This window comes from Microbacterium sp. GXF6406, assembly GCF_054798215.1.
On record NZ_JBSJZH010000003.1, the window covers coordinates 56,415 to 114,085 of the forward strand.

Consider the following 57,671-nt stretch of genomic DNA (forward strand, 5'->3'; position numbering starts at 1 on the left):
TCGTCTGCAGCTGGTCCTGCGTCTCCGCGAACGGGAACGCCTCCTCGAGCTCACGCTGCCAAGGGGTGTCGGGGCTGAACGCGAAGCCCTTGGCCGACATGCGCGCCGAATACAGCTTCACGAGCTCGACGGCGATGTCGCGCACCGCCTTGCGCGCCTTGTTCTTGGCCGCCGACCAGTCACTGCCGCCCATCTTCGACAGCACGGGGGCCTCGCCGCCGACGTACTTCGACAGCAGGTCGAGCTGGTCGGTGGGCACGTACAGCTTGTCGCCCGGGTATCCGCGCTTGGCCGGCGCGTATTCGAGCACGAGGTAGTCGCGCGTCGATTTCGCGGCGTTGCGCCCGCCGGTGGAGACCTCGCGCTGGGTCATCTCCACGAACTTCGCGATGCCGTGCGTGGCGTGCACGACGTAGTCGCCGTTCTTGAGCTGCAGCGGGTCGACGACGTTCTTGCGCCGCGAGGCGAGCTTCTTCACGACGCGCTGGTCGCCGCCGATCGTGCGCCCGTAGAACTCGTTGTCGGTGAGCACGGCGATCTTCGCCTCCGGCACCTGGAAGCCCGATTCGAGCGTTCCGAGCACGAGCGTCGCGACCCCGGCATCCGGAGCACCCGTCACGGAATCGACGGCGCGGGCCGCGAGCCCGCGCTCGGAGAGCACATCGCGCGCCCGGTCGACGAGACCCGAACCGGATGCCACGACGACGACCCGCCAGGCATCGGCCAAGCGCGCGCTGACGAACTCGATGGCGCCGTCGACGTTGCCGTGGAAGGAGGGGATGATCGACGCGTCGATGTTCGCGGCATCGTCGTCATCGGTGGCGAACGGGCTCACGCGCCACCACACGCCGTCGTGGCCGTGCACGATCTCGCGCAGACGCGCGATCGTCAGGAAGTCGCCGGCGCCGAGGTCGATGGGCGCGGATGCTCCGGAGGTGGCGGCGCTCCACGCGGCATCCAGGAACTCACGGTTCGTGTCGCCGAGGCTCTGCGCCCGGGCGCTGGAGCGCTCCGGATCGACGACGGCGACCGCGCTGCCGGCCGGCAGGTACTCGGCGAGCGATTTCAGCGGGCCGGCGACGGCGGGGAGTAGCGATTCCATTCCCTCGACGGGGATGCCCTCGGCCATCTTCTCGAGCATCCCGGCGATCGCCGGGAAACCGGCGACGAGGGATGCCGCCTTCGCACGCACATCGGCGGTCAGCAGCAGCTCTCGGGTGGCGGCGAGCTCGACGCGGTCGACATCGCCGGGGAGGGAGCGCTGGTCGGCGACGGAGAACGCGCGGATCTGGTCGATCTCGTCGCCGAAGAACTCCACGCGGAACGGGTGCTCGCTCGTGGGCGGGAAGACATCGAGGATGCCGCCGCGCACCGCGAACTCGCCGCGGCGCGAGACCATGTCGACGCGGGTGTAGGCGCGTTCGACGAGCTGCTCGACAGCCTCGTCGAGTTCGAGTCCGCGGCCGCCGTGCGCGAGGGCCAGCGGCGCGGCGTCACCGAGATTCGCCGCGATCGGCTGCAGTGCCGCGCGCACAGAGGCGACGACGATCAGCGGGCGTTCCCGGGTCCAGGTGGTGATGCGGCGGAGCGTGTCGAGGCGGCGCCCGACGGTGTCGGGGCTCGGGCTCAGCCGCTCGTGCGGCAGAGTCTCCCAGGCGGGGAAGTCGAGGATCTCGGCTTCGGGGGTGAGCGACCCCAGCGCCGCGGCCAACGATTCGGCCCGGCGACCGGTCGGGGCGATGACGAGGAGGGCTGCCGGATGCCCGGACGCCGCCCTCTTGGAGAGCAGCCCCGCGAGCACCGGAGCGTCGAGTCCGTCGACGAGTCCGAGATCGGCGTCGGTGTGCGCCCAGGTGAGGGCGTCGCGGTACAGGGTGGCCTCTTCCAAGGCGCGCAGAATCCCGGGAACAGTCACCCGTCGAGTCTACTGCGCACCCCCGACGTCGAACCTGGGGCTTCGCCTGCGATCTTCACCCCGACGCCTGCACCAGAACCCCTCGAAATCCGTCGAGACCAGGAGTATGCTCGGCGGCATACCCAGGAGGACAGATGGTGGATGCCGTCGTGAACGCCCCGTCGCGCGCTGTGCGCACGGATCGGGTCGCCGCGCGCCGCCGCGAACTGGCCGCCGCCGCACTCGAGACGATCGCCGACCGCGGGTTCGTGAACACCGGTCTGCGCGACATCGCCGCGCACACGGGCCTCTCCCTCGGCATCCTGCACTACTACTTCGACGACAAGGACGACCTGATCGGCCAGGCCGTGTGGCAGTCGAAGGTCGAGTGCGCGCACCGCTACGATGCCGTCGTAGCGACCTCGCTCACGAGCGCGGAGCTCGCGGAGGGCTTCGGCGCCGAGCTCGCCGCCACGCTGGTCGCCGATTGCGCCGAGCACCGCCTCTGGTACGACCTGCGCAACCAGGCACTGTTCCAGAACGGCTTCCGCGACACGATCATCGCGATCGACGGGCTGCTCACCGACATGGTGTGGAGCGTCGTCGCCCGCTACGCCGAGCTGTCCGGCAGCACACCGCAGGTGCGGCCGGCCGAGGCCTATGCGATGTTCGACGGCTTCTTCCGCAATTCTCTGATCGCCCATCTGCGGGATGTCCCGGACGCCCCCGAGAACCTGCGCATCGGAGCCGTCCGCATGCTGCACAGCACGCTCTGAGAGCGGGCGGCAGCATGGGCAGGGCCGTCGAGCATCGCTGCACTGATCGGCGATTTTCCGGGATGCGGAGATGACGCGGAATGAAATCCGCGAAACGGCGTTGACTACACTGGGCATCAACGTGCTCCGGGGTCGGTGGGAATCCGAACCGGCGGTGACAGTCCGCGAGCGCTTCGGTCTTCCGAGGCGCCGATCCGGTGGAATTCCGGGACCGACGGTGATGCGAGAGCGATCTCGCTAGTCCGGATGGGAGGCAGCACGATGCGCGTGAGCGTGCCGTCTGCGAACCCCGGATTCAGAGCGAAGGACGACGGATGGCAGTGACAGAGGCAGAAAGCAGCGCGATGACGCGCGCGCTCGAGCTCGCCCGCCGCGGTCCCCGCGGCCTCAACCCACAGGTGGGCGCGGTTATCCTCTCCCCCGCGGGCGAGGTGATCGCCGAGGGATGGCATCAGGGGTCGGGCACCGCGCACGCCGAGGTCGATGCGCTATCGAAGCTTCCGGTGGGCGCCGCGCGCGGAGCGACGGCCGTCGTGACGCTCGAGCCGTGCAACCACACCGGCCGCACCGGCCCCTGTGCACTGGCGCTCATCGACGCCGGCGTCAGCCGCGTGGTCTTCGCCCTCGACGACCCGGGAGCCGCCTCGGGCGGCGGAGCCGAGCGCTTGCGCAGCGCCGGCATCGAGGTCGTCTCCGGCGAGCAGGCGGATGCCGCGACCGCCGTCATCGCTGATTGGCTCGCCGTCCAGCGGCTCGGCCGCCCGCACGTCACCGTGAAGTGGGCGCAGAGCCTCGACGGCCGCGCCGCTGCCGATGACGGCACGAGTCAGTGGATCACCGGGCCCGACGCCCGCGCCGATGTGCACCGCCGCCGTGCCGCGGCGGATGCGATCGTCATCGGCACCGGAACCCTTCTCGCCGATGACCCCGCGCTCACCGCGCGCGATGGCGATGCCCTCTTTCCGGATCAGCCGGTACCCGTCGTGATCGGGTCGCGCGAGACACCGCCGGATGCCGCGGTGCACCGTCATCCTCACGAGCCGCTGTTCTTCGACACCCATGATCTGCACGCCGTGATGGATGATCTGCGCGGCCGCGGCATCCAGCGAGTCTTCATCGAGGGCGGTCCGACTCTCGCGAGCGCCGTCATCGCCGCCGGCCTCGCCGACAGTGTGCTCGCCTACATCGCCCCCGTTCTTCTCGGCGGGTCGCGTCTCGCGCTCGGCGAGATCGGCGTCGCATCGATCGATGCCGCCCGTCGACTGACGATCGACGAATGGGTTCCGCTCGGCGACGATCTGCTCGCCATCGCCCACCCGGCAGAAGGAGTTCGCTGATGTTCACCGGAATCATCGAGGAGATCGGCGTGATCACCGCGATCGTTCCCTCCGGCGATGGCTGGCGCCTCACGGTGCGCGCACCGAAGGCCGTTCAGGATGCGGTGCACGGCGAATCCATCGCCGTCTCCGGCGTCTGCCTCACCGTCATCGCCTCGACCGCCGAGACGTTCGACGCGGATGTCATGCAGCAGACCCTCGATGTGTCGGCGCTCGCCGCGGCATCCGTGGGCACGGTCGTCAACATCGAGAAGGCGATGCCCGTCGGCGCCCGCCTCGGCGGGCACATCGTGCAGGGCCACGTCGACGGCATCGGCGAGGTCGCCGAGGTTCGTCCCGGCGCCGAATGGAGCGTGCTGCGCATCGCGATCCCCGCAGATCTGGCGCCCCTCGTCGTCGACAAGGGCTCCATCTCGATCGACGGCACATCGCTCACGGTCAGCGCCGTCTCCCCTGCCGATTCCGACATCCACTGGCTCGAGGTCTCGCTCATCCCGGAGACCCTATCCGCGACCACGCTCGGCCATCGCCGAGTCGGCGACCGCGTCAACCTCGAAACCGATATTCTTGCCCGTCACGTCGAACGCCTGCTGGCGTTCCGGGCTGCACCGGAAGGAGGCTCGCGATGAGCCTTGCCACCATCGAAGAAGCCCTCGAGTCCCTGCGCGCCGGTCGCCCGGTGCTCGTGGCCGACGATGAGAACCGCGAGAACGAGGGCGATGTCATCCTCTCCGCCGAGCTCGCCACCCCGGAGTGGGTGGCCTGGACGGTCCGATGGTCCTCCGGTTTCATCTGCGCGCCGATGCCCGCCGACCTCGCCGACAGCCTGAACCTGCCGCCCATGGTCGAGGCGAACGAGGATGCCCGTTCCACGGCGTACACGATCAGCGTCGACGCCGCTGAGGGAGTCACCACCGGCATCAGCGCCGCGGATCGCGCCCGCACCCTGAACGTGCTCGCCGATCCGTCATCCACCCCCTCGAACCTGATCCGTCCCGGCCATGTCCTCCCCCTGCGCGCCGTCGACGGCGGTGTGCGGGAGCGCAGCGGACACACCGAGGCCGCAGTGGAGCTCATGAAGCTCGCCGGTCTCCGCCCGGTCGGCGCCATCGCCGAGGTCGTCGCCGAGGACGGCAGCATGATGCGCATGCCCGGCCTCCTCGAGCTCGGCGCCCGCGACGGCGTGCCCGTCATCACGATCGAGCAGCTGATCACGCACCTGAACGACGTCGATCCTGACGGAGCCGCTCCCGCGGATCGCCCGGGCCGCCGCCGCGTGAGCCTGCGCGCCGAGGCGAACGTGCCCACCGACCACGGGACGTTCCGCTTCCTGGCGTACAAGGACCGCGTGACCGGCACCGATCACATCGCGGTCGTCTCGGGCGAGATCACCGACACGGCTCTCGTGCGCGTGCACTCGGAGTGCCTGACGGGTGAGGCCTTCGGCTCGCAGAAGTGCGAGTGCGGTCCTCAGCTGGATGCGGCGCTGCAGGCCATCGACGCCGACGGCGGGATCGTCATCTACATGCGCGGCCACGAGGGCCGAGGAATCGGGCTCATCAACAAGCTCCGCGCCTATGCACTGCAGGAGGAGGGCCTCGACACCCTCGACGCGAACCTCGCCCTGGGCCTTCCCGCCGATGCGCGCGACTACGCCGCGGCGGCCGGCATCCTGGGGGACCTCGGCGTTTCGAAGGTCCGCCTGCTGACGAACAACACCGATAAGGTCAAGCAGCTGCGCGAGCTCGGCCTCGACGTCACCGAACAGGTGCCGCTGATCGTCGGCGTCGGCGCGAACAACCACCAGTACCTCGAGACCAAGCGCGACCGCATGGGCCACATCATCGGCGAAGCCGAGCTGGCCGCTGCCCTCGCCGACGGAAAGGATCACGCATGAGCGGCGCAGGAGCCCCCGCCCCCGCAGGCCCCATCGACGGCGCAGGCCTGAAGGTCGTCGTCGTCGCCGGAACCTGGCACGACGTCATCACCGACGGGCTGATCGCCGGCTCCGAGCGTGTGCTCAGCGAATCCGGTGCCGAGTACGACATCGTCCGCGTGCCGGGTTCGTTCGAGCTCGCGGTAGCCGCTCAGGCGGCTTTCGCCGGCGGTGCGGATGCCGTTGTCGCCCTCGGCGTCATCATCCGCGGCGGGACCCCGCACTTCGAGTACGTGTCGGCCGCAACGACCGATGGGCTCACCCGCGTCGCCCTCGATGCCGGCAAGCCGGTCGGCTTCGGCGTGCTGACCCTCGACGACGAGCAGCAGGGCCTCGACCGTGCCGGCCTCGAGGGCTCGAAGGAGGACAAGGGTGCGGAGGCGGCGGATGCTGCGCTGCGCACGGCTCTGGTGGTCAAGGCCCTACGCGGCTGAGGGTCGCCTTCCTGGCGAAAAATGCTGGTCCTGCCTAGATTGAGTGCATGGAGACCCTGCGCCACGTCGTCGTTTTCGTCCACCTCATCGGCTTCGCCGTGCTCTTCGGGGCGTGGGCGGTGCAGGCCTTCGGCGGCAAGCGCGAATTCACGCGTCTGATGACCTACGGCATGGTCATCGCGGCGGTCGCCGGTCTCGCCCTCGCCGCTCCCTGGGGCATGGCCGCGGGCGCCGAGCTGAACCACATGAAGATCGGCGTGAAGCTGGTCGTGCTGCTCGCGATCGGCGCGCTGCTAGGCATCGGCACCTCCAAGCAGCGCAAGACCGGCTCCCTCTCGCCAGCGCTGTTCTGGCTCGTCGGCATCCTGACGCTCGCGAACGCCGCGATCGCCGTCCTCTGGCGCTGATCCCGCCACTGGCGGGCATCAGCCGATCCGTCATCCGGCGTTATCTGATTCCCAGCCAACGCTCAGGCGGGCGTACACTCGCCGGATGAGCACTGCCACGAAACCCGCCAACTCCCGCTCGCGCGTCATTCTCGCGAGCCTGGTCGGCACCACGATCGAGTTCTACGACTTCTACGCCTACGCGACCGCTGCTGTCCTCGTCTTCCCGGCGCTCTTCTTCCCGAGCGCCGACCCGACCGCAGCCCTGCTGAGCTCGTTCGCCGTGTTCGGCGCGGCCATGGTCGCCCGCCCCATCGGCGCAGCGGTCTTCGGGCACTTCGGCGATAAGTTCGGCCGCAAGGCCACTCTCGTGGCCTCCCTGCTCACCATGGGAATCGCGACATTCCTCATCGGTCTGCTCCCCACCTACCAGACGATCGGCTGGGTCGCCCCGCTGCTGCTGCTCGTGCTGCGCCTCGCACAGGGCTTCGCCCTCGGCGGCGAATGGTCGGGGGCAGCTCTGGTCGCCACCGAGAACGCACCGAAGGGCAAGCGCGCCTGGTACGGATCGTTCCCCCAGCTGGGCGCTCCGATCGGCTTCATCATCGCGAACCTGCTGTTCCTGGTCATCAACTGGTCACTGCCGCACGAGACGGCTGCCCAGCAGTCGGAGGCCTTCCTCTCCTGGGGCTGGCGCATTCCGTTCCTGTTCTCCGCCGTCATGGTCATCGTCGGCCTGTGGGTGCGTCTCAAGCTCGTCGAGTCCGACACCTTCAAGAAGGCCGAGAAGAAGGGCGTCATCCGCAAGATGCCGCTCGTCACGGTGTTCCGCCACCACTGGAAGCAGCTCATCCTCGGCACCTTCATCATGCTGGCCACGTACGTGCTGTTCTACCTGATGACGAACTTCACCCTGACCTACGGAACGAAGACCGACGACATCGAGGTGGCACGGGCATCCGCCGAGGCCGCCGGCAACGCCTTCGATGCGGCGGCTTTCTACCCGGGACTCGGATTCGGTTACACCGACTTCGTGCTCATGCAGATCATCGGCGTCGTGTTCTTCGGCATCTTCACCCTGCTCTCCGGTCCCATCGCCGACGCGGTCGGACGTCGCAAGCTCCTCATCTGGGTGACCGCCGCGATCATCGTGTTCGGCCTGCTGTTCAACGTGTTCCTGCTGCCGCAGGCCGACGCCAAGTTCACGGGCGCGCTGACGATGGCGTTCCTCATCTTCGGCTTCACCCTCATGGGGCTCACCTTCGGCCCCATGGGCGCGATCCTGCCCGAGCTGTTCCCGACGAACGTGCGCTACTCCGGTTCCGCGATCGCCTACAACGTCTCGTCGATCCTCGGCGCGGCGATCGCCCCGCTCATCGCGCTGAAGCTCTGGCAGGCCATGGGCGGCGAGCCCTGGCTCGTCGGCGTCTACCTCTCGGCGATGGGCGTTCTCACGCTCGTCTCGCTCTTCCTCTCGCCAGAGACGAAGGACATCGACTACGAGGACGACCTCGGAGTCTCCGCCTCGCGCTGATCGCCGCTCGCAGAAAGAGGGGGCACGGACCGTTCGGTCCGTGCCCCCTCTTTCTGCGCGTCAGTACGTCGCGAACACACGCCGCTCGGCGCCGTCGAGCGTCATCCGCCCGCCGTAGGGCACGATCCACTGCGGACGCGTGTGCCCGAACGGCACGCCGACGCAGACCACGGCATCCGGGTTGTAACGGGTGATCTGCTCGACGATGGCGTCGGCCTGCGCTGCGCGCAGGGCATCCGCCTCCTCCGCCGACGGGTGGAACTCGAAGTCACTCACCGGCGGGCGGGCGACGACGACACCCGTGACGGATGCCAGAATCCCGCCCTCGCCCAGCGCGCGCACCCACCGTTTCGCCCAGGTCGCGGGCGGACGCTCCTCGCTCGTCTCGAGCAGCAGGACCGCTCCATCGAGGTCGGCCGGCGATGGCATCCGCCCCGACAGCGCCAGGGCGTCGATCGACTCGAGGCATCCGCCCCAGGTGCGGCCCTCCACGCGCCGCGCGGGGCCCGCCCAGATCCACTCCGGTGTCGGGATGCGGTCGCCGTACTCGTTCAGGGCTCGGCGGTCCTCCCATCGCTTCCCCACGTCCTCCGACTCCCCCGGCTCGGTGAGCTCGATCTCGCCGCCGTCGATGAGCGCGGCACGCAGCGAGCGCGCGTGGATCTCGTCGATCGCGGGGCCGGGGCCGAGGTGCACGGCCGTGGACCCGCCGTAGTATCCCGCGATGCCCAAACCCCACATCCAGTTCAGGATGTTCGTATTGTCGCTGTAGCCGATGAATGACTTCGGGTCGGCCTGCGCAGTGGCAGCATCCAGGTGGGGCACGAGCGTGATCTGGTCGTCACCGCCGATCGTCGCCATGATCGCCCGGATGCTCGGATCGGCGAACGCCGCATTGACGTCGGCCGCACGGGCTTCGGCGCTCGCGCCGAGCTGACGCGTCGTCGGGAACTCGACGGGCACGAGCCCGGTGAGATCCTCGAAGCGCCGCAGCGCCTGTTCATGCAGTTCGGGCGCCACGGCGGGTGCGGCGAAGGCGGGAGAGAGCACGGCGACGCGGTCGCCGGGGACGAGCTTGTGCATGCCCCAATCCTGCCGCACGGGAGGGCTAATCGAGCCGGCTCAAAGCCGTCAGCGAGTACGGTGGGAGCACACCCTTCTTCCTTTCAACGAGGTCTCGTATGTCTCGCACGGCGCCCGCTCGCCGACGCGGTCGCGGCGCACCGCAGGATGGTCCGCGCGCCACGTTCCGTCAGCTCCTCCCCTTCCTCCTCGAGCACAAACGCGCGCTGATCGTCGTCGCCGTGCTCAGCGTTCTCGGCGCCGCGACCTCGCTCGCGCAGCCGCTTCTCGTCGGTCAGGTCATCACCGCCGTGCAGTCCTCGACCCCGCTCGGGATCCTCGTGTGGCTGCTGATCGCCTTCGTGATCGTGTCGTCGATCATCTCGGGCTATCAGCACTACCTGCTCCAGCGCACCGGCACCGCCGTCGTGCACTCCAGCCGCCGCCGACTCATCGCCCGCATCCTGCATCTGCCGATCCGCGAGTTCGACGCTCGCCGCACGGGAGACATCGTCTCGCGCGTCGGCACCGATACGACGCTGCTCTACGCGGTGCTGACCCAGGGCCTGGCGGATGCCGTCGGCAGTGCCATCCTCTTCCTCGGGGCTCTCGTGGCGATGCTCATCATCGACCCGATCCTGCTGGTCATCATCGTCGCGGTCGTCGGCGTCTCGCTGGGCTGCGTCATCCTGCTCGCGGGCCGCATCCGCACCGCATCCGCTGCCCAGCAGACGAAGGTCGGCGAGCTGTCCTCGGCGGTCGAGCGGGCCGTCGGATCGATCCGCACCGTGCGCGCCTCGGGCGCCACCGAGCGCGAGACGACCGCCGTCTCGGAGATCGCGAAGGACGCCTACGGTCTCGGCGTCCGCGTCGCGCAGGCGTCCGCGCTCGTCGTCCCGCTGTCGGGCATCGCCCTGCAGCTCTCGCTGCTCGCGGTGCTCGGTGTGGGAGGCTTCCGCGTCGCCGCCGGTTCACTGTCGATCGCCTCGCTCATCACGTTCGTGCTGTTCCTCTTCATGCTGATCATGCCGCTGGCGACGACCTTCGGCGCGATCACCTCGGTCAGCCAGGCCCTCGGCGCCCTCGGCCGGATCCAGGAGATCCTGGATCTTCCGACCGAGGACCAGGACGACGCCGAGATCGCCGCCTCCCTGCCTGCCGCGGCACAGGAGACGGGTGCCGCGGCGTTGTCGTTCCACGATGTGCGCTTCCGCTACCCCGAGGCCGTCGTCGCCGCTCGCGAGGCGGCCGCCTCCGAAGCGCGCACCGTTCTCGTCGACGCTCATCTGGAGCGGGCCGCCGATGCTGCAGCCGAAGCCGAGCCCGACACGGCCCGCGATGTCCTGCGCGGTGTCTCCTTCGCGGTGCCCCGGGGTGCCCGGGTGGCGATCGTCGGCCCGAGTGGTGCCGGCAAGAGCACGATCCTCTCGCTCATCGAGCGCTTCTACGACCCGAACGGCGGCTCGATCCGTCTCGACGGCCACGACATCCGCACGTATCCCCGCGCCGAGCTGCGTGCGAACTTCGGCTACGTCGAGCAGGATGCCCCGACTCTCGCCGGAACGCTCGCCGATAATCTGCGTCTCGCGTCGCCGGAAGCCACGGACGCTGACTGCGACCGCGTGCTGCGCGCCGTGAACCTCGGCGATGTGATCGACCGCAGCCCGCTGGGCCTGGAAACACCCGTGGGCGAGGACGGCGTCATGCTCTCGGGCGGCGAACGCCAGAGGCTCGCCATCGCCCGCGCACTGCTCACCGCAGCGCCGATCCTGCTGCTCGACGAATCGACGTCGTCGCTCGACGGCGTGAACGAACAGCGCATGCGCGAGGCGATCGATGCGGTCTCGGTAGATCGCACCCTCGTGGTCATCGCGCATCGACTGTCGACCGTGATCGACAGCGACCTGATCATCGTGCTGCAGGCCGGTGAGGTCGTCGGGCAGGGCACTCACGCCGAACTCATCGAGACGACGCCGCTGTACCGGGATCTCGCCCGCCATCAGCTGCTGGCGTAGCATCCCCAGGTTTTCGGGCCCTGTCCCGATCGGCTGACCGAATCCCCCGAAACGTCAACCGACCGGGACAGGTCCGGTCGTGCGGGCGCGAAGCGCCTGCTCATATCGCGGCGACAGGATGACGGGGACCACTCAGCCATGGGTATGTCCCCGCCATCCCGCCGCCGCGGGTCTGGTGGGCCTACGAGCTGTGCTCGAGGCGGTAGCGCAGGGCCGACAGCTCCGATCGCAGTGCAGCGGGCAGCCGGTCGCCGAAAGTGTCGTAGAACGCCTCCGTCGAGGTGGCCTCCTGCATCCATGCATCCGCGTCGATGGAGAAGAGCTCGTCGAGATCCTCCTGCGCGACGTCGAGGCCCTCGAGGTTGAGGTCCGCGATGCGCGGCAGGCGGCCGATCGGGCTGTCAACGGCGGGGACATCACCGCTGATGCGGCGGATGATCCAGTCGATGACGCGCGAGTTGTCGCCGAATCCGGGCCAGAGGAACCGGCCGTCGGAACCGCGACGGAACCAGTTCACCTGGAAGATGCGCGGCGCACGGTCGAAGCGCAGGCCACGACCGACCTTCAGCCAGTGGGCGAAGTAGTCGCCCATGTTGTAACCGCAGAAGGGCAGCATCGCGAAGGGGTCGCGGCGCAGCTCGCCCAGCGTTCCCTCGGCCGCAGCGGTGCGCTCCGAGGAGATCGTCGAGCCGAGGAAGACCCCGTGGGTCCAGTCGGTCGCCTCGACGACCAGCGGAACGTTCGTGGCGCGGCGGCCGCCGAACAGGATGACGTCGAGGGGAACGGCCTCCTCCCAGTCCTCGGAGATCTGCGGGCACTGCGCAGCGGCGACCGTGAAGCGCGAGTTCGGGTGCGCGGCGGGGCGTCCGGACTCCGGCGTCCAATCGTTGCCCTCCCAGTCGATGAGGTTCGCCGGCGGTGCGTCGGTCAGCCCCTCCCACCAGACGTCCCCGTCAGGGCGCAGCGCGACGTTCGTGAAGATCGTGTTGCCCCACAGCGTCTCGATCGCCGTGACGTTCGTCGACTCCCCCGTGCCGGGGGCGACTCCGAAGAAGCCGGCCTCGGGGTTGATCGCCCACATGCGGCCGTCCTCGCCCGGGCGCAGCCAGGCGATGTCGTCTCCGAGCGTCTCGACCTTCCACCCGGGGATGGTCGGGCGCAGCATCGCCAGGTTCGTCTTCCCGCAGGCGGAGGGGAAGGCCGCGGCGACGTGGTGCGCCGTTCCCTTCGGGTCGATGACCCGGATGAGGAGCATGTGCTCGGCGAGCCAGCCCTCATCGCGCGCGATCACCGAGGCGATGCGCAGCGCGAAGCACTTCTTCGCGAGGATCGCGTTGCCGCCGTAACCCGAGCCGTAGGAGTAGACCTCGAGCGTGTCGGGGAAGTGCACGATGTACTTGTCATCATTGCAGGGCCAGGCGACGTCGGCCTGTCCCTCTTCCAGCGGCGCCCCGACCGAGTGGACGGTCTTGACCCAGGGCGCGCCCTCGGCGATCTGCCGGGTGACGGCGTCACCGACGCGGGTCATGATGCCGATGGATGCCACGGCGTAGGCGCTGTCGGTGATCTGCACGCCGATGTGGGAGAGCGGGCCGCCGACGGCACCCATCGAGAACGGCACGACGTACATCGTGCGCCCACGCATGGATCCGGCGAAGATCTCCGTCATCTTCCCGTGCATCTCGTTCGGATCGGCCCAGTTGTTCGTGGGTCCCGCATCCGCCTCCTCCTCGGAGGCGATGAAGGTGCGCGCCTCGGTGCGGGCGACATCGCTCGGGTGCGAGCGGGCGAGGTAGGAGCCGGGGCGCCACTCGGGGTTGAGCTTGATGAGCTTGCCCTCGTCGACGAGCCCCTCCAGCAGCCGGTTGTTCTCGGCGGCGGAACCGTCGACCCAGTGCACGGCGGCCGGCTGGGTGAGCTCGCGGATCTCCTCGACCCAGGCGACGAGCTCCGCCATCGCGGGAGTGTCATACGACGGAGCGGCGCCGAGAGTGCGCGCCGCGGAGACGGCGGGTACACGCGGGGTGAAGGTATCTGCCATAGCCATGTCTGCTCCCTTGAAGAGTTTGATGATGTGTCCATTCTGAGCACCGCACCGCAGGACTTTCCGCGAAATATCCCTATAAAAAGTACGTTTCTTTCACTATGCTCAAAGAATGAGCAGCTCCGGCATCCATCTGACGACTCTGGGCCACCGCATCCGTCACCATCGCGTGCAGCACGGACTCACCCTCGATGAGCTCGGCGCGCAGGTCGGCGTCGCGGGATCCCAGCTGAGCCTCATCGAGAACGGCAAGCGCGAGCCGAAGCTCTCCCTGCTCCAGGCGATCGCGCACGCGACCGGCACCGAGGTCGCCGACCTCATCTCCGGAGAACCGCCGAACCGCCGGGCCGCGCTGGAGATCGAACTCGACCGCGCACAGGCCAGCCCCGTCTTCCGCCAGCTCGGCATCGCACCGGTGCGCGTCTCCAAGGGAATGCCCGATGAGACCATCGAATCGATCCTGGGACTCCACCACGAGCTGCAGCGCCGCGAGCGCGAGACCATCGCGACGCCCGAAGAGGCGCGTCGGGCGAACACCGAGCTGCGCCTGCGCATGCGGGCGCAGAACAACTACATCGGCGAAATCGAGAAGCTCGCCGAGAAGCAGCTCAAGGCGGCCGGTCATGTCTCCGGCGCCCTCTCCCACCGCACGGTGATCATCATGGCCGAGAAGCTCGGGTTCGAGCTCATCTACGTCAACGACCTGCCCCATTCAGCCCGCTCCGTCACCGATCTCGAGAACAGCCGCATCTATCTGCCGCCGGCATCCATCCCCGGAGGCCACGGCCTGCGCTCCATGGCACTGCAGGCGATGGCGCATCGGCTGCTCGGGCACACACCTCCCACCGATTACGCCGACTTCCTCCAGCAGCGCCTCGAGATCAACTACTTCGCAGCCTGCTGCCTCATCCCCGAGACCGCCGGGCTCGCGTTCCTCCAGCAGGCCAAGAAGGATCGCAACCTCGCCGTCGAGGACTTCCGCGACGCCTTCGGCGTCACCCACGAAGCGGCAGGCATGCGCATGACCAATCTCCTGACCGAGCACCTCGGCATGCGCCTGCACTTCCTGCGCGTGGATGACACCGGCGCGATCACCCGCGTCTACGAGAACGACCGGCTGCCCCTGCCGATGGACGTCACCGGGGCCGTCGAAGGCCAGCCGGTGTGCCGAAAGTTCCAGGCCCGTGCCGCCTTCTCCCAGCAGAACCGCACCACCGAGCGCCACCAGTACACCGACACCCCCTCGGGCACGTTCTGGTGCGCCACGCAGACAGGATCCGCGACCGACGGCGAATACTCCGTGACCGTCGGCGTGCCCTTCGATGACGCCCGCTGGTGGCGCGGGCGCGAGACCTCCGACCGTGCCGTGTCGACCTGCCCCGACGAGGCCTGCTGCCGACGTCCTCCCGTGGCTCTCGCCGAGCGCTGGTCCGGCAAGGCCTGGCCGAGCGCCCGCGTGCACACGCACATGTTCTCGCCCCTGCCCCGCGGGTCCTTCCCCGGCGTCGACGAGAACGAGGTCTACGCCTTCCTCGCGAAGCACGCCTCCGAATGAGCACGCCGGTCCGCACGGAGAACCCCGTGCGGACCGGCGCAGTCCCGGCATCCGTCCCGATCAGGCGTCGAGCGTGACCTCGCGACGGGCAGGCAGCACGACCGGATGAGAACCCGCCATGACCTCGAGCACGCGAATCACCTGGCAGGAGTAGCCGTACTCGTTGTCGTACCAGACGTAGAGCACGACGTCGTTCTCGTTCGCGATGGTCGCGAGACCATCGACGATGCCGGCCCGGTGCGAGCCGACGAAGTCTGTGGAGACCACCTCGGGGCTCTCGACATAGTCGATCTGCTGGCGCAGCCTCGAATGCAGCGAGACGCGGCGCAGGTAGTCGTTGAGCTGGTCCCGGTCCGCCGGGTTCTCGAGCGTCAGGTGCAGCACGGCCAGCGAGACATCGGGGGTCGGGACACGGATCGCGGATCCGGTGAGCTTGCCCTCCAGCTCCGGCAGAGCCCGCGCGACCGCCTTCGCCGCCCCCGTCTCGGTGATGACCATGTTCAGCACCGCCGAGCGGCCGCGCCGATCGCCCGTGTGGAAGTTGTCGATGAGGTTCTGATCGTTCGTGAACGAGTGCACGGTCTCGACGTGCCCGCGCACGATCCCGTACGCCTCGTCCATCGCCTTGAGCACCGGGGTGATCGCGTTCGTCGTGCAGGACGCCGCCGACACGATGCGGTCGGAATCCGTGATGGTGGCGTCGTTGATGCCGTGCACGATGTTCTTCAGATCGCCCTTGCCGGGTGCGGTCAACAGCACGCGCGCGACGCCGGCGGACTCGAGGTGACGGCTCAGGCCCGCCTCATCGCGCCAGCGCCCGGTGTTGTCGACGACGATCGCATCGCGGATGCCGTAGGCCGTGTAATCGATCGTGCCGGGGTCGTTGGAGTAGATCACCTGGATGCGGGTGCCGTTCGCGATGATCTGCTCGGCCTCCTCATCGACCGTGATCGAACCGGCGAAGTTGCCGTGCACGGAGTCGCGCTCCAGGAGGGATGCGCGCTTCACGAGGTCGTTCTCGGCGCCGCGGCGCACGACGATCGCGCGCAGACGCAGACCGCTGCCGCCGCCGGTGTGGGCGATCAGGATGCGCGCGAGCAGACGCCCGATGCGCCCGAAGCCGTACAGCACGACATCCGTGGGCTCGGCGGGCTCAGCCCCCATTGCGGGAGCGAGAGCCTCGCGCAGATAGACCTCCAGATCGCCGCCGTGCTCGGCATGGCCCGAGACGAGCCGGGCCACGTCGATCGACGAGGCGCCGGGAGCGATGTCGTGCAGGGTCTCGAGGACCGCGAGCGTGTCCTCCAGATCGATCTGCTCGTGACCGAGCTGCGCGATGCGCTCGTGCAGCTCGATGACGCCGGTCGTCGACAGTCCCAGCAGTCGATGCCCGTGCAGGGACGTCACCGCTTCATGATCGCGTCGCAGTGCGCCCACCAGCGGGATCATCCGCTCGGCGAGCTCTTCTTTGGCCGTCCAGTCATCGCGATGTGCCGCGAAATCGTTCATCAGCTTCCTTGCATGTGAGAACGCGCTCCGAAGATCGTCCGGGCGCGTGATTGCCGGGTGGGACATCGGGGGATGCGACCAGGATACCCCGTCCGACGACGGCCGGTCCGATCGGGATACTCTGGCCGCATGACCACGATCACCGCCCGCGCCGCGCTCCTCGACATGGACGGCACGCTCGTCGACTCCACGGCCATCGTCGAACGGCTCTGGTGGGAATGGGCGGAGCCCCACGGCCTCGACTGGCGCACCGTGCTCGAGACCGTGCACGGCAGGCAGGGGTGGCAGAGCATGGCGATGCTGCTCCCCGACCGCGACCACGGGATCAACATCGTCGAGAACGAGCAGATGCTCGACCGCGAGAGCATCGAGACCGACGGGGTCGTCGAGATCGCCGGCGCCGCACGATTCCTTCAGTCCCTCGCCCCGTTCCCGCACGCCGTCGTCACCTCGGCGAACCTCGCCCTCATGACCGCGCGCATGGGGGCAGCGGGCCTCACCATCCCCGCACTCGCGATCACCGCCGAGCGGGTGGCGAACAGCAAGCCCCATCCCGAGGGCTTCCTGCTCGCAGCATCCATCTTCGACGTCGCCCCCGCCGACTGCGTGGTCTTCGAGGACTCCGGCGCCGGCATCCAGGCGGGCCTCGACGCCGGCATGACCGTCATCGGCGTCGGACCGCACGCCCCGAAATTCTCACCGACTCACCACGTCGACGACCTCACCGGCATGAGGATCGACGCGGATGCTGCAGGCTTCACGATCAGCTTCGGCTGAGCGTCCTCACCCGAAGACCGGCATCTCCAGCGCGTCCGAGCCGCCGAGGATGATGCCCACGATCCGCGAATCCGGTTCCGTTCCCGTTGCCGGATCAAGGGAGAAGGTGACGGTTCTGCCCGAACGGTCCGCCGCGACATAGCGGTTCTGGCCCGGCGCGATCAGATGCACGAAGGTGCCCTGCGGAAACGCCGATACCGCCGTCGACAAGGCATCCCCCACGCGGATGCCTTCGACCGACGGGAGCAACGCTCCATCCACGACCTCATCATCGCCCCACAGGCTCTCGGCGCCGATCATCACCGAGGTCACGGCGATGCCGTCGGACGACCGCAGGACGACGCGGGCACCATCCTCGGCGGTCAACGCCCATTCCCCGGGGATGTCTGTGGAGACCACGACATCGGGAACCGCGGCGAGCGCATCCTCGACGGTGTCGCCGAGACGGATCGGCCCGATGCCCTCAGGCGTGATCGTCCACTCGCCCCACGGACCGGAGGCGTCGCTGGCGGGAGTGTCCTCCTCCTCCGCGGGCGGATTCTCCGTGAGCTCTCCGATCAGCCTCTCCTCCGCGGAGAGCATCGTCTCGACGAGCAATTCAGTGACCGCCCGAGTGTCGAGGCCATCGCCGGTCGTCGCCGGATGCTGAAGCACGATGAAAGCGTTGCCGACCGTTCCGTAGGCGACGAACGACGACCACCAGCCGCAGTCCTCCGCCGGTGCGCACAGGACACCGGCGACAGCATCCACCTGGCCGTCCGCGATATCGACGACCTGATCGAAGACCGCCGGCCCGTCGACATCGAATTCTCCGCAGCTCTCCGCTGCGGTACGGAAAGCGGAGAACATCTCCTGGGCACGGTTCTCACTCGGATACTGCATGGCAACGAGGCGACCGGACGGTTCGTCGGTCGGCCCCGTCCAGCTCACGGCGCGCGCAGCGACCGCGTCCATCGTCGGTTCATAGACGAACGCCTCGCAGATGGCAGGGCTGAACGGTGCTCCGCCGCCATCGGAGATCACCTCGAGGAAATCACTCGGCTCCACGAAGGACTCGGCTCCCGGAAGCAGCGTCGAAAGATCCGCCGCGTCCGGCAGCAACCACGCCAGCTCAGCGGAGCTGAACGACAGCGGACCCTCATACGCCGCCGGAACCTCGGCATCGGCGCTCGGCGTCGGAACAGCCTGTTCCGACTCGACGGTGCAGCCGCTGAGGATCAGCGCACCGACAGGAAGAAGGACAGCAGCGGACAGCCGGGCAGAGTGCATGGGTGGTTCCCTCTGTGGAGTGATCGCTCGACGAAACAGCAACAGCCCGCTCAGCATAGAGGATGCTGAGACCGCGGCCGTCAACGCGATAGCATCGTCAGGTCCGGCTACCCGCCGGTGTTCGAAAAAGGGACACGAAGCCCCGGCGCGATGACGCACCGCGCGAGACATATACGGAATCGACCGATACCGTCTCGAAAGGCTCAGCCATGCCCTCCGTCTCCGCGCACGTCGCCCTCACCCTCGCCCAGCAGATCGACGCCGTCTTCGGCGTGATGGGCAACGGCAACGCCTACTTCCTCGATGCCCTCGAACGTCAGACCCCCGCGACCTTCACCGCGGTGCGCCACGAACAGGGCGCCGTCGTCGCCGCCGACGCCCACTACCGCGCCTCCGGCCGCATCGCCGCAGGAACCGCCACTTACGGAGCCGGCTTCACCAACACGCTCACGGCCCTCGCCGAGTCGGTGCAGGCGCGCATACCGCTCGTGCTCATCGTCGGCGACGAGCCGACCTCCGGGCCCCGCCCCTGGGACGTCGATCAGATCGCCCTCGCCTCGGCCGTCGGGGCGCGAACCTACACCGTCGGGCGCACGGACGCCGCCGCGACCACCGTCATCGCGATCGAGCACGCGCTGACCTACCGCCTTCCCGTGGTGCTCGCAATCCCCTACGACGTCGCCGCGGTCGACGCCGGTGATGTTCCTGCGGTGTCGGCCCCGCGCGCCCCCGAGCCGCTCGGCGTTCACGGCGAGTTCGCGTCGGGGATGCTCGACGAGATCGCCGCAGCGCTCGCTTCGGCGCAGCGCCCGCTCCTGCTCGCCGGCCGCGGCGCGTGGCTCGCCGGTGCAGGGCCCGCGCTGGGAGAGCTGACTGAGGCGACGGGCGCGCTGACCGCGTCCACCGCACTGGGCCGAGGGATCTTCCCGAACGCGTCCTACGACCTCGGCGTCACGGGCGGGTTCGGCGCCGACGGGGCGATGAGCACCGTGCGCGAGGCCGATGTGGCCGTCGTGTTCGGAGCATCGCTGAACCAGTTCACGATGCGCTTCGGCGAGCTGTTCGCACCGGGGACCGCGGTGTTCCAGGTCGACGTCGCCCCTGCCGCGACCCACCCGCATGTGGGCGGTTATGTGCGCGGCGACGCGCGGCTGGTCGCGGAGGCACTGGTGGAGCGGGTCGCCCAGCCCTCCGCCTTGCACAACTCAGGAGATTTTCCGCAGAACCCGCAGCTTTCGGATGCCGCGACCCCGGTTTCTGCCAGTCCCTCCGGAGTTATGCACGCGGGGTGGCGCGAGAGCGTCGATATCGAGACCGCGCGCACCTACGAGCCGGGCGACGACCTCGCCCCGGATGGCCGTCTCGATCCCCGCTCGGCGGCCCGACGCATCGGCGAGCTGCTGCCCGCCGACCGCTATGTGGTCTCCGACGGCGGGCATTTCCTCGGCTGGTCGAACATGTACTGGCCGGTGGCCTCGCCCGATCGGGTGATGATGGTCGGCACGGCGTTCCAGGCGATCGGACTCGGCTGGCCGAGCGTCGTGGGAGCGAGCCGTGCACAGCCCGACTCGACCATCGTGCTCACCAGCGGTGATGGCGGTGGTCTGATGGCGATCGCCGACCTCGAATCCGCGGTGCGCACCGCCCGCGGCCGCGGCTGCGCCGTGATCTGGAACGACGCCGCCTACGGCGCCGAGGTGAACCTCTACGGTCTCAAGGGCCTCGCCGAGGCGCCGATGCGCATCCCCGAGGTCGATTTCGCCTCCCTCGCCGCGGCGGTCGGCGCCGAGGGCGTCGTCGTCCGCACGCTCGCCGATCTCGAACGCCTGGGCACCTGGAGTACGGAGGACCCGGCGCAACGCCGCTTCCTGCTGTTGGATCTGCGCATCTCCGGCGATGTGATCGCCCCGTACCAGCAGGAGATCATCCGGGTGAACAGCTGACCGCGTTTAACGGGCAGGCAGGAAGACCCCCTCGAGGAACTCCGCGAATTCGGTGATCGCGTCCAGCGGCAGCACGGCGGCGACGTACTGGTCGGGACGGACGACCACCACGACGCCGTCGCGGGAGAGCTCGCGCGCATCGAAGAGGTCGGTGTCCGTCCAGGTGTTGGGGGTTGCGGTGTAGACCTTCTCCCAGTCGATGAGTCCGAGCGCACCGGATTTCGGCAGGAACAGCTCCGGGGTGTCGAGCAGCACGACGTCCTCGAACGCCTGCTGGTAGATGGCCTTCGCGTCGATCACGGCATCGGGGTCAGCGCCCACCGGTGTGATGCCCGCGATCAGGGGTGCGGCGTTGGCCGCCCAGTCGCGCAGGCCCTCCCCCGAGACATCCGAGAAGGCGTACACCCGCCAGCGCCCGTCGGCCGTGGCGTGGTGCCCGAGGTGCACGATGTTGCCGTCGCAGACGCGCACGACCTCGGCGGATTTGAGGCGCTTGCCGAGGGGGAAGCCGGCGGCGAGCGCCTGATGCCGATCGGTGCCGGTGATCATCGAGGGTGCGTATTGCGTCATGAATCCGGAGGGGAATTCGGCGGTGCCGAGATAGTAGTTCGACAGTTCCTGCGGTTCGGAGATCTCCTCGGGCTTGCGGGCCATGAGGCTGGACCATTCGCGGTCGAAGTCGATGAGCTGCTGGGCGACGGGCTGTCGTTCGTCGGTATAGGTGCGCAGCAGGCTCTCCGGGCTGCGCCTGGTGAGGACGGCGCCCAGTTTCCAGCCGAGGTTGAAGCCGTCCTGCATGGAGACGTTCATGCCCTGGCCGGCTTTCGCACTGTGGGTGTGGCAAGCGTCGCCGGTGAGGAAGACACGTGGCGTTTGATCGGATGATCCGGAGACGTCGTCGAATCCGTCGGTGACGCGGTGCCCGACCTCGTAGACGCTCGACCACGCGACCTCCTTCACGTCGAGCGTGTAGGGGTGGAGGATCTCGTTGGCCTTGGCGATGACCGCTTCGATCGGCGTCTGGCGCACCCGGTGGTCGTCGTCGGCGGCGACTTCGCCGAGGTCGACGTAGACGCGGCTGAGGTATCCGCCCTCGCGGGGGATGTGGAGGATGTTCCCGGCCTTCGCGTTGATCGCGCATTTGGTGCGCCAGTCGGGGAAGTCGGTGTTGACGAGCACGTCCATGACGCCCCAGGCGTGGGCCGCGAACTCCCCCACGTGGGTGCGGCCGATCGCTTCGCGCACGCCGCTGCGTGCGCCGTCGCAGCCGACGACGTATTTCGCGTGGATCGTGCGCTCCTGGCCCGTGCGCTCTCCGACGGTGTATCGGATGCGGACCTCGACCGGATGCTCGCGGTCGGGGTGGGTGGTCAGGCCGAGGAATTCGACGCCGTAGTCGGGCACGATGCGGCCGGGCGCGGCGGCTGCGGCTTCGGCGAAGTAGTCGAGCACGCGGGCCTGGTTGACGATGAGGTGCGGGAATTCGCTGATCTTGAGGCCGTAGTCCTCGGTGCGGGTCGTGCGGATGATCTCATCGGGGTTCTCGGGATCGGGGCCCCAGAAGTTCATGAAGGCGATGTTGTAGGCCTCGGCGGTGATGCGCTCGGCGAATCCGAAGGCCTGGAAGGTCTCGACGCTGCGCGGTTGGATGCCGTCGGCCTGTCCGAGCTCGAGTCGGCCGTCGCGCTTCTCGATGATGCGCGTGGTGATGGTGGGGAACTGCGCCATCTGGGCGGCCAGCAGCATGCCCGCGGGGCCGGACCCCACGATGAGGACGTCCATCTCCTCCGGCAGGTCGACGGGCCGGTCGATGCCGGTGCCGGCTGCCGCAACGGTGCGCGGGTCCTGCGAGACGTATCCCTGGTGGTGGAACTGCATCGGTACTCCTTCGTCGTTCGCGGGGGCGGATGCCGCGGCATCCGCCCCCGCGGCTCACATCGTCAGGCGCGGGCGAGACCGCGGATCGGGCTGATGGCCTGCTCCTGCTCATGGTCGGGGCCCAGCGGGATCCCGCTGCGGTCGCGCAGCAGGAGGGTGGCGATGAGACCGATGAGGGTCATGCCGGCGAGATACCAGGTGACGGCATCCGTCGACCCGGTCGCATTCACGATGGCCGCGGCGATCGTCGGGGCGAACGCGCCACCGAGGATCGCGCCGATCGCATAGGAGATCGAGACGCCAGAGAACCGGATGGATGCCGGGAACAGCTCGGCGTACAGCGCGGCCTGCGGTCCGTAGGTGAATCCGAGGCCGATCGTGAGGATCGCGAGGGCGGCGAACAGCGCGCCGACGCTGCCGGTGTTGACCAGCGGGAACAGCAGTGCGACACCGCCGAGCTGGAGGACCCAGCCGATGATGTAGGTCGTCCGCCGGCCGATGCGGTCGCACACCCATCCGGCCAGGAGCGTCGTGAGCAGCCAGGTCACGGCGGAGCCGGTGACGGCCCACAGCACCGGACCGCGGTCGAGACCGATCGGCCCCTCGGGGTCGGTGGCGTATCCCTGGATGTAGCCGCCGGTGGTCATGTAACCGACCGCGTTGTTGCCGGCGAAGACGAGGGCGGCGATCAGCACGAGGAGTGCGTGCTTGCGGAACAGCTGCACGATCGGCATGTTCGCCTTCTCCTTGCGCTCGGCGAGCTCGGCGAACACCGGGCTCTCCTCGACGTTGCGGCGCACATAGTGGCCGATGAGGATCAGAACGACGCTGAGCAGGAACGGGATGCGCCATCCCCATGCGAGGAAGGCGTCTCCCGGTGCGATCGCGGTCATGATCGCCATGACGCCCGAGGCGAGGAGGAGCCCGAGGGGAACGCCGATCTGGGGCGAGGCGCCGAAGATGCCGCGCCGCTTCTTGGGCGCGTGCTCGACGGCCATGAGTACCGCGCCGCCCCATTCGCCGCCGGCGGAGATTCCCTGGAGGATACGGAGGAAGACGAGCAGGATCGGGGCGCCGATGCCGATGACCTCGGCAGTCGGAAGAAGACCGATCAGTGCCGTGGCGGCTCCCATGAGGATCAGCGTCCACATGAGCACGCGCTTGCGTCCGAGCTTGTCGCCGAAGTGCCCGGCGAGGAAGGCACCGAGGGGACGGAAGAGGAAGCTGATGCCGACGGTCGCGAACCCGAGGATGACCGTGTTCGTGCCGAGGGCGGAGAAGAACAGCTGCCCGAAGACCAGGCCGACGGCCGTGGCGTAGATGAAGAAGTCGTACCACTCGACGGTGGTTCCGACCACGGTGGCGAAGACCACGCGTTTGCGGTCCGCCGCGGTGGCGATCGTGCCGGTCGGAGTGAACCCGGACTGGTCAGTCATTGATGCTCCTTGTGTGACGTCGTTGTCGGTTGTCGGGGTGCTTGCCCCCTGACGACAGGATGATATACGATTTCGAATACATCACACAAGGGTGATGTCGACGACGCAAGGAGGCGCCCGACGTGACGGACCAGATCCCCCGCCCCGGCAAGATCATCGCGATCCACCTCAGCTACGCTTCGCGTGCCGAGCAGCGCGGACGCCGTCCGGCGCACCCCTCCTACTTCTTCAAAGCGCCGAGCTCGATCGCCGCTTCCGGAGACACGGTCGAGCGCCCCGCGGGCACGGAGCTGCTGGCGTTCGAGGGAGAGATCGCCCTCATCATCGGCGCCCCGGCCCGCCATGTCCCCCTCGAGGATGCCTGGTCCCACGTGGCATCCATCACCGCGGCCAACGACCTCGGCCTCTACGATCTGCGCGCCAATGACAAGGGCTCGAACGTTCGCTCCAAGGGCGGCGATGGCTACACGCCCCTCGGGCCGTCCCTCATCGATGCGCACGACGTCGACCCCGACAGCATCCGGGTGCGCACCTGGGTCAACGGCGAACTGCGCCAGGACGATGACTCGGCCGGCCTCGTCTTCCCCCTCGCCCAGCTCGTCGCCGATCTCTCCCAGCACTTCACCCTCGAAACCGGGGATGTCATCCTCACGGGGACGCCCGCGGGCTCATCGGTCATCGTTCCGGGCGATGTCGTCGAGGTCGAGGTCGACGCCCCCTCCGCCCCCGGCGCCCCCACGTCCGGCCGGCTCGTCACGACCGTGACGCAGGGCGACACCCCGTTCGACCCGAGCCTCGGCTCACTCCCGACGGTCGATGACACACAGCGCAGCGAGGCCTGGGGCACGCCCCCGACGACGCCGGAAACGGCTCCCGCGCTATCCGCCGACCTGCGCGCGAAGCTCGAGCAGGCTCCGACCGCCGGACTCTCGGCCCAGTTGCGCAAGCGCGGCCACCACCACTGCTTCATCGACGGCGTCGCGGCGAACCTTCCCGATGCGAAGATCGTCGGCGCAGCCCGAACTCTGCGCTTCATCCCCGCACGAGAGGACCTCTTCGCCAGCCACGGCGGCGGCTACAACGCGCAGAAGCGGCTGTTCGACGCTGTCGGCGAGGGGGAGATCATCGTGATCGAAGCCCGCGGCGACTCCACGACCGGCACGCTCGGCGACATCCTGGCGCTCCGCGCCGTCGCGCGGGGCGCTGACGGCGTCGTCACCGACGGCGGTGTCCGCGACCACGACGAAGTGGCCCGCATCGGGCTACCCGTGTTCTCTCGGGGCGCCCACCCCTCGGTGCTCGGCCGTCGCCACGTCCCCTGGGACGTCGATGTCACGATCGCCTGCGGCGGCGCGGCCGTCCAGCCCGGCGACATCATCGTCGGAGACGGCGATGGCGTGATCGTCATCCCCCCGCACCTCGCCGAGGAGGTCGCCGACGCCGCGATCGCGCAGGAGGATGAAGATGCGTGGATCGCCACGCAGGTGCAGGCGGGGCATCCCGTCGATGGACTTTTCCCGATGAACGCCGAATGGCGCGCGAAGTACGAAGGCCGCGAATGAAGACGATGAGCAAATCCCAGCAGGCATACCACTGGATCAAGGAGCGCATCGCGGCGCAGACCTTCACCCCCGGGTACCGCCTCGTACTCGGCAGCATCGCCGCCGAGCTCGACATGAGCGCGGTGCCGGTGCGCGAGGCGATCCGCCAGCTCGAGGCCGAGGGGCTCGTGCAGTTCGAGCACAACATCGGCGCACGCGTCGCCATGGTCGATGATCGGCAGTACCGGCACAGCATGGAGACGCTCGCGGTCCTCGAGGGCAGTGCGACCGCGCTCGCCGCCCCCCATCTCACGGTCGACGACATCGCGCGCGCTCGTGCCATCAACGACCGGATGATCGAGACGCTCGCGCACTTCACCCCCTCGGCGTTCACTCAGCTCAACCAGGAGTTCCACGAAACCCTCATCGCGCCGTGCCCGAACCCGCGCCTGCACGAGCTCGTCACGCTCGAGATGCAGCGATTGAACCGCCTGCACGACTCGACGTTCAGCTTCGTGCCCGGCCGCGCGCACGATTCCGTTCGCGAGCACGAGCAGATCATCGCGCTCATCGAAAGCGGCGCCCCGATCGAACGGATCGAACAGGCCGCACGCCAGCACCACGCATCCACTCTCGACGCCTATCTCGACCATGAGCGCACCCGTGCCGACGACGCCGTCGGCGCACCCGCGCACTGATACCGGAGGAATCATGACCGATAACCGCATCCCGCACGACCTGCCGGACCGCATCCGGCACTACATCGATGGCGAATTCGTCGATTCGACCGATGGCGATGTCTTCGATGTGCTCGACCCCGTCACGAACGACACCTACACGACGGCCGCCGCCGGCAAGAAGGCCGACATCGACCGCGCCGTCGCCGCGGCCAAGCGCGCCTTCGACGAGGGGCCGTGGCCGAAGATGCTGCCGCGTGAGCGATCGCGCGTGCTGCACCGCATCGCCGACATCGTCGAGTCCCGCGATGCACGTCTGGCGGAGCTGGAGTCCTTCGACTCGGGCCTGCCGATCACGCAGGCCCTCGGCCAGGCGCGACGTGCGGCGGAGAACTTCCGCTTCTTCGCCGATCTGATCGTCGCGCAGGCCGATGACACCTACAAGGTTCCCGGCCGCCAGATCAACTACGTCAATCGCAAGCCGATCGGCGTCGCGGGCCTCATCACCCCGTGGAACACCCCGTTCATGCTCGAGTCGTGGAAGCTCGGCCCCGCGCTCGCGACCGGAAACACCGTCGTCCTGAAGCCGGCGGAGTTCACTCCCCTGTCGGCTTCGCTGTGGGCGGGCATCTTCGAAGAGGCGGGGCTGCCGAAGGGCGTCTTCAACCTCGTCAACGGTCTCGGCGAAGATGCCGGCGATGCGCTGGTGAAGCATCCGGATGTCCCGCTCATCTCGTTCACGGGCGAGAGCCGCACCGGGCAGATCATCTTCGGCAATGCCGCCCCGCACCTCAAGGGACTGTCGATGGAGCTGGGCGGGAAGTCCCCCGCCGTCGTCTTCGCCGACGCCGACCTGGATGCCGCGATCAACGCGACCGTCTTCGGAGTGTTCTCCCTCAACGGCGAGCGCTGCACCGCGGGATCCCGCATTCTTGTCGAGCGCTCGATCTACGAGGAGTTCGTCGAGCGCTACGCGGCGCAGGCGAAGCGCGTGAAGGTCGGCTATCCGAACGACCCCGCCACCGAGGTCGGCGCTCTCGTGCACCCGGAGCACTACGAGAAGGTCATGAGCTACGTCGAGATCGGCAAGAGCGAGGGGCGCCTCGTCGCCGGCGGCGACCGCCCGGAGGGTTTCGAGACCGGGAACTTCGTCGCCCCGACCGTGTTCGCCGATGTGTCCCCCGAGGCGCGGATCTTCCAGGAGGAGATCTTCGGGCCGGTCGTCGCGATCACGCCTTTCGATGATGATGCCGAGGCCCTGGCTCTGGCGAACAACACCCGCTATGGGCTCGCGGCGTACATCTGGACGAACGATCTCAAGCGCGCGCACAACTTCGCCGCCGCGGTCGAGGCCGGAATGGTCTGGCTGAACTCCAACAATGTGCGGGATCTGCGCACCCCGTTCGGAGGGGTCAAGGCCTCCGGCCTCGGCCACGAGGGCGGCTACCGTTCGATCGATTTCTACACCGACCAGCAGGCCGTGCACATCAATCTCGGCGAGGTCCACAACCCCGTTTTCGGAAAGCAGTGAGGACGCTGACATGACGAACCGTGAAGACATGACCCTGACCTCCTCCGGTTACTACGTGAGCCAGGAGGCGCCGATCCAGACCGACAATCCGATCGCCACTCCGCAGGCCTCGCCGCCCGACATCCTGCGCTGCGCGTATATGGAGCTCGTGGTCACCGACCTCGCGGCATCCCGTCAGTTCTACGTCGACGTGCTCGGCCTGCACGTCACCGACGAGGACGACGAGGCGATCTACCTGCGCTCGACCGAGGAGTTCATCCACCACAACCTCGTGCTGCGCAAGGGCCCCGTCGCCGCGGTGGCCGCCTTCTCCTATCGTGTGCGCACCCCCGAGGACCTCGACCGCGCCGTCGCGTTCTACACCGAGCTCGGCTGCGATGTGCGCCGCAGGAGCGACGGCTTCGTCACCGGCATCGGGGATTCGGTGCGCGTCGTCGATCCCCTCGGATTCCCCTACGAGTTCTTCTACCAGGCCGAGCACGTCGAGCGGATGTCCTGGCGGTACGACCTGCACATTCCGGGCGAGCTCGTGCGCCTCGATCACTTCAACCAGGTGACTCCCGATGTTCCGCGTGCCGTGAAGTACATGCAGGATCTCGGCTTCCGCGTCACGGAGGACATCCAGGACGAGGAGGGCACGGTGTACGCCGCGTGGATGCGCCGCAAGCCCACCGTGCACGACACCGCCATGACGGGCGGCGACGGCCCGCGCATGCATCATGTGTGCTTCGCGACGCACGAGAAGCACAACATCCTCGCGATCTGCGACAAGCTCGGCGCACTGCGCCGGTCGGATGCCATCGAGCGCGGCCCCGGCCGCCACGGCGTCTCGAACGCCTTCTACCTGTATCTGCGCGACCCCGACGGGCACCGCGTCGAGGTGTACACCCAGGACTACTACACCGGCGACCCCGACAACCCCGTCGTCACGTGGGATGTGCACGACAATCAGCGCCGCGACTGGTGGGGCAACCCCGTGGTCCCCTCCTGGTACACGGATGCCTCGCTCGTGCTCGATCTCGACGGAAACCCGCAGCCCGTCATCGCCCGCACCGATGACAGCGAGATGGCCGTCACGATCGGCGCGGACGGCTTCTCCTACACGCGCCGCGACGAGGGCGAGGAGTCGATGCCGGAGTACAAGCAGGGCGAGTACAAGCTCGGACATCAGCTGTGACGCTCACCGCCGAGCAGCGCGAGCGGATCGCTTCCGAGCTCGCCGAGGCCGACCGAGCACACGGGGTGATCCCGCGGATCACGGCTCGTTTCCCGGATGCCACGATCGAGGACTCGTATGCGATCCAGGGCATTTGGCGCGATAAGAACCTCGCTGCGGGGCGCACCCTGGTGGGCCGCAAGATCGGGCTGACGTCGAAGGCGATGCAGCAGGCGACCGGAATCAGCGAGCCGGATTACGGGGTCATGTTCGACGACACGGTCCATGCATCGGGCGCCGAGATCCCGTTCGACGACTTCTCCAACGTGCGCATCGAGGTGGAGCTCGCCTTCGTCCTGGGGGCGCCGCTGGAGGGTCCGGATTGCACGCTCGATGATGCTCTGGCGGCGATCGACTACGCCGTTCCGGCCCTGGAAGTCCTGAACTCGCACATCGAGTTGGAGGGACGCACGATCGTCGACACCATCAGCGACAACGCAGCGTACGGTGCGATGGTTCTCGGCGATGTGCGGATGCGCCCGGATGAGATCGATCTGCGCTGGGTGCCCGGGGTGCTCTCACGCAACGGCGAGATCGAGGAGACCGGTGTCGCGGCCGGGGTGCTCGGGCATCCGGCGACCGGTGTGGCATGGCTCGCGAACAAATTCCATCAGCACGGGGCGCGGCTGGAGGCCGGGGAGATCATCCTCGCGGGTTCCTTCACGCGACCGATGTGGGTGCACAAGGGTGACGAGGTGCGGTGCGACTACCGCGAGATGGGGGTGGTCACGTGTCGTTTCGTCTAGAGCCGGCACCGTCGTTCCGGGAGCGTCTGCGCGAGGCGGGCCGGCCTCTCGTCGGCGCATGGATCTGCTCCGGCAGTCCGCTCGTCGCGGAGATCGTGGCGGGTTCCGGACTGGATTGGGCACTCATCGATGGGGAGCACAGCCCGGTGACTCCGGAGTCGGCGCTCGCCCTGCTGCAGGCCGCCGCCCCGTACCCGATCACGCCCGTGCTGCGGGTGCCGGCCAACGACACGGTACTGATCAAGCAGTTCCTCGATGTGGGCGCGCAGAACATCCTCGTGCCCATGGTGAACACGGCCGAGGAGGCGGCCCGGGCGGTCGCCGCCACCCGATATCCCCCGCTCGGAGTACGCGGCGTCGGCAGCGCGCTGGCGCGCGCGGCGCAGTTCAACCGCATCGACGGCTATCTGCGGCGTGCACATGAGATCACGTCCCTCACCGTGCAGATCGAATCGGATGCCGGGGTGCGCAACGCCCAGCGGATCGCCGAGGTCGACGGCGTGGACGCTGTTTTCATCGGGCCGAGCGATCTCGCGGCATCCCTGGGCCTGCTGGGCCAGCAGGAGCATTCGGATGTCATCGCCGCGGTCGAGCGGACGATCGCGGCGGTGCGCGCCGCCGGGAAGCCGGTGGGTGTGAACGCGTTCTCCCCCGCGACCGCGCGACGCTACCTCGAGGCCGGTGCGCACTTCGTGCTGGTCGCCGCCGACGTATCGCTCCTCGCCCGCTCCACGGAGCGTCTGGCCGCGGAGTGGATTCCCGAGGCCGAGGATCCGGGCCGCGCGGGGTACTGACGGTGTCGGCCCGTCACCGGGCCGGCACCGCTGCAGTCACAGGCTCACGATGAACAGTGCCGCGGCCATCACGACGCCCGATCCGAGCATCGTGATGAAGGTGTATCCCAGGATGTCACGCATCTTCAGCCCGGCGATCGCGAGCACTGGCAGCGCCCAGAACGGCTGGATCATGTTCGTCCACTGATCGCCGTACGCGACGGCCATCACCGCGATCGACGGGTCGACGCCGAGCTGGTTCGCCGCGTCGAGCATGATCGGCCCCTGAACAGCGAACTGCCCGCCGCCCGACGGGACGAAGAAGTTGACGATGCCCGCCGAGAGCAGAGCGAGCCCCCCGAACGTCATCGGCGTCGCGATCGAGACGAATGCGTCCGAGAACAGCTGGATCAGGCCGGAGCTGCTCATGATGCCGAGGATTCCGGCGTACAACGGGAACTGCAGCAGGATCTCTCCGACGTTCGATGCGGCTTTCTTGGTGAGGTGGATCAGCTCGAACGGGTTGCGCACCAGCAGGAGGATGAGGGCGAGGAACGACCAGTTCACGATGTCGAGCGTCAGCGTGCCGCCGCGTACGAAGTGGACGACCAGGTAGATCGCCAGCCCGATGCCCACGATGAGTGTCAGGATGCGGGAGGCGTCGATGCGATCGGCCGGGGTGACGACCTCGTCGTCGTACTCGTCGACCTCCTCCGATCCGACGCGATCGGGCAGTTCGTAGACCGGGTCGTTCTGCTTGGGGCGCACGAGGAACATCAGCACCGCGACGACCACGATGACCGCGAGCGCAGCGAGCATGTTCCACGTCGAGAACGTCGTCTCCGAGATGGGGAGGACTTCACCGCCGAGGCTCGGGGCGAGGAAGGAATCCGGCGTCGCGGCTGTCAGCGGACCCGATCCCGAATACCCCATGTGCCAGACGACGAAACCGGAGTACCCCGAGGCGACGAGCAGGGGGAAATGCACTTTCAGGCCCCTCTTGCGCGCCTCGACCGCGATCTCGCGCGCGAGGAGGGTCCCCACGATCAGGCCGAGTCCCCATGTGATGAGGCTCGCGACCGCCGCGATCACGAAGACGAAGACGTAGGCGAAGCCCGCGGTGCGCGGGACGCGGGCCAGACGCCGGAGCAGTTTCTGCACGGGCCGCGTGTTCGCGAGCATGTACCCCAGCAGCAGAATCAGGCACATCTGGGTCATGAAGGCGAGCAGGCCCGCAAGACCATCGCCCCATCCCAGGACGACATCGACCGGACTCGTGCGCGTGAGAGTCATCGCGAGCACTGCGACGATCAGCGTCAAGACGATCGCGAAGGTCAGCGCCGAGGGGATCCACCGCTCGAGGAAGCGGTTGATGGGGCGCATGAAGCCGCGGGGACGGCGTGATTCCTGTGTCTGCGACACGGTGAACTCCTTTGTCCGGTGGTCGTTTCGGCCTCACCCTAGCCGCAAGTGGCGCGATCATAGGTTCTCCGGCCAGACTGGAGGCATGACCTTCGCCGCTCTTCAGCCGCTCGCCGAGCGCGCCTCCCTCTTCGCCGCTTATCGTCAGGACGCGCTGGCCACGGCCGTCAACGCGCTGGGCGATCACCGCTGGGATGCCGATCTGGGCGCGGGAACACTGACGTTCACGGCATCCGACGATCCCTCGCGCCAGGTGGTGACGAAGCCGACCCTCATCGCGACGATCGCACCGGGACCGCGTTCGATGCTGTGGGCGTGGGCGCACCCGCAGGGCGATCCGTCGGGTGTCGCCGGGCAGCTGCGCGATTACGGAACGCAGTACGAGCTGACCGATCTGGCGCAGCCCGAGCTCGCGTTCCCCGAGGACGCTCCCGCCGACGGCGAGGAGCTCGACGCCTGGATCCTGCGCACGGCCGAGCAGATCGGCACGATCGCGACGGAGATCACCGGCCGCTCCCCCCATTTCTCGGCTCCGGTCGGCGGCGGCACCCGTGCTGTCTTCCTTCTTGACGCTCCGATCCCCCCGACGACGGTGGCGGATGCCGTCATCGCGACCCCGCGTCTGCTGCCGGCGCTCACGCTGACGGATGCCCGCTCGGCGCTGTGGGATGCGGCCCGCCTGGCCGGGTGGAATCTGCAGTGGGTCGATGAGGCCTTCAGCGCGGCGACGGTGTCGGATGCCTCCGGCACGGCGACGTTCCGCTTCGACGAGCACGCGCGCATCATCGGCGTCGAGAGTCAGCTGGGCGGCTGATACCGCCGGATGAACGACGAAGCCCCCGTGCAGATGCGCGGGGGCTTCGTCGTGACAGCGTCGTCAGCGGACGAGACGCTCCGCGGTCTCGACGACGTTCGTCATGAGAAGCGCGACGGTCATGGGGCCGACGCCGCCCGGGTTCGGCGACACGAATCCCGCGACCTCTGCCACATCGGGGTGAACGTCTCCGTAGACCTTGCTCTTACCGGTCTCGGGGTCGGTCTCGCGCGTGACGCCGACGTCGAGCACGGCTGCGCCGGGCTTCACGTCTTCCGCGCGGATGAGGTGCTTCACACCGGCGCCGGCGACGATGACGTCGGCCTGGCGCAGGTAGGGGCCCATCTCGGGAGTGCCGGTGTGCACCTGGGTGACGGTCGCGTTCACATCGCGACGGGTCAGCAGCAGGCCCATCGGGCGTCCGATCGTCACGCCGCGGCCGACGACGACGACGTGCTTGCCGTTCAGGTCGTAGCCGTTGCGCACGAGCAGTTCGATGACGCCGCGCGGCGTGCACGGCAGCGGGGTCTCGATCGGGCTGTTGACGTTCAGCACCAGGCGGCCGAGGTTCGTCGGGTGCAGGCCATCGGCATCCTTCGCCGGATCGATGCGCTCGAGGATGCGATCGGTGTCGATGTGCTTCGGCAGCGGCAGCTGCACGATGTAGCCGTGGCAGGTGTCATCCGCGTTGAGCTCGTCGATCAGCGCCTCGACCTCCTCCTGCGTGGCATCGGCGGGCAGTTCGCGCTGGATCGAGTTCATCCCGATCGCCTCGGACTGCCGGTGCTTCATGCCGACGTAGAGCTGGGATGCCGGGTCGGCGCCGACGAGCACCGTGGCGATGCCGGGCGTGATGCCCTTCGCCTTGAGCGCTGCAACGCGCTCGGCGAGCTCGTCTTTGATCGCCGCGGATGCGGCCTTGCCGTCGAGGACCTTCGCGGTCATGTCATGTTCCTGTTCGTCGGTGGGACGGGAGTTCCGGACGAGGCGGGACGAGGCCGTCCTGTCTCGAGCGGGAACTCCCGTCTCGAAGTGCCGAATGGCGGATGCCGGTGCTTACTGCTGCAGCTCGGGGTACAGCGGGAACGCTGCGGCGAGCGCGTCGACACGGGCGCGCAGCGCCTCGACGTCGGCACCGGGCTGCAGCGCCAGGGCGATGACATCGGCGACCTCGGTGAACTCGGCATCGCCGAATCCGCGGGTGGCGAGCGCCGGGGTGCCGATGCGCAGGCCCGAGGTCACCATCGGCGGACGCGGGTCGTTGGGGACCGCGTTGCGGTTGACGGTGATGTGGATGTCGTGCAGCAGGTCTTCTGCCTGCTTGCCGTCGATCTCGGCGTTACGGAGGTCGACGAGCACGAGGTGGACGTCGGTGCCGCCCGAGCGCACCGTGATGCCGGCGTCCGCGACGTCCTGCTGGGTGAGGCGGTCGGCGAGGATCGAGGCGCCGCGCAGCACGCGCTCCTGCCGCTCCGCGAACTCGGGCGTTGCGGCGATCTTGAACGCGGTCGCCTTCGCGGCGATCACGTGCATGAGGGGTCCACCCTGCTGGCCCGGGAAGACGGCCGAGTTGATCTTCTTCGCGATGTCGGCGTCGTTGGAGAGGATGAAGCCCGAGCGGGGGCCGCCGATGGTCTTGTGCACGGTCGAGGAGACGACGTGCGCATGCGGCACGGGGTTCGGGTGCAGGCCCGCGGCGACGAGGCCGGCGAAGTGGGCCATGTCGACCCAGAGGAGGGCGCCGACCTCGTCGGCGATCTCGCGGAACTTCGCGAAGTCGAGCTGACGCGGGTACGCCGACCAGCCGGCGATGATGACCTTCGGTTTGTGCTCGAGCGCGAGGCGACGGACCTCGTCCATGTCGACGAGCGAGGTCTCGGGGTCGACTCCGTAGGCGACGATGTCGTAGAGACGGCCGGAGAAGTTGATCTTCATGCCGTGGGTGAGGTGGCCGCCGTGGTCGAGCGAGAGGCCGAGGAGCGTGTCGCCGGGGCGCGCGATGGCGTGCAGGACGGCGGCGTTGGCGGATGCTCCGGAGTGGGGCTGCACGTTGGCGAAGCCGGCGCCGAACAGGCTCTTGACCCGCTCGATGGCGAGGGACTCGGCGACGTCGACCTCTTCGCAGCCGCCGTAGTAGCGACGGCCCGGGTAGCCCTCGGCGTACTTGTTCGTGAGCACGGAGCCCTGCGACTGCAGCACGGAGACGGGCACGAAGTTTTCGGAGGCGATCATCTCGAGGAACGTGCGCTGACGGTTCAGCTCACGGTCGAGGACCTCGGCGATCTCGGGGTCGACCTCGGAGAGCGGGGCGGTGAAGTACGGATCGGTCATGTCGTCCTCTTTCGTTGCGGAATGAAATGCATCGGGGGATGTCATCGGCCCAGGCGCGCGGTCGAATTCCGTAACGGTCGCTCCCCGGTGGTGACCCACCCAGACGCCAGTCGCGACAGGTCGAGCATAGCGGAATTCGGTCGCCCCCGAACCCCATCGCCCTGCCGTGGCGACCCGGCGCGGGGTAGATTTTGTTCATGGTCTTTCCTATCGTTCCGCTCCCCGCTTCCGTCACCGAGTCCCCGGGCTCCCTGGCGCTGACGCCGGCATCCCGCATCGTCGCGGACGAGGCGTCGGATGCCACGGCATCCGCTCTGCGCGAAGCGATCTCCGCGCGAACCGGTCTGACGCTCGAGGTCGTCGTCGATGCGGCGAGCGCGGGCGATATCGAACTGGTGATCACCGCTGCCGAGGGTGAGGCCTATGACCTCGTCGTCGATGATCGGGTGCGCATCTCGGGATCCGCGGCGGGCGTCTTCCACGGCGTCCAGACGCTGCGTCAGCTGCTGAGCGGCGATGGCGAGGACTGGTCGCTGCCGCACGTCTCGATCGCGGATGCCCCGCGCTTCGCGTACCGCGGCCTCATGCTCGATGTCGCGCGCACGTTCTTCGGCGTCGACACGATCAAGGCGTTCATCGACCGCGCCGCCTCGATGAAGATCAACCACGTGCACCTGCATCTCACCGACGACCAGGGCTGGCGCCTCGAGATCCTCAGCCGCCCCCTGCTGACGGAGCGCGCCTCCGCGACCGCGGCCTCCGGCCGCGACGGCGGCTTCTACACGCAGGACGACTTCCGCGAGATCGTCGACTACGCCGCATCCCGTCACATCGTGATCGTCCCCGAGATCGACCTGCCGGGCCACACGCACGCGATCGGTCTCGCTTACCCGGAGATCGTGGAAGCGCCGGTCATGAACGAGGCGCTGCTCGCGCAGGCCGCCGAGCTCGATCAGGCACTGCCGGTCGCCGGCGAACCGTACACGGGCTGGGGCGTGGGTCACTCGTCGGTCAAGATCCACGACGAGGCCACCTGGGAGTTCCTGCGTGATGTGCTCGGCGAGGTCGCCGCCCTCACGCCCGGTCCCCTGCTGCACATCGGCGGCGACGAGGCGCACGGCACCGATCAGGGCGACTTCGATGCGTTCATCGCCCGGGTGACGGCGCTCGTCGCCGGGCTCGGCAAGACGCCGGTCGGCTGGCACGAGGCGGGTTCCGCCCCGGTGGCGCCTGGCACGATCGGTCAGTACTGGAGCAGCCTGTCCCCTGATGAGCGCGTCGCCGGGATCACGCGCGCGTTCGCCGAGCGCGGCGGATCGGTGATCATGTCGCCGTCGGATGCCGCATACCTCGACCAGAAGTACGACGCGGACTTCCCGCTCGGGCTCGACTGGGCCGCCCTCATCGACCTCGAGACCGCATACGGATGGGAGCCGACCACGATCGTCGATGGCCTGCCCGAAGCGGCCGTGCTCGGCGTGGAGGGGCCACTGTGGGCGGAGACGCTCGAGACGCCGGATGACATCGACCAGCTGCTGTTCCCACGGGCCGCGGCGATCGCGGAGATCGGCTGGTCGCAGAAGGAATCCCGCGACTGGGAGTCCTTCCGTGCGCGCGTGCGCGCCGTGGCATCCGTATGGGATGCCGCAGGATGGGGTGGGCACCGTCCCGCCGAGATCGACTGGAGCAACTGATGACGACGACCCTGATCCACTCCGCCCGACTCATCACGGATGGCGTCGAGACGCCCGATGCGTGGGTGCGCTTCGCCGACGGCGTCGTCGTCGCGACCGGCACCGGTGCGAGCTGGAGCGACGCCGACACGGTGATCGATGCGACCGCGCTGGCTGGCGAGGGCGCGATTCTGACGCCGGGCTTCGTGGACATCCACGCTCACGGCGGCGCCGGTGCCGCATTCGACGACGGCACGGATGCCATCCGCACCGCCCGAGCCATGCACCGCTCCCACGGCACGACGCGTTCCGTGCTGTCGCTGGTGACCGCGCCGGTCGATGACCTGGCGCGCCGCGTCGCGGAGATCGCCGACCTCATGCAGACGGATGCCGACATCCTCGGCTCTCATCTGGAAGGGCCGTTCCTCGAACCGGAGCGCAAGGGCGCCCACGAACCGACCCTGCTGCGCCACCCCGTCGCCGAAGACGTGCAGCGCCTGCTGGACGCCGGCCGCGGGACCGTCCGTCAGGTGACGCTCGCCCCCGAACTCCCCGGAGGCCTCGAAGCGATCCGTCGGATCGTCGCCGCCGGCGCCGCCGCCGCGGTCGGTCACACCAGCGCGGATGCCGCGCAGGCACGGGAGGCGTTCGAAGCCGGTGCGACGATCCTCACGCACGCGTTCAACGCCATGCCCGGCATCCACCACCGCGCCCCCGGCCCTGTGCTCACGGCTGCGGCCGATCACCGGGTGGTCCTCGAGGGCATCGCCGACAACGTGCACCTGGACCCGTACGTCATCAAGCTGCTCTTCGATTCGGCTCCCGGTCGCGTCGCACTGGTGACGGATGCGATGGCAGCCGCCGGCAGCGCAGACGGCAAGTACGACCTCGGCGCCGTCAAGGTCACGGTCACCGATGGCATCGCCCGCACGGATGAAACGGGCTCGATCGCCGGTTCCACTCTCACGCAGGACGTCGCCCTTCAGCGCGCGGTCGCCGCGGGCGTCCCGCTCATCGAGGCGGTGCGCGCGCTCACCGAGACGCCGGCGCGTGCGATCGGCGTGGGAGACCGGCTCGGACGCCTCGCCGAGGGATACCTCGGGGATGCCGTGATCCTCCGCGCCGATTTCACCGTGGCGCATGTGCAGACCGGTTCCGGCCTGGACTGAGCCAGCGGCGCGAGGAGGAAGGGTGGCCGTTGCTCCCCACAGCAACGGCCCCTTTCTCTCCTCCGGCATGAGAACGGGTGGATCAGCAACTCCTCCCCCGAGGCTTCTGACCCACCGGCCGATGATTCACTGCTCTCGCCGGCCCCCGAGCCCCTCCCCCCGTTGGGGCTCTTGTGGTTGTCTCTGACTGATGAGACGGCCATTACCGCGATTCATTACGCGAAACCCGAAAAATTCTTCCCCGTTGTCCACAGGCTCCCGATCGGGGTGGCCTCAACGGAAGATTCGGGGGAGAATGGCTCGGGCGCATGACGACCGACACCGCGCGCAACTCTTCCTGTGGGAGCACACCCGGCCTCCCACGATCGACGGGCACCAGTGCAAAACGACGAACTCACCAGTACAGAACCGACATCTGACGCCGACCTGATCCTGCGCTCCCGCTCGGGAGACACGGCGGCTTTCGGCGAGCTGTGGCGACGCCACTACCCCTCGGGAATCGTCGTCGCACGGTCGGTGACGTCGAGCATCGATGCCGATGACCTCGTCCAAGAGGCATACACCCGCATCTACCAGGCGGTGCTCAAGGGTGGCGGCCCGAACGGCTCCTTCCGCGCCTACCTGTTCACCAGCATCCGCAACACCGCCGCCGCCTGGGGGCGCGCACGGCGCGAGACCGCGATCGACGAGCTCGAGACCGTTCCCGACCCCGAAACCACCGATCAGGCCACCACGGAGGCCCTCGACCGCGGTCTCTCCGCGCAGGCCTTCCGCAGCCTGCCGACCCGCTGGCAGGAAGTGCTCTGGTACACCGAGATCGAGCAGATGAAGCCCGCCGAGGTCGCACCGCTGCTCGGCATGAAGGCCGGCGCGGTCTCGCAGCTCGCCTTCCGCGCCCGCGAAGGGCTGCGCGAGAACTGGATCCAGGCGCACCTGCGCAACGCCGGTGAAGGATCCGAGTGCCAGTGGACCATCGAGCACCTCGGGGCTCACGCGCGCGGAAACCTCAGCACCCGCGACGGCAAGCGCGTCGACGAGCACCTCGAGAGCTGTGCGCGGTGCATGATCGTCGCCGCAGAGGCGAAAGACGTCTCCAGTCGCCTCGCTCTCGTCCTGCTCCCCCTCGTCCTCGGCGTCTCGGGGGCTGCGGCCTACACCGCGAGCCTGCAGGGCGGCGGGGCGCCGATCGTCGCGCTCGCGGCCATGCCGTCCTCCGTCGTGGCGGGCGCAGTCGTCGCCGGAGAGGCCGGCGGTGCCGCGGGAATCGCGGTATTCGCCGAGGGGAACGGTGCCGGAGGTGCCGCAGGTTCGTCTGGCGGAGGCGCTTCCGGTGGTTCGCTGGGCGGTATCGGGGCGCTCGTCGGTGTCGGTTCCGCGGCGCTGGTCGTCGCCGGTGTCGTCGCCGCGGCCGTGATCCTGCCCGGATTCACCGAGGCCAGTCCGCTGTCATCGATGTCATCCGCGGCCCAGGCGAGCGACTCGGAGATCTCCAGCGAGGTGGTCCCCGATCCCGATATCCAAACCGACCAGTCGCTCGTGATTGAGATGCCGGAGGATGAGCCGAACACCCCCGACGCACCGGATTCCCCCGAGCAGACGCTCCCCCCTCCCCCGGCCGACAGCGAGCGTGAGACGCTTCCCGAACTCCCGATCGCACCGCAACCGTCCGCGCCGGCTCCCGCGCCCAGTCCTGCTCCCACGCCTCCGCCCGTCGACGACGAGGACCCGGGTGACGAGAACCCTGGCGAAGAGAACCCGGGTGGCGAGAACCCGGCCGATGAGAACCCGGGCGAAGATGGCGACCCGGAACCCGATCCCGAGCCCGAGCCCGACCCCGAACCGCCTCCCGGGCCCGGCGGCGATGAAGATCCCACTCCAGAGCCGAGCCTGGCCCCGGTGTCCGTGGATCTCGCCAAAATCACAATGTGCCGCAAAAACGTCATCGAGATCCAGGTCATGGTTCCTCTCACCGGTGAACCTGGAGCGAGTGTCCAACCGACAATCGCCAATTCAATAGATGGAACGACGATCGCGACGCTAAGCGCCGAAGGAACGGCCACGACGGTGTTGCGTCCAAACGGCCTGCAGATTGCAGGCAATTCGATTGTTGCTTTCAGCTACCCCGATGATTCGACCACGGAGCCGTACGCAGTCAGGCTCTCAGAGCTCGGCGTCTCCCTCATGAGCATCGTCGGAGCTCCCGCCTGCCCCACGAACTGACCTCATCCCAGCCGAATAGACTGGGGGCATGTCCGAAGCACCCGACGCCACACCGGGCGTCATCCGTCCCACCATCACTCCGCTCGACATCATCCGTGTCGTCGTTCTGATCGCCGCGATCGCCTCGCTGGCGCTGTGGGGCTTTGCCCTGTGGGCTCTTCCCTGGAACCTCGTCCTCGGTATCGGCGCTCCGCTGCTGGTGCTGCTCGTCTGGGCCCTCTTCCTCTCGCCGCGTCCGGTGCTGCGCGTGCACCCGTTCGTGCGCGCAGCCGTCGAACTGCTGATCTACGCGGGCGTCACCCTGGCCTGGTGGTCGATGGAGCAGGCGTGGATCGGCCTCGGCTTCGCCGTCGTGGCGGTGGCCGCCGGTCTCATCGCCGGGCGTCGGGCACTGCGATGACCACGGTGCTCACGCATGCCTGACATCCGTGTGAGCGCCGCCATCATCGATGACTCCGCAGGCCGGATCCTCGTAGTCCGTAAGCAGGGCACGACGGCGTTCATGCAGCCCGGCGGCAAGCCCGAACCGGGCGAGAACCCCGCGCAGACGCTCCTACGCGAGCTCGACGAGGAGCTCGGCCTCCACGTCGACGAGACGCAGCTGGAGCCGCTCGGCCGCTTCATCTCCGCGGCGGCGAACGAGCCCGGCCACCGTGTCATCGCCGATGCCTTCGCGCTCACGATCGCCGCGGATTCGGTATCCGCGCAGGCGGAGCTCGCCGAGCTGCGCTGGATCGAGCCGTCCGATCTGGGCACACTCGAGCTGGCCCCTCTCAGCCTCGAGCATCTACTCCCGATCGCCTGGCCGCATGTGACGATCCAGTCCTGAACGGCATCGGCCCCGGATGCGAGAGCGCTTCCGGGGCCGATGCCATCATGCCGTGGGGGTCAGAGCCCCTGCCAGGCCGGCTTGTTCGCATAGCTGTGGCGGTAGTAGTCCGCGAGCTTCAGGCGGGATGCCGCGGCCTCGTCGACGACGACGGTCACGTGCTCGTGCAGCTGGATGGCCGAACCGGGGCAGAACGCGCTGACGGGTCCTTCGACGGCCTCCGCGACGGCCTGAGCCTTGCCCTCGCCGAAGGCGAGCAGCACGAGGTGACGGGCGCGCAGGATCGTGCCGAGGCCCTGGGTGATGCAGTGCATGGGGACGTCGTCGATCGACTCGAAGAAGCGTGCGTTGTCGGCGCGGGTCTGCTCGGTGAGCGTCTTGATGCGCGTGCGCGAGGCGAACGACGAGCCCTGCTCGTTGAAGCCGATGTGGCCGTCGGTTCCGATGCCGAGGATCTGCAGGTCGATGCCGCCGGCGGCATCGATCGCCGCTTCGTAGTCGGCTCCGGCGTGCTCGATCCCGTCGAGGGATCCGTTGGGGACGCGAATGCGCTCGGGGTCCAGGCCCAGCGGCTCGACGACCTCGCGGGTGATGACCGAGCGGTAGCTCTCCGGGTGCTCGATGTCGATGCCGACGTACTCGTCGAGCGCGAAGCCGCGCACCTGCGAGACGTCGACGTCGGCGAGACGCGTCTGCAGCGCCTGGTAGAGCGGCAGCGGGGTCGAGCCGGTGGCGAGGCCCAGGACAGCATCCGGGCGCCCTGCGATGAGGCGGGCGATCTGGTCTGCGACCAGTGCGCCGGCGGCGGCGGGGCTCTCGACGATGACGACTTCAGCCATGGACGGCGTTCTCCTTCTTCCGGGGGATCGCTCCGACCAGTGCGGCGCCGAGAGCGGCCGCGGGTGAACCGGTCGGGAGCAGTTCGATTCTCTCATCGAGGTGCAGTGACCTCAGGAACGGTGAGTTCGCGGCGTCGGCGCGCAGTGCGGCCCGGATGCCGTCGAGGAGGCGGTCACCGAGAGAGGCGAGTCCGCCGCCGAGGACGACCGTGGCGACATCGGCGCTGAGAACGAGCACGCGCACGGCCGCGGCGGCGCCGTGGAACAGCCCTGCTCGGAGCATCAGCGCGTCGTCATCGCCGTGGTCGGCGGCGTCGAAGATATCGAGCACGGGGTATTCGGCGGGCCGCGCCCAAGCGCGGGCGAGCGCCCCTCCCCCGCAGAACGTCTCGATGCATCCGCTCTGCCCGCATCCGCATACCCGGCCGCGCGGGTCGACGGAGAGATGACCGACCTCGCCCGCGATCCCGCCGGATCCGCGCCAGATCTCACCGTCGATGATGATTCCGGCGGCGACGCCGGTGCCGAGGTTCAGGTAGGCCATGGACCCATCGGAGGCGGTGCCGCTGAGCGCCGCCGCGCCGCGCGTCGCGGCCTTGACATCGTTCTCGACGACGACGGGCGCACCGAGCACGTTCTCGGTCCGGGCCGAGAGATCGAGGGATTCGACGCCGAGGTTGACGGCGTGGAGCACCCGGCCGTTATCGGTGTCGACGAGTCCGGGGATTCCGACGCCGACGCTCGCGACGTCCGCCGCGCTCCGGCCGATCTCGCGCATCAGCTGATCGACGCTGCCGACCACATCGGAGATGACGCCGTCGTCGCCGTAGGCGGAGGGGCGACGCACGCGACCGATGATCTCGTCATCGTCGCCGAGGACGACGGCGTCGACCTTGGTGCCGCCGATGTCCAGGCCCACGCGAAGACGTCGGCCGCTGTCGCGGCCGGGAAGAGCGGATGCCACTATGAGACTCCCAGCTGGCCGGAGAGGACCATGACCGCAGTGCCGCGCAGCACGATGTCCTCCTGCGCGGTGAGGCGGATCACGACGTCGTCGAATGCGCCGCCGCTCGTCCGTTCGCGCAGCGTCGTCGCTGCGGCGTCGAGGAAGGGGCCCTCCAGCAGGTCGACGGGTCCGGAGAGCACGATCTCCGACAGGTCGAGGGCACCGATGATGGGCGCGATCGCGATCGCCATCCGTGCGCCGGCGTCGCGCAGGATCTCGTCACGGTCGTCGGGGCGAGCACCGATCTCGTCGCGCAGTCGGGCGGCGCTCAGCCAGGCCTCCAGGCACCCCTCGTTCCCGCAGATGCAGCGGGGGCCGCCATCGGTGCCGACGACGACGTGCCCGATCTCGCCGGCGGCGAAGCGGCCGCCGAGCATCGGCTGCGCGTCGGAGAGGAGGCCCGCTCCGACGCCGATGCCGATCTTGATGAGCATGAAGTCCGCGCGGGCGCGCCCGAAGGTGTATTCGGCGAGCACCGCGGCGTTGGCGTCGTTGCGGACGAGCACGGGCAGCGCGAGGTCGTCGTGGAGTCGTGATTCGAGGGGGAAGTCCACCCATCCGAGGTTGGGCGCGTTGAGCACCATGCCGTCGGGCCGCACGACGCCGGGCGTTCCGACGCCGACGCCGAGGAGCGTCGTGGTGGATGCCGCGATGAGCTCCCTGCTCAGCTGCACGACCGCCGCGTAGACGGCGGTGCCGTCGGCGCGTTCCGGCCGGGCGATCTCGCGGGCTTCGATCACATCTCCGTCGAGACTGAGCACGGCGCCGCGGAACACATCGGTGCCGGAGAGGTCGAGTCCGATGATCTGGTGGCCCAGCCGATCGATGTCGATGAGGATCGGCGGTTTCCCGGGGCCCGAGGTCTCTCGCACGCCGAGTTCGACGATGATGCTGTCGGCGATGAACTCGGCGACGAGATCCGAGATGGTCACTCGGGTCAGCCCTGTTTCGCGGGAGAGGTCCGCCCGGCTCATGGAGCCTGCGTGATACAGGGTCTGCAGCACGAGTGCGCGGTTGTGCGCGCGTGCCTGCTCCGGGAGAACCTTGGTGCGCGATCGCAGGTGGCGGTCGGGCCCGAAGGCGTGCTGACCGCCGCCGGTGTAGTCGACCGGCTCGCTCTGAGGTGTCCCACCTGTTTCGGGCATGTTTGTTAGTAGACCTTACGAAAGAAGATTTAGCAACTGCCCGCAGGGTTTATGTCTCCCCCGTTCAGGCTTCGTCTCACGGGCGCATGCGCCCGTGAGAGGAGGTTACCGCACGACCATGACGCCGTCGGCTCGTGATGTGCTTGACTTGTCGCCGACCGGAACCGCGCCATCGCCTCCATCGCCGTCCTCGGACTCGCGGGCTGTTCCAGCCCGGCCACCGACGGCGCCACGGACGACCTCAAGGGCTCGACCGACGAGGTCGACACGAACCAGTCGGTCGCCGATGCCTGCGGCATCGTGCTCCCCGAGCTTCAGGAAGCCAGCTCGGAACTCGCGAGCCTCGACATGACCACTGCCGCGGAAGACCCGCAGGGCACCGTCGACTCCTTCGCCGTCTTCGTCGACGCGCTCGGCGAGACCGTCGGGAACGTCTCGAACCCCGAGGTCAAGGCCGCCACGAGCGCGGTCCACGAGAACTTCGTCGCTCTCAGCGATGTCCGGCAGAAGGTCGTCGTCGACCAGGACCTCAGCGCCGCCTCCGACATGACCGGCATCACCACCGAGCTGACCGAGTCGGCCACGGCCCTGCAGGAGCTCTGCAGCTGATAGCCGCTCCTCGAGTGGGCCCCGGGCGATGCGCCCGGGGCCCACTGCTTTTATCCACAGACCAACCGTTGCCTCCCCGTTACCCGCCGGCCGGTATGATATTAGAGACCATGTCGCACTGAAATCACGGGGGGTGAATTCGTGACTGACCTCATCGACGCACCGGCTTCCTCCGGTTCCGAGGCGCCTGTGCCGAATGAGACGCTGGCGCTGAATGACGAGGACCGCCCGGTGCAGTGGGCACCGCGCGAGCCGGCTCCGAAGAAGCGCCGCACGGGCCTGTGGATCGGCCTTGGCGTCGCAGCCGTCGCCGTCGCGGCCGGTGTCGCCTCAGTCACGCTGATCGCCCCGGGGACCACCATCGCCGGTATCCCGGTCGGCGGCCTCACCCCCGCCGCCGCGGCCGACGTCGTCGCCTCGCGCGTCGCCGGCACCGAGATCATGCTCACCGGCGCCGGCGGCGACCAGGTCGTCACGGGCGCCGATCTCGGCGCATCCATCGATGCGCGCGCGCTCGCCGACCATGCCTTCAGCGCCCACCCCATGTGGAAGATCGGCGACTGGAGCCCCGAGCCGATCGCCGGCGAGATCAGCCTCGACCACACGGTCGCCAACGACGCGCTCCGCGGCCTCCTACCGACCGCCTTCGAAGACGCCGTCGACGCGACCGTCGTCTTCGACGAGGCGAGCGGCACCTATGTCACCACCGCCGCCGAGGCCGGTACCGGCATCGACATCGACGCACTGACGACCGCGCTGGCCTCGACCGTCGCGGATGGCGAAGCATCCCTGAGCTTCTCCGGCGACGCCACCGAAGCTCCCGCTGCCATCAGCGACGACGAGGCGACCGCGGCCGCCGAGCAGCTCAACGGCATGCTCGCCTCCATCGGCTTCTACGTCGGCGAGGAGCGCACCGTCCCGATCAGCGCGGCCGTCGCCGCCACCTGGATCGATATCGTCGACGATGAGGGCGAGATCACGATCTCCGCCGATCAGGACGCCATCCAGGCTGTGGTCGACACGCTGCCCGAGAAGATCAACCGGGCCGCCGTCGACGCCGAGATCGTCACGAACTCCGCCGGCGAGAATCTGCGCACCCTCACCGAGGGAGCCACCGGCCGAGAGCTCGGCGATGTCTCCGGCGCGGCGGCCGCTTTCGCCGAACAGCTCGAGACCGGCAACGCCGTCTACGCCCTCGACGTCTCCGAGACCGCATTCGAGACCACCGAGCTGTTCCGTCGCATCGACCTGAACCTGTCGACGCAGACCGTGACCCTCTTCGAGAACGAGAAGGTCGTCGAATCCTGGCTCGTCTCCACGGGCCTGCCGGCGACACCGACGCCGACCGGAAACTTCACGGTCTTCGCCTACACCTCGATCCAGGACATGATCGGTGCGGACTACCGCACCGAGGACGTCAAGTGGAACACCTGGTTCGCCCCGGACATCGCTTTCCACGGCGCCTACTGGCACAACAACTTCGGCCATCAGATGAGCCACGGCTGCGTCAACATGCCCGAGTGGCAGGCCGAGTACGTCTACTGGTGGAGCGCCGTCGGAACCGAGATCTCGGTTCACTGGTAACACCCGCCCCACCACCGAATCGGCGTTCTCCCTCAGGGGAGGACGCCGATTCGCCGTTTCCGGCGCAGTGCGACGCCGTCGGCGCACGAGAGAGGGGGCGGATGCCGCAGCATCCGCCCCCTCTCCGATTCGGGCGCTTACAAGGCGTCGATGATGCCGTTCAGCGTCTGCGAGGGGCGCATGATGGCTGCGACCTTGGCCGCATCGGGGCGGTAATAGCCGCCGATCTCGACGGCCGCACCCTGTGCGCCGTTGAGCTCGGAGACGATCTTCTCCTCGTTGGCCGTGAGGTCCGCGGAGATCGGGGCGAAGGCGGCCGCGAGCTCGGCGTCCTTCGTCTGCTTCGCCAGTTCCTGCGCCCAGTACAGACCCAGGTAGAAGTGGCTGCCGCGGTTGTCGATCGTGCCGAGCTTGCGACCCGGCGAGCGGTCCTCCTCGAGGAAGGTTCCCGTCGCGGCATCCAGCGTCTCAGCGAGGACGCGCGCCTTCTCGTTGCCCGTGCGGTCGGCGAAGTGTTCCAGCGACGCGGCGAGGGCGAAGAACTCGCCCAGCGAGTCCCAGCGCAGGTAGTTCTCCTCGACGAGCTGCTGCACGTGCTTCGGGGCCGATCCGCCGGCACCCGTCTCGAACAGGCCTCCGCCGGCGAGCAGCGGGACGATCGAGAGCATCTTCGCCGACGTGCCGACCTCGAGGATCGGGAACAGGTCGGTGAGATAGTCGCGCAGCACGTTGCCGGTGACCGAGATGGTGTCTTCACCGCGGCGCAGACGCTCGAGCGAGAAGCGCGTGGCATCTTCCGGCGTGAGGATCTCGATCGTCAGGCCCTCGGTGTCGTGGTCCTTCAGGTACTCGTTCACCTTGGCGATGAGCGCAGCGTCGTGCGACCGGGCCTCGTTGAGCCAGAACACGGCCGGGGTGGCGCTGGCGCGGGCACGCGTGACGGCGAGCTTCACCCAGTCGCGGATCGCGACGTCCTTGGTCTGCGTTCCGCGCCAGATGTCTCCGGCCTGCACGTCGTGCGAGAGGACGACCTCACCGGCGGCGTTGACGACCTGGACGGTGCCGGCCGCGGCGATCTCGAACGTCTTGTCGTGGCTGCCGTACTCCTCGGCGGCCTGAGCCATGAGGCCCACGTTCGGGACGGTGCCGATCGTGGCGGGGTCGAGCGGGCCGTTCGCGATGACGTCCTCGACCGTGGCCTGGTAGACGCCCGCGTAGGAGGAGTCGGGGATGACGGCGATCGTGTCGTCCTCGCCGCCGTCGGCGCCCCAGAGCTTGCCACCGTTGCGCACGAGAGCCGGCATCGACGCATCGACGATGACGTCGCTGGGAACGTGCAGGTTGGTGATGCCCTTGTCGCTGTTGACGTAGGACAGGCGCGGCCCGTTCTGGATCGCACGGAAGAACGCCTCGGCGATCTTCTCGCCGCCCTCGAGGTCGGCGAGACCCGCGAGGATCGAGCCGAGGCCGTCGTTCGCGGTGAGGCCGGCCGCGGCGAGCGCCGCACCGTGCTCGGCGAACACATCGGCGAAGAAGGCCTTCACGACGTGGCCGAAGATGATCGGGTCGGAGACCTTCATCATGGTCGCCTTGAGGTGCACCGAGTAGAGCACGTCCTCGGACTGCGCCGCGGCGATCGTCTCGGCGAGGAAGGCGTCGAGGGCGGATGCCGACAGGAACGTCGCGTCGACGATCTCACCGGGCAGGACCGCAAGGTTCTCCTTGAGCGGGGTGACCGTGCCGTCGGCGGCCACGTGCTGGATCGTCAGCACGTCGTCGCCGGGCGAGACCCAGCTCTTCTCGTTGGACTTGAAGTCGTCGTGGCCCATCGTGGCGACGCGCGTCTTCGAGCCCTCGGCGAAGGGCTTGTTGCGGTGCGGGTGCTTCTTGGCGTAGTTCTTCACGGCCAGGGGTGCGCGGCGGTCGCTGTTGCCCTCGCGCAGCACCGGGTTCACGGCCGAGCCCTTGATGCGGTCGTAGCGGGCGCGCACATCCTTCTCGTCGAGCGTGGTGGGCTCGTCGGGGAAGTCGGGGACGTCGTAGCCCTGCGCCTGGAGCTCGGCGATGGCGCCCTTGAGCTGCGGGATGGATGCCGAGATGTTCGGCAGCTTGATGATGTTGGCCTCGGGAAGCGTGGCCAGACCGCCCAGCTCGGCGAGGGCGTCGGAAACCCCCTGCTCGGCGCTCAGGCGCTGCGGGAAGGCGGCGAGGATGCGACCGGCCAGCGAGATGTCGCGGGTCTCGATGTCGATTCCTGCCGTACCGGCGAATGCCTGGACGATCGGCAGGAGCGAAGCGGTGGCGAGTGCCGGCGCCTCGTCCGTGTAGGTGTAGATGATTGCGTCGTCGGTCACCGCGGGATTCTCCGTTCACGAGTCAAATTTGTCTCGATACCAAGATACCTGAGTGCCCCCGATGACGTTCTCCGACATCTTTCCGACCACGGAAGCGCGCGAGAGGTTACCCTGGGGGCATGTCGGAACTGCGTGTGGTCGAACTCTCCGCCGCGACGATCGTCGCCGTGAACAACCTGTCGCTCAAGCCCGGGCAGGAGCAGTACCTCGCTCCGGTCTCCTACGGGATCGCAGCGACCGTGGTCAACCCTCAGACGTCGTGGCAGCGCGTCGTGCTCGATCGCAATGAGGTGGTCGGATTCGTGAGCGCGAGCTTCGACCCCGAGGCGCCCGAGGAGCACTTCCAGTCGGTGCTGTGGCGCATCAACGTCGACGCCGACGATCAGGGCCGCGGCGTCGGACGCTTCGCCGTCGAGGCGCTCCTCGATGAGGCGCGAAAGCGCGGTATGAATCACGTCAACGTGATCTACGAGGCCGGTGACGGCGGCCCCGAGGCCTTCTTCCACCGTGTGGGCTTCACGCCCGTCGGCGAGACCGAGTACGCCGAGGTGATCGCCGAGATCCGTCTCGACGGCTGACCGGCCACGCGGATACCGGCCGGTTCAGCGCCGATCCTGGTCGTCGTTCTTGTCACCGCGTCGCGCGTTCCACGAGGCGAGGGCGGATGCTGCGGCACCGGCCGCTTTATCGAGCGCCTGCACGGACGCGGAGAAGACCTGCTGCGCCGTGTCCTGCCAGAGGGGTGTCGCATGGGGGTCGCGTCCGGCTGCCAGTTCGTGCGCGGAGTGCTCGGCCACGGCGAACGCCCGCTCCAGTCCGAGCACCGCATCCCGATACGCCCCGAACGCGGAGACATCGATCACGGCTTCCGCCGCGTCCCCGGCCGGACGACGATCGCGCGCCTCGCGCATCGCCGCGAAGAACGCCGCCGTATCGGTGTTCTTGCCGTCGCTCATCGCCGGGTAGGCGATCTGCATCGCTGGGTCGGTCTCATAGACCATCCACTGCGAGAGCACGGCGTCGTGCGCGCGCATGAGACGCGTCAGGGGATAGCGATCCTTCTGGGCCGCGGCAGGAATCTCCTCCCGCGCCGCCGTCACCGCGAGGCGACGGGCCCGCACATCCGCCGCGGCCGCACGCACATCGCTCTCGGCCTGTTTGAGGGCGCGCCGCGAGCGCGCGGTATCGGTGCTCGAAGCGCGTGACGCCGTGCGTTCCGCCGCGACCCGCGCGTGCTCGGCCCGCGCGGCCTTCACCGCGCGACGGCGGTCCGCCATCGCCCGCTGCGCGGCCTGCAGGTCGAGCCGCGCCGCGTCGTAGCCGAGACGGCGGCCGCTGAGCCGCTGTCGTCGGCGCGCACCGACGACCATGGCGGCCGCCCCGCCCGCGGCTCCGGCCGCAGCCGGGGCGATCCACCACAACTCACCGAACATCGTCAGGGGATCCATGCTCCGATGCTACCGACCCGCCCCGTTCACACCAGCGTTTGCTGCCACGCGGCGTGCAGCTGCGCGAACTTGCCGGAACCGCTGATGAGCACCGCCGGCGCATCGTCCTCGATGATCTCTCCATGCTCCATCACGAGCACACGATCCGCGATCGCCACCGTCGACAGCCGGTGCGCGATGATGATCGCCGTGCGGTCCTTCAGCAGCGTCTGCAGCGCCTCCTGAATCAAGCGTTCCGAGGGGATGTCGAGCGATGCCGTCGCCTCGTCGAGGATGAGCACGGCGGGGTCGGCGAGGAAGGCCCGCGCGAACGAGATGAGCTGCCGCTGGCCGGCGGACACCCGCCCGCCGCGCTTGTTCACGTCGGAGCTGTAACCGTCCGGAAGAGCTTCGATGAAGGCATCCGCCCCGACAGCCCGAGCTGCCGCACGGATCTCGTCCATCGTGGCATCGGGCTTGCCGAGCGCGATGTTGTCGGCGACGGTGCCGCTGAACAGGTAGGCCTCCTGCGTCACCATCACGATCGCCCGGCGCAGATCCTTCGGATGCAGCGACCGCAGGTCGACGCCGTCGAGGGTCACCCGCCCCTCGGTCGGATCGTAGAAACGGGAGATGAGCTTCGCCAGGGTCGACTTGCCGGCGCCCGTCGTTCCCACCAGCGCGATCGTCTGACCGGCTGGGATGTCGAGGGTGAAGTTCGGCAGGATCGTCTTTTCCCCCGAGTACCCGAACATCACCTCGTCGAAGCGCACGTGGCCGCGCGACTCCCACAGGTCGACGGGCTGCTCGGGGTCGGGGACCGTCGGCTCCTCCTCGAGCACGCCCGACACCTTCTCCAGCGCGGCCGCCGCCGACTGGTAGGAGTTCAAGAACATCGCGATCTCCTGCATGGGCGAGAAGAAGTTGCGCACGTACAGCACGGCGCTCAGCAGCACCCCCACCGTCAGTGCGCCATCCGCGACCCGCAGCCCGCCCCACAGCACCACGAGGCCGAGCGTGAGCGCGGCGACCCCCATGAGCCCGGGCTCGAACGTGCCGAACAGGAGCATCGACCGTCGGTTCACATCGCGGTAGTCACCCGCGACCTTCTGGAAGGAGGCGTCGTTGCGCGGTTCCTTGCGGAACGCCTTGACCGCCCGGATGCCCGTCATCGTCTCGACGAACTGCACGATCACCCGTGCGCTGATGACGCGGGACTCGCGGAACACGATCTGCGATCGGGAGTAGAACCAGCGCATGAGGAAGAAGAGGGGAATGCCCGCGAGCAGCAGGATGATCCCCGACTGCCAGTCCCACACCATGAGCGCGATGAACGTGAACGCGCCGTACAGCACGCCCGACACGAGGTTGTTCAGACCGCCGTCGAGCAGTTCCCGGATCGAATCCAGATCGCTCGTCTGCCGGGAGATGATGCGCCCCGAGGTGTACGTCTCGTGGAAATCGAGGCTCAGCCGCTGCGTGTGCAGGAAGATGCGCTTGCGCAGGTCGATGAGCACGGCCTGCGTGATGCGCGCCGCGACCACGACGTACCAGCCGATCAGAGCCGCGGCCATGACCCCGGCGAACAGGTACACCCCGCCGATGACGAGCGTCGGCGTCCAGTCGAGGTGATCGATCACCGCCGGCAGCGCGCGGTCGATGCCGATGCTGATGAGGATGGGTCCCGCCACCTGCAGCGCGGTGGAGACCACCAGCAGCACCGCGGCGAGCGCGATCTGCGCGTGCAGCGGCCGCACGAGCGAGCCGAGCAGGCGCATCGAGCGCCGTCGGATGGCCCGGCTCTCGTCACGGGAGTAGTTGGAGCGGTCCTCGCCGCGTGTTCCGGTGATCGCCGCGCTCACGAGCGCACCTCCTCATCGTCGGATGCGTCTTCCGAGCCGATCACGGGAATCAACCCCGTGCGCACCGCCTCATCCGCTTCGAGGCTGGAGATGACGTGACGGTAGTGCTCGCTGGTTCGCAGCAGCTCCGAGTGCTTCCCGACCGCCGTGATGCGGCCGCCCTCTAGCAGAGCGACCCGATCGGCGAGCGCGACGGTCGACGGGCGGTGCGCCACGATGAGCGCCGTCGTATCGGCCAGCACCCGGCGCAGGGCCTCTTCCACGAGCGCCTCGGTATCGACGTCGAGCGCCGAGAGCGGGTCGTCGAGGACGAGCACCTTCGGCGCGGCGGCGACGGCCCGGGCCAGAGCGAGGCGCTGGCGCTGGCCGCCGGACAGGCTCATCCCCTCTTCGCCGATGACGGTCTCGACGCCATCGGGCAGCTGGTCGACGAACCCGGCCTGAGCGATGTCGAGGGCTTCGCGCAGGACGCGCTCGCCCTCGGGGCTGTGGAGGTCGAGCTCGGCACGCCCCAACAGCACGTTCTCACGGATCGTGGCGGAGAACAGGGTCGCGTCCTCGAAGGCCATCGCGATGTGCCGGCGCAGCTCGGCGAGCGGCAGCTCGCGCACGTCGACGCCATCCAGCGTCACGCGTCCGCCGGTCACGTCGTACAGTCGCGTCGGCAGGGTCGTCAGTGTCGTCTTCCCGCTGCCGGTGAGACCGACCAGCGCCATGGTCTCCCCCGGTTCGAGCACCAGGTCGATGCCGTCGAGCCGATCGCGCTCGGAGGTACCGGCATCCTGATAGCGGAAGTGCGCCCCCTCGAAGGCGAGTTCCCCGTGCGGCTCGACGATGTGAACCGGGTCCTCCGGGTCGATGATCGTGTTCGTCTCGGAGAAGATCTCGAACACCCGATCGGTCGCGGTGCGGGCATCCAGCATGAAGGAGAACAGGAACCCGATCGACTCGATCGGCCAGCGCAGAACCGTCGCCATCGCGAAGAACGCGAAGAGCTCGGCCACCGAGATGCTGCCCTGGGAGATGAGCCAGATGCCGCTCATCAGGCTCAGCCCGAAGGCGATCTGCGGCATCAGGTCGAGGAAGAACCACAGCGAGCCGACCGCGCGGGCCTTGCTCATCTCGGTCTCGCGCAGCGTCTCGGCCTGACCGGTGAAGCGGGTCAGCGCGTGCTTGCCCCGCCCGAACGCCTTGAGCACCCGGATGCCGTGCACGCTCTCCTCGACGCTGGTGGCGAGGTCTCCCGCCTGGTCTTGGCTGCGCCGGGTGAGCACGCCGTAGCGCTTCTCGAAGAGGTAGCCGCGGATCCAGAGCGGGAGTCCGGTGATCAGGAAGATCGTGCCGAGAAGCCAGTGCCAGCGGAACAGCAGCACGGTTCCGATCATGATCGTGAGGATGTTGACGACGAGCAGGATCAGGCCGAACGCCAGCCACCGCCGGATCAGACCGATGTCCTGCATCATGCGGCTCAGCAGCTGCCCCGACTGCCAACGGTCGTGGAATGCGACGGGGAGTCGCTGCAGCCGCGAGTACAGCTCCGTGCGCATGCGGTACTCGACTTCCGTGGACGGCTTCAGGATGAACCATCGGCGCAGCCACACCATGACGGCCTCGCCGACGGCGAGCGCGAACACTGCGAGTGCCCCCCAGACGATCGCCGAGACGATCCCCGAGTCGACCGGACCGCCCTCGTCGAGGATCCGCTCGAGCACGATCGGGATCATCAGGGCGATGACGGCCGCGGCGAGCGCACTGAGGGCCCCGCCGAGCATCCGTGGGAAGGCGGGCTTCACGAACGGCTTCAATCGCCAGAGCGCGGCCGGCGTGGAAAGCGGTGCGGAGGGAATCTGCGAAGACGAGGAAGACATGACTCTCGATGAGTGGGGTGCGAAGGAGGAGAAAGGATCTCGCTGAACGGCGCCTCCCGGTCGGCGCGACAGCCCTCCAGCCTATGGCTGCACGTCCCGCCGTCGCAACAAGGTCCTGCTCGAGGAGTCAGTGCTGTTCGCGCGCGAGCAGCGCCCCCTTCACCTCGGTCCCCCACGCGAAGCCTCCCTCACCGCCGTCGCTGCGCAGCACCCGGTGGCACGGCACGAACAGCGCCGGAGCATTGCGGGCGCATACCGAGGCGGCAGCACGAACGGCCCGGGGATTCCCGAGCTCGGCGGCGAACTCCGCGTATGTCAGTGGCGCCCCGGGCTCGATCCGGCGCAGCGCCGCCCAGCCCGCACGCTGCAGATCGGTGCCGAACTGGCGCACGGGCACCTCTGCGACAGCGGCGAAGTCGCCCGCGTAGTACGCACGGACCGCGTCCGCCGCATCCGTCTCGCCCTCCGAAGGATCGATGGGCCGGTGCTCCCGCGCCAGCCTCGCGAGCACCGCGTCGAGGTCGTCGGTCCATCCGGATGCCACCACCCGCGAATCATCGTCGATGACGAGGGTGAATGCCCCGTCCGGCGTATCGATCTTCTGCCAGGTGCCCATCATGCTCTCCCGTCGCGCGGATGCCGTGCCTCAACCCTGACACGTTCCGGGCATCCTGTCTCGGGGGTCCGCGCCCGTGCCGAAACGCCGAGCCCCGTCTTTTCCTGCGGGAAAAGACGGGGCTCGACGAGAAAGCTCGTACTCAGTGGAAGAAGTGGCGCTCTCCCGTGAAGTACATCGTCACGCCTGCGGCCTGCGCCGCGGCGATGACCTCCTCGTCGCGCACCGATCCGCCGGGCTGCACGATCGCCGTGACACCGGCATCGATGAGCACCTGGGGTCCATCGGCGAAGGGGAAGAAGGCATCGGATGCCGCGACCGAGCCGGCGGCGCGGTCACCGGCGCGCTCGACCGCCAGGCGGCACGAGTCGACGCGGTTGACCTGGCCCATGCCGACGCCGACCGTGGCGTTGGCCTTGGCCAGCACGATGGCGTTCGACTTCACCGCACGACACGACTTCCACGCGAAGACGAGGTTCTCCAGCTCGGCATCGTCGAGGGGCTCGCCGGAGACGAGCTGCCAGCTGTCGGCGACCGGGAGGATCTCCTGCGGGAACCGGTCGGCGTCCTGCAGCAGCAGACCGCCGGAGACGAGGCGCACGTCCATGCGCTCCTGCTGCCAGTCATCGGGCAGCTGCAGCAGACGCAGGTTCTTCTTGGCCTTGAACACTTCGAGCGCGGCGGGCTCGAACGACGGGGCGACGATGACCTCGGTGAAGATGTCCTTGAGGTTCTCGGCCATCTTCAGCGTGACGGTGCCGTTCGCGGCGATCACCCCGCCGTAGGCCGACACCGGGTCGCACTCGTGGGCGCGCAGGTGCGCGCTGGCGATCGGGTCGAGGGCGTTGGGCGCCGTGGTGGCGATGCCGCACGGGTTCGCGTGCTTCACGATCGCGACGGTGGGCAGAATCATGTCGAAGGCCGCGCGCAGGGCCGCATCGGCGTCGACGTAGTTGTTGTACGACATCTCCTTGCCCTGCAGCTGCACGGCCTGGGCGATGCCGTGACCGCCGACGCGCGTGTAGATGGCGCCGCGCTGGTGGGCGTTCTCGCCGTAGCGCAGCGTTGCGAGGCGCTCGGCCTTGATCGTGAGGTGCTCGGGCAGCTCGCCACCCTCGTTGAGCGTGCCCTCGGCGAACCAGGCGGCGATCGCCGTGTCATAGGCCGACGTGTGCGCGAAGGCGCGGGCGGCCAGCTCGCGGCGCTGCTCGAACGTCGTGCCGCCGGCCTTGACCGCCTCGATGATCGCGGGGTAGGACTCGGGCGAGACGACGATCGCGACGTTCGCGTGGTTCTTGGCCGATGCGCGCACCATCGCCGGCCCGCCGATGTCGATCTGCTCGACGACGTCGTCGCCGGTGGCCCCGGAGGCGACGGTCTCGGTGAACGGGTACAGGTTGACGACGACGAGCTCGAAGGGCGAGATGCCCAGCTCGGTGAGCTGACGCTCGTGGTCCTCGAGGCGCAGGTCTGCGAGGAGCCCGCCGTGGATGCTGGGGTGCAGCGTCTTGACGCGACCGTCGAGCATCTCGTCCACGCCGGTGACCGAGGCGACATCGGTGACGGTGAAGCCCGCCTCGCGGATCGTGGACGCCGTCGAACCGGTCGAGACGATCTCGACGCCCGCATCGGCGAGCGCCTGGGCGAGGACTAGCAGATCGGTCTTATCGCTCACCGAGACGAGAGCGCGACGGATCGCGACAGCGTCGCGCTCGCGGTAGAGGGACGAGTCGTGGCTCGGACCGGCCATGGGAGGGCTCCTTCGTGCGTTTTCGGGCGGAGAGGGGGAATGTCAGGGGGTCAGAGCGAGGTCGCCGGTCGCGATGCGACGCACCACGTCGATGAGCAGACGCCGCTCGACCGGTTTGATCCGGTCGTGCAGCGTGCTCTCGGTGTCGCCGGGCTCGATCACCACGCGCTCCTGCGCAAGGATCGGCCCGCTGTCGACGCCGTCATCGACGACGATCACACTGGCGCCGGTCTGCTCGGCACCGGCGGCGAGGGCGTCGCGCACGCCGTGCGCGCCCGGGAACTCCGGCAGGTACGCGGGATGGGTGTTGATGATGTTCGGCGCGAAGCGCGACACGAGCGATGCCGGCAGCAGCCGCATGAGGCCGCTGAGCACGATCAGATCCGGCGACCAGACCTCGAGCTGACGGCCGAGCTCCTCGCCCCAGGCCTCGCGATCGGGGAAGGAGCGGAACGGGACCGTGAAGCTCGGGATGCCGAAGTCCTCGGCGTGCGCGAGCCCCTCGGCATCACGATCGGCGCCGACGACGACGATCCGGGCGGGAAAGTCGGGGTGGCGGGCGGCTTCGAGGAGGGCGCGGAGGTTGGAGCCCGCGCCGGAGATGAGGACGGCGACCGTGAGCACCCGGCCAGTCTAGCGGGGCGCGGGAGTGCTCCCGTTCCCGAAGAATCCGTCGTCGGCGAGCGGCTGGGTCTCGCCCTCGTGGAAGCCGGGCAGCGTCTCCGCGATCACGGCGGTCTCGGCATCCTCCGTCGTCGACGCCGCCATCTCCTCGGCCCAGCGATCCGTGCGCTCCTCGGCGAGCTCGTCGCGATGGCGGGGGGCGATCAGCAGGATCGCCGTGCCGATGAGCACCTCGATGCCGACCGCGAGCGCCGTCCACCCCGGATGGGGACCGGTCTCGGCCATGCGCCCCGGGCCGATGGATCCGGATGCCAGGACCGCGGCGAGCGCGGTGACGCCGGCGGTCAGCGCGGCGATGCCCCCGGCGATCGCGACGCGCGGCCACAGCGGCTGCGCCGCCCCATGCCAGACGAGGCGGGAGCGCACGATCCATCCGGCGAACGCGCCCACCGCCACGGGCAGGAGCACGATGACCAGCATCCAGATCGAACCGTTCTCCGGCAGCAGGCCGAAAGCGGGTAGCCCCGGCACGACGCCGAGCTCCGTTCCCGCCGGCGACGCCGAGGTACCGGCTCCGACCGAGAAGCCGGCGCCGGAGGCCCACGACACGGCCCAGACGATCATGGTGGGCAGGTATGCCAGGTTGCCCAGCGCCAGAACCGTCGCACCGACCGCGTCGACGTGCGCCGATTCGAAGAGCGCGACGACCTCGCCGCCGCGCAGCGCGACCATGATCGCGATGAGCAGCGCCCCGATGCCGGTGAGGCCGACGACCGCGGCGGATGCCCCGCGCACGATCTCGCCCGGGACGAGGCGCCACGTCCCCCACCCGTCGACGAGGTCGTGCAGACGGTCCACGGGGCCGCCGTCGCCCTCGTTCCAGGCATGGCGCACCGCACCGCCGAGAGCGCCGATCAGATAGACCGAGGCCGGGACGATGATCGCCGCGGCCACCGGGACCGACGCCATCTCGACCCGGGCGGTGAGCGCGACCCCCGTGCTGATCGCGGCGAACACGACGATCCCCGCCCCGGCGCCGAGCAGCCCCGCACCGGAGCGGGCCGAGCGCGCACCCGATCGCGCGGCGAAGAGCAGGGTGAAGACGAGGAACGCCATCGGAGTGAGCGAGATCGTGAACGCCGCCGCCTGCGGGGCGATGCCCACGGCCGAGATGATCTCACCGGGAAGCTCGATCACGATCGGCACCCCGTGGCCGAACTGCCACAGGGTTCCCGCGAACGGCCAGAGCGCGCCCCAATC

At 68.7% G+C, this 57,671-nt stretch carries 47 protein-coding genes and 2 riboswitches (2 of these 49 cut by a window edge); of the genes, 26 read left to right on the forward strand and 21 right to left on the reverse strand.

What is annotated here, in order from left to right; translation table 11 throughout:
* Positions 1-1,915: the 5' portion of a transcription-repair coupling factor gene (gene mfd, locus ACWAUG_RS03245; RefSeq protein ID WP_460801191.1), read on the reverse strand. It extends 1,658 nt beyond the left edge of the window; only the first 1,915 of its 3,573 coding nucleotides appear in the window; the start codon lies at positions 1,913-1,915; the stop codon falls past the left edge of the window.
* Positions 1,916-2,049: 134 nt separating this feature from the next.
* On the opposite strand from mfd, the gene ACWAUG_RS03250 reads away from it, so the two are divergent.
* From ACWAUG_RS03250 to ACWAUG_RS03280, 7 genes are all read left to right on the forward strand, one after another.
* The gene (locus ACWAUG_RS03250) at positions 2,050-2,670 is read left to right on the forward strand and encodes a TetR/AcrR family transcriptional regulator (RefSeq protein WP_460801193.1); all 621 of its coding nucleotides are present in this window, start codon (positions 2,050-2,052) and stop codon (positions 2,668-2,670) included.
* A gap of 118 nt (positions 2,671-2,788) precedes the next feature.
* Positions 2,789-2,933, forward strand: a riboswitch (FMN riboswitch).
* Between the two features lie 51 nt (positions 2,934-2,984).
* The gene (gene ribD / locus ACWAUG_RS03255) at positions 2,985-4,007 is read left to right on the forward strand and encodes a bifunctional diaminohydroxyphosphoribosylaminopyrimidine deaminase/5-amino-6-(5-phosphoribosylamino)uracil reductase RibD (protein WP_298037108.1); all 1,023 of its coding nucleotides are present in this window, start codon (positions 2,985-2,987) and stop codon (positions 4,005-4,007) included.
* Positions 4,007-4,636, forward strand: coding sequence for a riboflavin synthase (locus ACWAUG_RS03260; RefSeq protein WP_460801195.1), 630 nt, complete (start codon positions 4,007-4,009; stop codon positions 4,634-4,636). Before ribD ends, ACWAUG_RS03260 begins: the two co-directional genes overlap by 1 nt.
* A complete protein-coding gene (ribA, locus tag ACWAUG_RS03265; protein WP_298037105.1) occupies positions 4,633-5,904 on the forward strand; it encodes a GTP cyclohydrolase II in 1,272 nt (423 codons plus the stop codon). Before ACWAUG_RS03260 ends, ribA begins: the two co-directional genes overlap by 4 nt.
* A complete protein-coding gene (gene ribH, locus ACWAUG_RS03270) occupies positions 5,901-6,377 on the forward strand; it encodes a 6,7-dimethyl-8-ribityllumazine synthase (RefSeq protein ID WP_298037103.1) in 477 nt (158 codons plus the stop codon). The genes ribA and ribH overlap by 4 nt, the downstream gene beginning before the upstream one ends.
* 47 nt (positions 6,378-6,424) lie before the next feature.
* Positions 6,425-6,784 (forward strand): Fe-S protein, encoded by a 360-nt coding sequence (locus tag ACWAUG_RS03275; protein WP_460801197.1) that lies wholly within the window; start codon positions 6,425-6,427, stop codon positions 6,782-6,784.
* Between the two features lie 85 nt (positions 6,785-6,869).
* Positions 6,870-8,297 (forward strand): MFS transporter, encoded by a 1,428-nt coding sequence (locus tag ACWAUG_RS03280; RefSeq protein ID WP_298037098.1) that lies wholly within the window; start codon positions 6,870-6,872, stop codon positions 8,295-8,297.
* A gap of 60 nt (positions 8,298-8,357) precedes the next feature.
* Here ACWAUG_RS03280 and ACWAUG_RS03285 read toward each other — a convergent pair whose 3' ends face one another.
* Positions 8,358-9,380: a S66 family peptidase gene (locus ACWAUG_RS03285; RefSeq protein ID WP_460801199.1), complete on the reverse strand. Its 1,023-nt coding sequence runs from the start codon at positions 9,378-9,380 to the stop codon at positions 8,358-8,360.
* Between the two features lie 98 nt (positions 9,381-9,478).
* On the opposite strand from ACWAUG_RS03285, the gene ACWAUG_RS03290 reads away from it, so the two are divergent.
* On the forward strand, positions 9,479-11,374 hold the full coding sequence (locus tag ACWAUG_RS03290; protein WP_460801201.1) for an ABC transporter ATP-binding protein: 1,896 nt from the start codon (positions 9,479-9,481) through the stop codon (positions 11,372-11,374).
* A gap of 181 nt (positions 11,375-11,555) precedes the next feature.
* Here the strand turns inward: ACWAUG_RS03290 and ACWAUG_RS03295 are convergent, their stop codons facing one another.
* Positions 11,556-13,421 (reverse strand): phosphoenolpyruvate carboxykinase (GTP), encoded by a 1,866-nt coding sequence (locus tag ACWAUG_RS03295; protein ID WP_460801203.1) that lies wholly within the window; start codon positions 13,419-13,421, stop codon positions 11,556-11,558.
* Between the two features lie 109 nt (positions 13,422-13,530).
* On the opposite strand from ACWAUG_RS03295, the gene ACWAUG_RS03300 reads away from it, so the two are divergent.
* The gene (locus ACWAUG_RS03300) at positions 13,531-14,973 is read left to right on the forward strand and encodes a helix-turn-helix transcriptional regulator (RefSeq protein ID WP_298037091.1); all 1,443 of its coding nucleotides are present in this window, start codon (positions 13,531-13,533) and stop codon (positions 14,971-14,973) included.
* Positions 14,974-15,033: 60 nt separating this feature from the next.
* On the opposite strand, the gene ACWAUG_RS03305 is transcribed toward ACWAUG_RS03300, so the two are convergent.
* Positions 15,034-16,482 (reverse strand): glyceraldehyde-3-phosphate dehydrogenase, encoded by a 1,449-nt coding sequence (locus tag ACWAUG_RS03305; protein ID WP_460801204.1) that lies wholly within the window; start codon positions 16,480-16,482, stop codon positions 15,034-15,036.
* A gap of 129 nt (positions 16,483-16,611) precedes the next feature.
* Here ACWAUG_RS03305 and ACWAUG_RS03310 point away from each other — a divergent pair, with 129 nt between their 5' ends.
* On the forward strand, positions 16,612-17,259 hold the full coding sequence (locus tag ACWAUG_RS03310; RefSeq protein WP_460801206.1) for an HAD-IA family hydrolase: 648 nt from the start codon (positions 16,612-16,614) through the stop codon (positions 17,257-17,259).
* Positions 17,260-17,265: 6 nt separating this feature from the next.
* On the opposite strand, the gene ACWAUG_RS03315 is transcribed toward ACWAUG_RS03310, so the two are convergent.
* Positions 17,266-18,528: a hypothetical protein gene (locus tag ACWAUG_RS03315; RefSeq protein ID WP_460801208.1), complete on the reverse strand. Its 1,263-nt coding sequence runs from the start codon at positions 18,526-18,528 to the stop codon at positions 17,266-17,268.
* A 209-nt stretch (positions 18,529-18,737) separates the two neighbouring features.
* Here ACWAUG_RS03315 and ACWAUG_RS03320 point away from each other — a divergent pair, with 209 nt between their 5' ends.
* Positions 18,738-20,471 (forward strand): thiamine pyrophosphate-binding protein, encoded by a 1,734-nt coding sequence (locus tag ACWAUG_RS03320; RefSeq protein ID WP_460801209.1) that lies wholly within the window; start codon positions 18,738-18,740, stop codon positions 20,469-20,471.
* Positions 20,472-20,477: 6 nt separating this feature from the next.
* Here the strand turns inward: ACWAUG_RS03320 and ACWAUG_RS03325 are convergent, their stop codons facing one another.
* A complete protein-coding gene (locus tag ACWAUG_RS03325) occupies positions 20,478-22,349 on the reverse strand; it encodes an FAD-dependent monooxygenase (RefSeq protein ID WP_460801211.1) in 1,872 nt (623 codons plus the stop codon).
* 62 nt (positions 22,350-22,411) lie between these two features.
* Positions 22,412-23,785 (reverse strand): MFS transporter, encoded by a 1,374-nt coding sequence (locus ACWAUG_RS03330; RefSeq protein ID WP_460801212.1) that lies wholly within the window; start codon positions 23,783-23,785, stop codon positions 22,412-22,414.
* 122 nt (positions 23,786-23,907) lie between these two features.
* Here ACWAUG_RS03330 and ACWAUG_RS03335 point away from each other — a divergent pair, with 122 nt between their 5' ends.
* The 6 genes from ACWAUG_RS03335 to ACWAUG_RS03360 are packed head-to-tail and all read left to right on the forward strand — an operon-like array spanning position 23,908 to position 30,290.
* Complete coding sequence (locus ACWAUG_RS03335; RefSeq protein WP_460801215.1) at positions 23,908-25,347, forward strand: fumarylacetoacetate hydrolase family protein; 1,440 nt, start codon at positions 23,908-23,910, stop codon at positions 25,345-25,347.
* 5 nt (positions 25,348-25,352) lie between these two features.
* Positions 25,353-26,024 (forward strand): GntR family transcriptional regulator, encoded by a 672-nt coding sequence (locus ACWAUG_RS03340; RefSeq protein ID WP_460801217.1) that lies wholly within the window; start codon positions 25,353-25,355, stop codon positions 26,022-26,024.
* A gap of 13 nt (positions 26,025-26,037) precedes the next feature.
* Positions 26,038-27,534, forward strand: a complete 1,497-nt coding sequence (gene hpaE / locus ACWAUG_RS03345) for a 5-carboxymethyl-2-hydroxymuconate semialdehyde dehydrogenase (RefSeq protein ID WP_460801337.1) — start codon at positions 26,038-26,040, stop codon at positions 27,532-27,534.
* Positions 27,535-27,544: 10 nt separating this feature from the next.
* Entirely contained in the window at positions 27,545-28,711 is a 1,167-nt protein-coding gene (gene hpaD / locus ACWAUG_RS03350) for a 3,4-dihydroxyphenylacetate 2,3-dioxygenase (protein ID WP_460801219.1), read from the forward strand.
* Positions 28,708-29,496, forward strand: a complete 789-nt coding sequence (locus tag ACWAUG_RS03355) for a 2-keto-4-pentenoate hydratase (RefSeq protein WP_460801221.1) — start codon at positions 28,708-28,710, stop codon at positions 29,494-29,496. Before hpaD ends, ACWAUG_RS03355 begins: the two co-directional genes overlap by 4 nt.
* Entirely contained in the window at positions 29,481-30,290 is an 810-nt protein-coding gene (locus ACWAUG_RS03360) for an HpcH/HpaI aldolase family protein (protein WP_298037075.1), read from the forward strand. The genes ACWAUG_RS03355 and ACWAUG_RS03360 overlap by 16 nt, the downstream gene beginning before the upstream one ends.
* Before the next feature lie 36 nt (positions 30,291-30,326).
* On the opposite strand, the gene ACWAUG_RS03365 is transcribed toward ACWAUG_RS03360, so the two are convergent.
* The gene (locus tag ACWAUG_RS03365) at positions 30,327-31,652 is read right to left on the reverse strand and encodes a short-chain fatty acid transporter (protein WP_460801339.1); all 1,326 of its coding nucleotides are present in this window, start codon (positions 31,650-31,652) and stop codon (positions 30,327-30,329) included.
* Positions 31,653-31,776: 124 nt separating this feature from the next.
* Here ACWAUG_RS03365 and ACWAUG_RS03370 point away from each other — a divergent pair, with 124 nt between their 5' ends.
* Positions 31,777-32,505 carry a DUF6882 domain-containing protein gene (locus tag ACWAUG_RS03370; RefSeq protein ID WP_460801223.1) on the forward strand — a complete coding sequence of 243 codons (729 nt, stop codon included), beginning with the start codon at positions 31,777-31,779 and terminating at the stop codon, positions 32,503-32,505.
* 63 nt (positions 32,506-32,568) lie between these two features.
* Here ACWAUG_RS03370 and ACWAUG_RS03375 read toward each other — a convergent pair whose 3' ends face one another.
* Both ACWAUG_RS03375 and glyA read right to left on the reverse strand, forming a co-directional pair.
* Positions 32,569-33,450 carry a bifunctional methylenetetrahydrofolate dehydrogenase/methenyltetrahydrofolate cyclohydrolase gene (locus ACWAUG_RS03375; protein WP_460801225.1) on the reverse strand — a complete coding sequence of 294 codons (882 nt, stop codon included), beginning with the start codon at positions 33,448-33,450 and terminating at the stop codon, positions 32,569-32,571.
* A 111-nt stretch (positions 33,451-33,561) separates the two neighbouring features.
* A complete protein-coding gene (gene glyA / locus ACWAUG_RS03380) occupies positions 33,562-34,836 on the reverse strand; it encodes a serine hydroxymethyltransferase (RefSeq protein ID WP_298037070.1) in 1,275 nt (424 codons plus the stop codon).
* A gap of 40 nt (positions 34,837-34,876) precedes the next feature.
* Positions 34,877-34,960: riboswitch (ZMP/ZTP riboswitch) on the reverse strand.
* Between the two features lie 73 nt (positions 34,961-35,033).
* On the opposite strand from glyA, the gene ACWAUG_RS03385 reads away from it, so the two are divergent.
* The 5 genes from ACWAUG_RS03385 (at position 35,034) to ACWAUG_RS03405 (ending at position 40,727) form a co-directional block, all read left to right on the forward strand.
* A complete protein-coding gene (locus ACWAUG_RS03385; protein WP_460801227.1) occupies positions 35,034-36,530 on the forward strand; it encodes a beta-N-acetylhexosaminidase in 1,497 nt (498 codons plus the stop codon).
* The gene (gene nagA / locus ACWAUG_RS03390) at positions 36,530-37,678 is read left to right on the forward strand and encodes an N-acetylglucosamine-6-phosphate deacetylase (RefSeq protein WP_460801229.1); all 1,149 of its coding nucleotides are present in this window, start codon (positions 36,530-36,532) and stop codon (positions 37,676-37,678) included. Before ACWAUG_RS03385 ends, nagA begins: the two co-directional genes overlap by 1 nt.
* Positions 37,679-38,056: 378 nt before the next feature.
* Positions 38,057-39,898, forward strand: a complete 1,842-nt coding sequence (locus ACWAUG_RS03395) for a sigma-70 family RNA polymerase sigma factor (protein WP_460801231.1) — start codon at positions 38,057-38,059, stop codon at positions 39,896-39,898.
* Positions 39,899-39,926: 28 nt separating this feature from the next.
* Entirely contained in the window at positions 39,927-40,298 is a 372-nt protein-coding gene (locus tag ACWAUG_RS03400; RefSeq protein WP_298037060.1) for a YrdB family protein, read from the forward strand.
* Positions 40,299-40,313: 15 nt separating this feature from the next.
* Entirely contained in the window at positions 40,314-40,727 is a 414-nt protein-coding gene (locus ACWAUG_RS03405; protein WP_460801233.1) for an NUDIX hydrolase, read from the forward strand.
* A 59-nt stretch (positions 40,728-40,786) separates the two neighbouring features.
* On the opposite strand, the gene nagB is transcribed toward ACWAUG_RS03405, so the two are convergent.
* From nagB to ACWAUG_RS03420, 3 genes are read right to left on the reverse strand one after another with little or no spacing between them, the layout of a single operon-like run.
* Complete coding sequence (gene nagB, locus ACWAUG_RS03410; RefSeq protein ID WP_460801235.1) at positions 40,787-41,566, reverse strand: glucosamine-6-phosphate deaminase; 780 nt, start codon at positions 41,564-41,566, stop codon at positions 40,787-40,789.
* A complete protein-coding gene (locus ACWAUG_RS03415; RefSeq protein ID WP_460801237.1) occupies positions 41,559-42,530 on the reverse strand; it encodes an ROK family protein in 972 nt (323 codons plus the stop codon). The genes nagB and ACWAUG_RS03415 overlap by 8 nt, the downstream gene beginning before the upstream one ends.
* Complete coding sequence (locus ACWAUG_RS03420; protein WP_460801239.1) at positions 42,530-43,717, reverse strand: ROK family transcriptional regulator; 1,188 nt, start codon at positions 43,715-43,717, stop codon at positions 42,530-42,532. The genes ACWAUG_RS03415 and ACWAUG_RS03420 overlap by 1 nt, the downstream gene beginning before the upstream one ends.
* A gap of 348 nt (positions 43,718-44,065) precedes the next feature.
* On the opposite strand from ACWAUG_RS03420, the gene ACWAUG_RS03425 reads away from it, so the two are divergent.
* Both ACWAUG_RS03425 and ACWAUG_RS03430 read left to right on the forward strand, forming a co-directional pair.
* Positions 44,066-44,326, forward strand: coding sequence for a hypothetical protein (locus tag ACWAUG_RS03425; RefSeq protein ID WP_460801241.1), 261 nt, complete (start codon positions 44,066-44,068; stop codon positions 44,324-44,326).
* 141 nt (positions 44,327-44,467) lie between these two features.
* Entirely contained in the window at positions 44,468-45,910 is a 1,443-nt protein-coding gene (locus tag ACWAUG_RS03430; protein WP_460801243.1) for a L,D-transpeptidase family protein, read from the forward strand.
* 137 nt (positions 45,911-46,047) lie between these two features.
* Here ACWAUG_RS03430 and ACWAUG_RS03435 read toward each other — a convergent pair whose 3' ends face one another.
* Positions 46,048-48,264, reverse strand: a complete 2,217-nt coding sequence (locus ACWAUG_RS03435) for an NADP-dependent isocitrate dehydrogenase (protein WP_460801245.1) — start codon at positions 48,262-48,264, stop codon at positions 46,048-46,050.
* Between the two features lie 119 nt (positions 48,265-48,383).
* On the opposite strand from ACWAUG_RS03435, the gene ACWAUG_RS03440 reads away from it, so the two are divergent.
* On the forward strand, positions 48,384-48,842 hold the full coding sequence (locus ACWAUG_RS03440) for a GNAT family N-acetyltransferase (RefSeq protein ID WP_298037038.1): 459 nt from the start codon (positions 48,384-48,386) through the stop codon (positions 48,840-48,842).
* Positions 48,843-48,866: 24 nt separating this feature from the next.
* Here ACWAUG_RS03440 and ACWAUG_RS03445 read toward each other — a convergent pair whose 3' ends face one another.
* The 7 genes from ACWAUG_RS03445 to ACWAUG_RS03475 form a co-directional block, all read right to left on the reverse strand.
* Entirely contained in the window at positions 48,867-49,712 is an 846-nt protein-coding gene (locus ACWAUG_RS03445; RefSeq protein ID WP_460801247.1) for a hypothetical protein, read from the reverse strand.
* Positions 49,713-49,738: 26 nt separating this feature from the next.
* Positions 49,739-51,553 carry an ABC transporter ATP-binding protein gene (locus tag ACWAUG_RS03450; RefSeq protein WP_460801249.1) on the reverse strand — a complete coding sequence of 605 codons (1,815 nt, stop codon included), beginning with the start codon at positions 51,551-51,553 and terminating at the stop codon, positions 49,739-49,741.
* The gene (locus tag ACWAUG_RS03455; RefSeq protein ID WP_460801251.1) at positions 51,550-53,421 is read right to left on the reverse strand and encodes an ABC transporter ATP-binding protein; all 1,872 of its coding nucleotides are present in this window, start codon (positions 53,419-53,421) and stop codon (positions 51,550-51,552) included. The genes ACWAUG_RS03450 and ACWAUG_RS03455 overlap by 4 nt, the downstream gene beginning before the upstream one ends.
* 127 nt (positions 53,422-53,548) lie before the next feature.
* Positions 53,549-54,040, reverse strand: a complete 492-nt coding sequence (locus ACWAUG_RS03460) for a methylated-DNA--[protein]-cysteine S-methyltransferase (RefSeq protein WP_460801252.1) — start codon at positions 54,038-54,040, stop codon at positions 53,549-53,551.
* A 139-nt stretch (positions 54,041-54,179) separates the two neighbouring features.
* Positions 54,180-55,787 (reverse strand): bifunctional phosphoribosylaminoimidazolecarboxamide formyltransferase/IMP cyclohydrolase, encoded by a 1,608-nt coding sequence (gene purH, locus ACWAUG_RS03465; protein ID WP_298040248.1) that lies wholly within the window; start codon positions 55,785-55,787, stop codon positions 54,180-54,182.
* A gap of 42 nt (positions 55,788-55,829) precedes the next feature.
* Entirely contained in the window at positions 55,830-56,411 is a 582-nt protein-coding gene (purN, locus tag ACWAUG_RS03470) for a phosphoribosylglycinamide formyltransferase (RefSeq protein WP_460801254.1), read from the reverse strand.
* Positions 56,412-56,420: 9 nt separating this feature from the next.
* Positions 56,421-57,671, reverse strand: the 3' portion of a protein-coding gene (locus ACWAUG_RS03475) for a cell division protein PerM (RefSeq protein WP_460801256.1). It continues 123 nt past the right edge of the window; 1,251 of the gene's 1,374 nt are visible here — the last part of the coding sequence; its start codon lies beyond the right edge, outside the window; it ends in the stop codon at positions 56,421-56,423.

What these genes read in the sequence shown, in the direction of transcription:
- ACWAUG_RS03250 (WP_460801193.1), top strand. Translation starts at nt 2,050, where the DNA reads ATGGTGGATGCCGTCGTGAACGCCCCGTCGCGCGCTGTGCGCACGGAT.
- ribD (WP_298037108.1), top strand. Translation starts at nt 2,985, where the DNA reads ATGGCAGTGACAGAGGCAGAAAGCAGCGCGATGACGCGCGCGCTCGAG.
- ACWAUG_RS03260 (WP_460801195.1), top strand. Translation starts at nt 4,007, where the DNA reads ATGTTCACCGGAATCATCGAGGAGATCGGCGTGATCACCGCGATCGTT.
- ribA (WP_298037105.1), top strand. Translation starts at nt 4,633, where the DNA reads ATGAGCCTTGCCACCATCGAAGAAGCCCTCGAGTCCCTGCGCGCCGGT.
- ribH (WP_298037103.1), top strand. Translation starts at nt 5,901, where the DNA reads ATGAGCGGCGCAGGAGCCCCCGCCCCCGCAGGCCCCATCGACGGCGCA.
- ACWAUG_RS03275 (WP_460801197.1), top strand. Translation starts at nt 6,425, where the DNA reads ATGGAGACCCTGCGCCACGTCGTCGTTTTCGTCCACCTCATCGGCTTC.
- ACWAUG_RS03280 (WP_298037098.1), top strand. Translation starts at nt 6,870, where the DNA reads ATGAGCACTGCCACGAAACCCGCCAACTCCCGCTCGCGCGTCATTCTC.
- ACWAUG_RS03285 (WP_460801199.1), bottom strand. Translation starts at nt 9,380, where the DNA reads ATGCACAAGCTCGTCCCCGGCGACCGCGTCGCCGTGCTCTCTCCCGCC.
- ACWAUG_RS03290 (WP_460801201.1), top strand. Translation starts at nt 9,479, where the DNA reads ATGTCTCGCACGGCGCCCGCTCGCCGACGCGGTCGCGGCGCACCGCAG.
- ACWAUG_RS03295 (WP_460801203.1), bottom strand. Translation starts at nt 13,421, where the DNA reads ATGGCTATGGCAGATACCTTCACCCCGCGTGTACCCGCCGTCTCCGCG.
- ACWAUG_RS03300 (WP_298037091.1), top strand. Translation starts at nt 13,531, where the DNA reads ATGAGCAGCTCCGGCATCCATCTGACGACTCTGGGCCACCGCATCCGT.
- ACWAUG_RS03305 (WP_460801204.1), bottom strand. Translation starts at nt 16,482, where the DNA reads ATGAACGATTTCGCGGCACATCGCGATGACTGGACGGCCAAAGAAGAG.
- ACWAUG_RS03310 (WP_460801206.1), top strand. Translation starts at nt 16,612, where the DNA reads ATGACCACGATCACCGCCCGCGCCGCGCTCCTCGACATGGACGGCACG.
- ACWAUG_RS03315 (WP_460801208.1), bottom strand. Translation starts at nt 18,528, where the DNA reads ATGCACTCTGCCCGGCTGTCCGCTGCTGTCCTTCTTCCTGTCGGTGCG.
- ACWAUG_RS03320 (WP_460801209.1), top strand. Translation starts at nt 18,738, where the DNA reads ATGCCCTCCGTCTCCGCGCACGTCGCCCTCACCCTCGCCCAGCAGATC.
- ACWAUG_RS03325 (WP_460801211.1), bottom strand. Translation starts at nt 22,349, where the DNA reads ATGCAGTTCCACCACCAGGGATACGTCTCGCAGGACCCGCGCACCGTT.
- ACWAUG_RS03330 (WP_460801212.1), bottom strand. Translation starts at nt 23,785, where the DNA reads ATGACTGACCAGTCCGGGTTCACTCCGACCGGCACGATCGCCACCGCG.
- ACWAUG_RS03340 (WP_460801217.1), top strand. Translation starts at nt 25,353, where the DNA reads ATGAGCAAATCCCAGCAGGCATACCACTGGATCAAGGAGCGCATCGCG.
- hpaE (WP_460801337.1), top strand. Translation starts at nt 26,038, where the DNA reads ATGACCGATAACCGCATCCCGCACGACCTGCCGGACCGCATCCGGCAC.
- hpaD (WP_460801219.1), top strand. Translation starts at nt 27,545, where the DNA reads ATGACGAACCGTGAAGACATGACCCTGACCTCCTCCGGTTACTACGTG.
- ACWAUG_RS03365 (WP_460801339.1), bottom strand. Translation starts at nt 31,652, where the DNA reads ATGCGCCCCATCAACCGCTTCCTCGAGCGGTGGATCCCCTCGGCGCTG.
- ACWAUG_RS03370 (WP_460801223.1), top strand. Translation starts at nt 31,777, where the DNA reads ATGACCTTCGCCGCTCTTCAGCCGCTCGCCGAGCGCGCCTCCCTCTTC.
- ACWAUG_RS03375 (WP_460801225.1), bottom strand. Translation starts at nt 33,450, where the DNA reads ATGACCGCGAAGGTCCTCGACGGCAAGGCCGCATCCGCGGCGATCAAA.
- glyA (WP_298037070.1), bottom strand. Translation starts at nt 34,836, where the DNA reads ATGACCGATCCGTACTTCACCGCCCCGCTCTCCGAGGTCGACCCCGAG.
- ACWAUG_RS03385 (WP_460801227.1), top strand. Translation starts at nt 35,034, where the DNA reads ATGGTCTTTCCTATCGTTCCGCTCCCCGCTTCCGTCACCGAGTCCCCG.
- nagA (WP_460801229.1), top strand. Translation starts at nt 36,530, where the DNA reads ATGACGACGACCCTGATCCACTCCGCCCGACTCATCACGGATGGCGTC.
- ACWAUG_RS03400 (WP_298037060.1), top strand. Translation starts at nt 39,927, where the DNA reads ATGTCCGAAGCACCCGACGCCACACCGGGCGTCATCCGTCCCACCATC.
- ACWAUG_RS03405 (WP_460801233.1), top strand. Translation starts at nt 40,314, where the DNA reads ATGCCTGACATCCGTGTGAGCGCCGCCATCATCGATGACTCCGCAGGC.
- nagB (WP_460801235.1), bottom strand. Translation starts at nt 41,566, where the DNA reads ATGGCTGAAGTCGTCATCGTCGAGAGCCCCGCCGCCGCCGGCGCACTG.
- ACWAUG_RS03420 (WP_460801239.1), bottom strand. Translation starts at nt 43,717, where the DNA reads ATGCCCGAAACAGGTGGGACACCTCAGAGCGAGCCGGTCGACTACACC.
- ACWAUG_RS03425 (WP_460801241.1), top strand. Translation starts at nt 44,066, where the DNA reads ATGACCACTGCCGCGGAAGACCCGCAGGGCACCGTCGACTCCTTCGCC.
- ACWAUG_RS03440 (WP_298037038.1), top strand. Translation starts at nt 48,384, where the DNA reads ATGTCGGAACTGCGTGTGGTCGAACTCTCCGCCGCGACGATCGTCGCC.
- ACWAUG_RS03445 (WP_460801247.1), bottom strand. Translation starts at nt 49,712, where the DNA reads ATGGATCCCCTGACGATGTTCGGTGAGTTGTGGTGGATCGCCCCGGCT.
- ACWAUG_RS03455 (WP_460801251.1), bottom strand. Translation starts at nt 53,421, where the DNA reads ATGTCTTCCTCGTCTTCGCAGATTCCCTCCGCACCGCTTTCCACGCCG.
- ACWAUG_RS03460 (WP_460801252.1), bottom strand. Translation starts at nt 54,040, where the DNA reads ATGATGGGCACCTGGCAGAAGATCGATACGCCGGACGGGGCATTCACC.
- purH (WP_298040248.1), bottom strand. Translation starts at nt 55,787, where the DNA reads ATGGCCGGTCCGAGCCACGACTCGTCCCTCTACCGCGAGCGCGACGCT.